Annotated in this window: 47 protein-coding genes; 21 read left to right on the top strand and 26 right to left on the bottom strand. The window is 50.8% G+C overall.

Annotated elements, in window-relative coordinates; genetic code table 11:
• Positions 1–480: 480 nt before the first annotated feature.
• Positions 481–603 (bottom strand): hypothetical protein, encoded by a 123-nt coding sequence (locus tag JW499_RS22690; protein ID WP_269814591.1) that lies wholly within the window; start codon positions 601–603, stop codon positions 481–483.
• 375 nt (positions 604–978) lie between these two features.
• Here JW499_RS22690 and JW499_RS18815 point away from each other — a divergent pair, with 375 nt between their 5' ends.
• On the top strand, positions 979–1410 hold the full coding sequence (locus tag JW499_RS18815; RefSeq protein WP_205212029.1) for a PilZ domain-containing protein: 432 nt from the start codon (positions 979–981) through the stop codon (positions 1408–1410).
• Positions 1411–1426: 16 nt separating this feature from the next.
• Here the strand turns inward: JW499_RS18815 and JW499_RS18810 are convergent, their stop codons facing one another.
• On the bottom strand, positions 1427–1663 hold the full coding sequence (locus JW499_RS18810) for a hypothetical protein (protein ID WP_091353882.1): 237 nt from the start codon (positions 1661–1663) through the stop codon (positions 1427–1429).
• A gap of 76 nt (positions 1664–1739) precedes the next feature.
• Between JW499_RS18810 and JW499_RS18805 the strand changes: the two genes are divergently transcribed.
• Entirely contained in the window at positions 1740–2732 is a 993-nt protein-coding gene (locus JW499_RS18805; RefSeq protein ID WP_205212028.1) for a ChaN family lipoprotein, read from the top strand.
• A gap of 26 nt (positions 2733–2758) precedes the next feature.
• Here the strand turns inward: JW499_RS18805 and JW499_RS18800 are convergent, their stop codons facing one another.
• A complete protein-coding gene (locus JW499_RS18800) occupies positions 2759–3040 on the bottom strand; it encodes a peptidylprolyl isomerase (RefSeq protein WP_205212027.1) in 282 nt (93 codons plus the stop codon).
• Between the two features lie 112 nt (positions 3041–3152).
• Here JW499_RS18800 and JW499_RS18795 point away from each other — a divergent pair, with 112 nt between their 5' ends.
• Together JW499_RS18795 and JW499_RS18790 are read left to right on the top strand one after the other, a co-directional pair.
• Entirely contained in the window at positions 3153–4055 is a 903-nt protein-coding gene (locus tag JW499_RS18795; protein ID WP_205212026.1) for a LysR family transcriptional regulator, read from the top strand.
• A gap of 114 nt (positions 4056–4169) precedes the next feature.
• Positions 4170–4766 (top strand): LysE family translocator, encoded by a 597-nt coding sequence (locus tag JW499_RS18790; protein WP_205212025.1) that lies wholly within the window; start codon positions 4170–4172, stop codon positions 4764–4766.
• Between the two features lie 20 nt (positions 4767–4786).
• Here JW499_RS18790 and JW499_RS18785 read toward each other — a convergent pair whose 3' ends face one another.
• Positions 4787–6898, bottom strand: coding sequence for a 4Fe-4S binding protein (locus JW499_RS18785; protein ID WP_205212024.1), 2112 nt, complete (start codon positions 6896–6898; stop codon positions 4787–4789).
• A 105-nt stretch (positions 6899–7003) separates the two neighbouring features.
• Positions 7004–7915, bottom strand: a complete 912-nt coding sequence (locus tag JW499_RS18780; protein WP_205212023.1) for a LysR family transcriptional regulator — start codon at positions 7913–7915, stop codon at positions 7004–7006.
• A 104-nt stretch (positions 7916–8019) separates the two neighbouring features.
• Between JW499_RS18780 and JW499_RS18775 the strand changes: the two genes are divergently transcribed.
• Genes JW499_RS18775 through JW499_RS18765 form a run of 3 tightly spaced genes read left to right on the top strand, consistent with a single transcriptional unit; the run spans position 8020 to position 9785 of the window.
• On the top strand, positions 8020–8595 hold the full coding sequence (locus tag JW499_RS18775) for a flavodoxin family protein (RefSeq protein WP_091352887.1): 576 nt from the start codon (positions 8020–8022) through the stop codon (positions 8593–8595).
• 54 nt (positions 8596–8649) lie between these two features.
• Positions 8650–9216 carry a cytochrome b gene (locus JW499_RS18770; RefSeq protein ID WP_205212022.1) on the top strand — a complete coding sequence of 189 codons (567 nt, stop codon included), beginning with the start codon at positions 8650–8652 and terminating at the stop codon, positions 9214–9216.
• A complete protein-coding gene (locus JW499_RS18765; RefSeq protein ID WP_205212021.1) occupies positions 9213–9785 on the top strand; it encodes a YceI family protein in 573 nt (190 codons plus the stop codon). Before JW499_RS18770 ends, JW499_RS18765 begins: the two co-directional genes overlap by 4 nt.
• A gap of 56 nt (positions 9786–9841) precedes the next feature.
• On the opposite strand, the gene JW499_RS18760 is transcribed toward JW499_RS18765, so the two are convergent.
• The 3 genes from JW499_RS18760 to JW499_RS18750 form a co-directional block, all read right to left on the bottom strand.
• A complete protein-coding gene (locus JW499_RS18760; RefSeq protein WP_205212020.1) occupies positions 9842–10228 on the bottom strand; it encodes an acyl-CoA thioesterase in 387 nt (128 codons plus the stop codon).
• A gap of 106 nt (positions 10229–10334) precedes the next feature.
• Positions 10335–10895: an LOG family protein gene (locus JW499_RS18755; RefSeq protein ID WP_332874012.1), complete on the bottom strand. Its 561-nt coding sequence runs from the start codon at positions 10893–10895 to the stop codon at positions 10335–10337.
• Between the two features lie 117 nt (positions 10896–11012).
• A complete protein-coding gene (locus tag JW499_RS18750; RefSeq protein ID WP_091352881.1) occupies positions 11013–11228 on the bottom strand; it encodes a cold-shock protein in 216 nt (71 codons plus the stop codon).
• 372 nt (positions 11229–11600) lie between these two features.
• Between JW499_RS18750 and JW499_RS18745 the strand changes: the two genes are divergently transcribed.
• The gene (locus JW499_RS18745) at positions 11601–12158 is read left to right on the top strand and encodes a DUF2058 domain-containing protein (protein WP_205212019.1); all 558 of its coding nucleotides are present in this window, start codon (positions 11601–11603) and stop codon (positions 12156–12158) included.
• 585 nt (positions 12159–12743) lie between these two features.
• Positions 12744–12950, top strand: coding sequence for a transcription antiterminator/RNA stability regulator CspE (gene cspE, locus JW499_RS18740; protein WP_091352876.1), 207 nt, complete (start codon positions 12744–12746; stop codon positions 12948–12950).
• A gap of 38 nt (positions 12951–12988) precedes the next feature.
• On the opposite strand, the gene JW499_RS18735 is transcribed toward cspE, so the two are convergent.
• A complete protein-coding gene (locus JW499_RS18735; RefSeq protein ID WP_205212018.1) occupies positions 12989–13606 on the bottom strand; it encodes a DUF938 domain-containing protein in 618 nt (205 codons plus the stop codon).
• Positions 13599–14180, bottom strand: a complete 582-nt coding sequence (locus JW499_RS18730; protein ID WP_205212017.1) for an NADPH-dependent FMN reductase — start codon at positions 14178–14180, stop codon at positions 13599–13601. Before JW499_RS18730 ends, JW499_RS18735 begins: the two co-directional genes overlap by 8 nt.
• Positions 14181–14492: 312 nt before the next feature.
• Here JW499_RS18730 and JW499_RS18725 point away from each other — a divergent pair, with 312 nt between their 5' ends.
• Positions 14493–14696: a hypothetical protein gene (locus JW499_RS18725; protein ID WP_205212016.1), complete on the top strand. Its 204-nt coding sequence runs from the start codon at positions 14493–14495 to the stop codon at positions 14694–14696.
• A 700-nt stretch (positions 14697–15396) separates the two neighbouring features.
• Here the strand turns inward: JW499_RS18725 and JW499_RS18720 are convergent.
• The 4 genes from JW499_RS18720 to JW499_RS18705 form a co-directional block, all read right to left on the bottom strand.
• Complete coding sequence (locus JW499_RS18720) at positions 15397–15930, bottom strand: HD domain-containing protein (protein ID WP_205212015.1); 534 nt, start codon at positions 15928–15930, stop codon at positions 15397–15399.
• Positions 15931–16096: 166 nt separating this feature from the next.
• Positions 16097–19009: an aminomethyl-transferring glycine dehydrogenase gene (gcvP, locus tag JW499_RS18715; RefSeq protein WP_205212014.1), complete on the bottom strand. Its 2913-nt coding sequence runs from the start codon at positions 19007–19009 to the stop codon at positions 16097–16099.
• Positions 19010–19168: 159 nt separating this feature from the next.
• Entirely contained in the window at positions 19169–19552 is a 384-nt protein-coding gene (gcvH, locus tag JW499_RS18710) for a glycine cleavage system protein GcvH (RefSeq protein ID WP_232846516.1), read from the bottom strand.
• A 107-nt stretch (positions 19553–19659) separates the two neighbouring features.
• Positions 19660–21039 (bottom strand): L-serine ammonia-lyase, encoded by a 1380-nt coding sequence (locus tag JW499_RS18705; protein WP_205212013.1) that lies wholly within the window; start codon positions 21037–21039, stop codon positions 19660–19662.
• A gap of 298 nt (positions 21040–21337) precedes the next feature.
• Between JW499_RS18705 and JW499_RS18700 the strand changes: the two genes are divergently transcribed.
• From JW499_RS18700 to JW499_RS18685, 4 genes are all read left to right on the top strand, one after another.
• Positions 21338–21973: a helix-turn-helix domain-containing protein gene (locus tag JW499_RS18700; RefSeq protein ID WP_205212012.1), complete on the top strand. Its 636-nt coding sequence runs from the start codon at positions 21338–21340 to the stop codon at positions 21971–21973.
• A 445-nt stretch (positions 21974–22418) separates the two neighbouring features.
• Positions 22419–23534 (top strand): glycine cleavage system aminomethyltransferase GcvT, encoded by a 1116-nt coding sequence (gene gcvT, locus JW499_RS18695; RefSeq protein ID WP_205212011.1) that lies wholly within the window; start codon positions 22419–22421, stop codon positions 23532–23534.
• A 162-nt stretch (positions 23535–23696) separates the two neighbouring features.
• Positions 23697–24632, top strand: coding sequence for a lipoyl synthase (gene lipA, locus JW499_RS18690; protein WP_205212010.1), 936 nt, complete (start codon positions 23697–23699; stop codon positions 24630–24632).
• Positions 24633–24721: 89 nt separating this feature from the next.
• A complete protein-coding gene (locus JW499_RS18685; RefSeq protein WP_205212009.1) occupies positions 24722–25666 on the top strand; it encodes a homoserine kinase in 945 nt (314 codons plus the stop codon).
• A gap of 1 nt (position 25667) precedes the next feature.
• Here JW499_RS18685 and JW499_RS18680 read toward each other — a convergent pair whose 3' ends face one another.
• From JW499_RS18680 to JW499_RS18660, 5 genes are all read right to left on the bottom strand, one after another.
• Positions 25668–26555 carry a TraB/GumN family protein gene (locus JW499_RS18680; protein WP_205212008.1) on the bottom strand — a complete coding sequence of 296 codons (888 nt, stop codon included), beginning with the start codon at positions 26553–26555 and terminating at the stop codon, positions 25668–25670.
• A gap of 23 nt (positions 26556–26578) precedes the next feature.
• The gene (locus JW499_RS18675; RefSeq protein ID WP_205212007.1) at positions 26579–26866 is read right to left on the bottom strand and encodes an antibiotic biosynthesis monooxygenase family protein; all 288 of its coding nucleotides are present in this window, start codon (positions 26864–26866) and stop codon (positions 26579–26581) included.
• 134 nt (positions 26867–27000) lie between these two features.
• Positions 27001–28083 (bottom strand): alanine racemase, encoded by a 1083-nt coding sequence (alr, locus tag JW499_RS18670; protein WP_205212006.1) that lies wholly within the window; start codon positions 28081–28083, stop codon positions 27001–27003.
• A gap of 75 nt (positions 28084–28158) precedes the next feature.
• Entirely contained in the window at positions 28159–28545 is a 387-nt protein-coding gene (locus JW499_RS18665) for a RidA family protein (RefSeq protein WP_091352833.1), read from the bottom strand.
• 205 nt (positions 28546–28750) lie between these two features.
• Positions 28751–30010 (bottom strand): D-amino acid dehydrogenase, encoded by a 1260-nt coding sequence (locus JW499_RS18660; protein WP_205212005.1) that lies wholly within the window; start codon positions 30008–30010, stop codon positions 28751–28753.
• A 173-nt stretch (positions 30011–30183) separates the two neighbouring features.
• Here JW499_RS18660 and JW499_RS18655 point away from each other — a divergent pair, with 173 nt between their 5' ends.
• The 3 genes from JW499_RS18655 to JW499_RS18645 all read left to right on the top strand — a co-directional run bounded on the left by JW499_RS18655 (position 30184) and on the right by JW499_RS18645 (position 32689).
• Positions 30184–30678: an Lrp/AsnC ligand binding domain-containing protein gene (locus JW499_RS18655; protein ID WP_205212004.1), complete on the top strand. Its 495-nt coding sequence runs from the start codon at positions 30184–30186 to the stop codon at positions 30676–30678.
• A gap of 186 nt (positions 30679–30864) precedes the next feature.
• Complete coding sequence (locus JW499_RS18650) at positions 30865–31956, top strand: M14 family zinc carboxypeptidase (RefSeq protein WP_205212003.1); 1092 nt, start codon at positions 30865–30867, stop codon at positions 31954–31956.
• On the top strand, positions 31949–32689 hold the full coding sequence (locus JW499_RS18645; protein ID WP_205212002.1) for an alpha/beta fold hydrolase: 741 nt from the start codon (positions 31949–31951) through the stop codon (positions 32687–32689). Before JW499_RS18650 ends, JW499_RS18645 begins: the two co-directional genes overlap by 8 nt.
• 10 nt (positions 32690–32699) lie before the next feature.
• On the opposite strand, the gene JW499_RS18640 is transcribed toward JW499_RS18645, so the two are convergent.
• Positions 32700–33632, bottom strand: a complete 933-nt coding sequence (locus JW499_RS18640) for a LysR family transcriptional regulator (protein WP_205212001.1) — start codon at positions 33630–33632, stop codon at positions 32700–32702.
• Positions 33633–33809: 177 nt separating this feature from the next.
• Here JW499_RS18640 and aptA point away from each other — a divergent pair, with 177 nt between their 5' ends.
• The 3 genes from aptA (at position 33810) to JW499_RS18625 (ending at position 36581) form a co-directional block, all read left to right on the top strand.
• Complete coding sequence (aptA, locus tag JW499_RS18635; RefSeq protein ID WP_205212000.1) at positions 33810–35129, top strand: omega-aminotransferase AptA; 1320 nt, start codon at positions 33810–33812, stop codon at positions 35127–35129.
• 385 nt (positions 35130–35514) lie between these two features.
• Positions 35515–36030, top strand: coding sequence for a DUF1003 domain-containing protein (locus JW499_RS18630; RefSeq protein WP_205211999.1), 516 nt, complete (start codon positions 35515–35517; stop codon positions 36028–36030).
• The gene (locus tag JW499_RS18625) at positions 36027–36581 is read left to right on the top strand and encodes a mechanosensitive ion channel domain-containing protein (RefSeq protein ID WP_205211998.1); all 555 of its coding nucleotides are present in this window, start codon (positions 36027–36029) and stop codon (positions 36579–36581) included. Before JW499_RS18630 ends, JW499_RS18625 begins: the two co-directional genes overlap by 4 nt.
• Here the strand turns inward: JW499_RS18625 and JW499_RS18620 are convergent.
• The 6 genes from JW499_RS18620 to gbdR all read right to left on the bottom strand — a co-directional run bounded on the left by JW499_RS18620 (position 36578) and on the right by gbdR (position 43210).
• Complete coding sequence (locus tag JW499_RS18620; RefSeq protein WP_205212031.1) at positions 36578–37120, bottom strand: cupin domain-containing protein; 543 nt, start codon at positions 37118–37120, stop codon at positions 36578–36580. The two genes, JW499_RS18625 and JW499_RS18620, sit on opposite strands and share 4 nt — an antisense overlap.
• Positions 37121–37508: 388 nt before the next feature.
• Complete coding sequence (locus tag JW499_RS18615) at positions 37509–38807, bottom strand: TRAP transporter large permease (RefSeq protein WP_205211997.1); 1299 nt, start codon at positions 38805–38807, stop codon at positions 37509–37511.
• Positions 38807–39343 (bottom strand): TRAP transporter small permease, encoded by a 537-nt coding sequence (locus JW499_RS18610; protein WP_205211996.1) that lies wholly within the window; start codon positions 39341–39343, stop codon positions 38807–38809. The genes JW499_RS18615 and JW499_RS18610 overlap by 1 nt, the downstream gene beginning before the upstream one ends.
• Before the next feature lie 63 nt (positions 39344–39406).
• Positions 39407–40444 carry a TRAP transporter substrate-binding protein DctP gene (gene dctP, locus JW499_RS18605; RefSeq protein WP_232846515.1) on the bottom strand — a complete coding sequence of 346 codons (1038 nt, stop codon included), beginning with the start codon at positions 40442–40444 and terminating at the stop codon, positions 39407–39409.
• A gap of 514 nt (positions 40445–40958) precedes the next feature.
• Positions 40959–41831: an urea carboxylase-associated family protein gene (locus tag JW499_RS18600; RefSeq protein ID WP_205211995.1), complete on the bottom strand. Its 873-nt coding sequence runs from the start codon at positions 41829–41831 to the stop codon at positions 40959–40961.
• A gap of 251 nt (positions 41832–42082) precedes the next feature.
• Positions 42083–43210 (bottom strand): choline metabolism transcriptional regulator GbdR, encoded by a 1128-nt coding sequence (gene gbdR, locus JW499_RS18595; protein WP_205211994.1) that lies wholly within the window; start codon positions 43208–43210, stop codon positions 42083–42085.
• 607 nt (positions 43211–43817) lie between these two features.
• Between gbdR and fdhA the strand changes: the two genes are divergently transcribed.
• Positions 43818–45017, top strand: a complete 1200-nt coding sequence (gene fdhA / locus JW499_RS18590) for a formaldehyde dehydrogenase, glutathione-independent (RefSeq protein ID WP_091352794.1) — start codon at positions 43818–43820, stop codon at positions 45015–45017.
• The last annotated feature ends 171 nt before the right edge of the window (positions 45018–45188 follow it).

The following is a 45188-nucleotide window of genomic DNA, read 5'->3' as shown; positions in this document are numbered from 1 at the left end:
GCTGAAGAAGAAAACACGATCATGCATGTTGACGCTACAAAGAAGACCCGCGCGGGTTAAAAGTTACTTCAAATCGCAGCATATAAAATACGCGGCTTAGACGATGTATTTATCCGCCTGGTTAATAGCTTCCGTTTTACCTACCCATATACATCGGACAATATCAAAATAGTCAAAGCTCAATCCATATCCAACTTGCAGTCACTGACAACTCTTGCTATAAATATATGGAAATCACAATAACCAATTGTTTTAAATATACTTATTTTAGAAAGTCTCTTCAAATGTTTGAATTAGAACCCACAATCTCTTCAAACCTTTTTAAGGTTGAAAAAGTTGAATTTTAAACTGACTCGCAACTCCTTGTAATTCCTCAACCAGGGATCTCTTCCTGCTCTTGAATTAACACTGAATGGTTGGGTGAATCGCTGGAAGGGGTTTTTCTGATCTACCTTTCTAAAAAAACAGGCTTAATTAAGATCAGGATAGCAACATCCCTACGTGTACCAGCATGGGCGATATACCGATCACTAAGCCGACTACCACCATCAGAACAGTTGAAACGATACCGATAACTTCAACACCTTGCTCTTCATGTACCATGAGTCACTCTCCAGATATGTTTTTACGATACCTCTCTTAAAGCAGAAACAGGGCCAACTCAACATACTCAATATATTTCAATCAGTTAGAAAAAAACACAACCAAAACACCTATCACTCACCCCTCCTGTAGCGCCATCTATGTCCATCAATTTGCCATTATTGACAAGCTATATACTCAACAGCATCCTCCCTTATAAAAACGGACAGCGTTATTAAGCTGAAATACAGCCGCAGCAGATAAAAATGATGATGAATAAGCACTAAACCCTGCCAGGAAAAGGCCGATAGCATTGTAAGGGTCAGGGAAGCCATTATTTGAGTCGGGGATGACAGCAGCGCCAGCAGGTTTTAATGATCAGCTTTGAGGTGCACTATGCCTGAACACTACCTTCGTCATCCGGCAGAAATTCCTATCCTGCTGAGTACGGCACAGGAATCTCAGCCTCTTAATTTTTGTTACCCGCTAAACAGAGAGTTCAGTCCGGCGGGGCTGAGCTGTGTTTCCGACGCGTATATTTCACCGGGTTCCACAATCGAAATCAGCACCCCCCTTTCACACCCCAGCCTGTCAGCCACCGGCCATGTTATCTGGTGCCAGCAGGAACAACCGGGCTTTCTCCTGGGGATCGGTTTTGATGATCCGGATCAGGCTTTCAGTGTCAGGATGATTGAGCAGGTTTGTCAGATTGAAAGCTACCGTTTAAAGCAACACAGGAGGGGCCGCCAGCTCTCAAGCGAACAGGCAGCCGTTGAATGGATCAGGCTTCACGCGGCAGACTTTGCTGCCATCGGGCAGTTGCAATAACAAGGCTAAAACAACCTCAGATATGATGTTCCGCTATAAAATCATGCAGTGAATCGTAACTCCAGTCGCTGCCATCGGGATGCTTATGATCATGCTCATTAAGCTTCTCCATCATCTGTTTTACATTATCCCCTTTCTTTCGCAGCCCCTGTACAAAATGCACCGCCTCATCAATGCGCTGTTGCATCTGCGGGTCGACGCCACCATCCCGTTCACCTTTTTTACGGATGCTAACTTTAATTCCCGGTTTCATGCTATGTTTCTCCTTCTCACTCGATTTTTATATAACGTTACCCCAGCACTCAACAACTGAAAAGGGGCAGATTCAAATGCAGCCAAAAGAAAGGATTCTACACCGGTCATTTATCTTTATTCTGATCAGCATGATGCTGTTAAGCAGCGGTTGCCAGCTAAGATCCAGAATGCCACAGAATCAGCCTCCAACCGGTGCGGCACAACCATTAGAGGAGCCCATCGATGCCCATCCCCTGAGCGGGAAAATTCTCTCGATGGTGAGCGGTGGAGCAATCAGCCGTGAAGCCCTGTTCGCAAAACTGCGTCACAGCCGTTTTGTCCTGGTCGGTGAAAAGCATGACAATCCTGAGCACCACCAGCGCGAGCTTCAGCTGCTGCAGGCGCTTCAACAGGGCCCCCAGACCCGGCTGGTGCTGGAGATGCTGGACGAACAGCAGGGCAAAGCGATCAACGGACTCAACAGCGCAAGCAGCGAAACACAGATCCAAGAGCAACTTCACTGGAATGATCACAGCTGGCCCTGGCAGGATTATGGCCCACTGATCGGTGCTGCACTCAGTCATAACAACCAGCTCAGAGCAGGTAATCTGAGCAAGCCTTTTTTGATGCAGATCTACCGGAGCGGCGTGCCGGATCAGCCCCGTCTGACAACCGTCGGGGGTATTTCGCAAACGATACGCTCGACAATTCAGCAGCAGGTGTATGAAAGTCACTGCCGCACGATGCCGCTTGAGCAGATGGGGCCGATGACAGATATTCAGATAAGTCGGGATGCCAGTATGGCTTACGCATTAAGCGAACAGCTGGACAAGCAGATGCAGGCGATTCTGATCACTGGCGCGTTCCACGCCAGGAAAGACACCGGGGTACCGCAACATCTGCAAAAACTCACATCAGACCCGGTTATCACCATCCTGCTGACCGAGGTCGATAACACCATCAAAACAGTGCAGGAAGCGGTCAAGAATAACGCTGGAATGGCTGACTATATCTGGTTTACATCCAGATCTGAGGAGAAAGACTACTGCGCATCACTGCGGCAGCAGCCCCATAAGAAGGAGCCTTAAATAAGAAAGCCCCTAAGCAAAGATGCTTAGTCTTCGCGGCTGGTCACTTCCAGCAGATGATAACCAAACTGAGTGCGTACCGGCCCCTGTACCTCACCCACAGGGGCAGAAAACACCACTTTATCGAATTCTGCAACCATCTGGCCCGGCCCGAAGCTGCCCAGATCGCCACCCTGACCACCAGATGGACAGCTGGAATGTTTTTTAGCCAGGTCAGCAAAGTCAGCACCCGCCTCAATTTGTGATTTAAGATCAGCGCACTGAGTCTCAGTGCTTACCAGAATATGTCGGGCTGTCGCGCGTGCCATAAATAAAATCCTATAGTCAATTGATAGTCCGCACAGGATCGCTTTTTTTGCTATCCCCTGCAACCCCAGGGTGAAGGATTGACGTCATCAGTATTACTGATATGCTTGCCCAATGGAACTGGCTCGCATCAACCTCAATCTACTGATATCTCTGTACTATCTTCTGCAAAGCAGAAGTGTCACAGCGGCAGCGGCTGCGCAGCATATCAGCCAACCAGCGATGAGCCGTAATCTTCATCAGCTACGGGAAATATTCAGCGATCAGTTGATGGTTCGGGTTGGTAACAGCATGCACCTCACCCCCCGGGGTGAACAGCTATGGCTACAACTACCTGAAGCACTGAATCATCTTGAAAGCCTGCTGATTCCGAGTCAGTTTGAACCCGCCGGCTATACCGGTGAATTCAATATTGCCACCACCGATTTTATTACCCATGACCTGCTCCCCCCCCTGATGGCCGACCTGCAACAGGATGCCCCGGGTATCAGCCTTCACTTTCATCTCTGGCATCCGGGCATGATGGAAAGTCTGCGTCAGGGACGGCTGGATCTGGCGGCCTGTATTCTGGACTCTATCCCCGATGACATCTATGGAAAACAGCTGGGAAGCGGTGGTTATAGCTGCCTGTTAAACTGCCATCACCCTTTGGCAGATCAGCCCCTCACCCTGTCTGACTATATTCATTCAGACCATATCGGCATCAGCGCAGGAGGCGATAAGATCAGAGCCGTGGACGAAGCGCTGCAAACGCTGAATCAGCAACGTAACATGAAGCTGACTGTCCCCTTTATCCACTCGGCCATGGCGATCACCAGCAAAGCAAACTATATACTCACCCTGCCAACCCGTATCGCAGAACACCTGGGGCCGGAGTATGGACTTAAGATCAAACCATTGCCGCAACAACTAACCCTGCCCGCCAGCCAATACTACCTGATCTGGCATCAGCGCCTACAGGGTGATCCGGCCCATCGTTACCTGCGCGAACGGATGCTACATAGTTTAAGCGAATGATCACAAGCGCTTCACAAGGTCATAACTAAAACTGATAACTACTATTTGAATACAGTATTCGCCACCTCCCTCCTCAGCCACTAGAATTCGCGGCATTAACCGGGGAAGAATGTAATGACTGAATGGCTTATTTTTGCTGGCGTAATGCTGCTTGGGGCGATGCTTCCTGGAGCTAACACCGCCATTATTCTACGCAACACCTTGCAGGGATCACGGCGCACCGGGTTTATTACTGCTCTGGGGCTTGCCACGGCTCTGGCGATCCATGTCGTGCTATCCGTTATTGGCCTGGCTGCGCTGATTGAACGCACGCCAATCCTTTATGAAGCGATTCGCTGGCTTGGCAGTGCCTATCTGATCTATCTGGGAGTTGTCTATCTGGCGACCCGCTCCAGCGGGGAAAATGATGACCCGAAAAAAAGCAGCGGCAATCCATTCATTGCCGGGATGATGGTAAGCCTGTTTAATCCCAAAATTCTGATTATGTTCGTGGCAATTTTCAGCCACATTATGGCCGAGGTGAATAGCATAGGAATGCAGGTTCTCTATTGTGTTACCCCTGTACTTGTCGAGCTCAGCTGGCTTAGTATGATTATACTGATGCTGACCCGCCCAGCCCTTCAAGTCTGGCTAAAACAGGCGCGGGTAAAGATCGAACGGGTGATCGGCGGCGGGCTTGTGCTACTGGGCATTAAACTGGGGCTGGGCTAGCGGCATCAGCCCGCTTCAGTTCAGATCTGCCGTAGCGGAATATCAGAACGCTCCCGGGACGCCCTGGCCCGCTGCTTACGCTGAGAAAGTTCAATAGCACACTGATCATCGTTATTCAGAATCACAATGCACTCCATACACTGAATACACTCATTGTAATCGACCGAACCATCCCGGTTGATTGAATCAATACCGCAGCGGACTTTGCATAACTGACAGGGGTTACCGCACTCAGCCCGGCGGTGCAGCCAGTGAAACAGACTGAACTTTCCAAGTATGGCCAGTCCGGCCCCCAGCGGGCAGAGATAGCGACAGAAGAACTTATGGATAAACATCCCCACAACTAATAACAACAGGGCGTAGACAACAAACGGCCAGCTACGGACAAAGACCAGAGTTATAGCAGTCTTGAAAGGTTCCAGCTCAGCCAGACGTTCCGCCAGAGTCACTGACCAGAAGGCGCTGCCCACCAGAACCACCAGCAACAGATATTTCAGTTTCTGCAGGGTTTGATGTACTTTCGGCGGAATTTTCACCTGTTTCAGTTTTAAAAGACTGCCCACTTTCGCCGCAATCTCCTGCAACACGCCGAAGGGGCAGAGCCAGCCACAAAAGACGCCCCGCCCCCAGAGGAACAGGGTAATAAACACATAGGTCCAGAGAACAAACAGCACCGGGTCTAAGAGGAAGACCTCGATATCAAACCCTTTGACCAGTTGCAGTAACAGCGTATAGATATTCACGACCGATAGCTGCCCCTGAGCATAGATACCGATAAAACCCAGTGTAAACAGCATCACCCCCCAGCGAAGCCGGTACAACAGATTACTGTGTGCCGATAAACGGTGCTGCCAGATAAAGGCAGCGGTGACCACCAACAGGGTAATCAGCACCCCGGCAATCTGTACCCATCGATCCAGCCATAGCCGCTGCCACAGCGGCATAGGTTTAACCTCTTCAGTCACTTCGATTTTAAACAACTCCGCTGGCAGTTGATAACTGTCCTCAAACTGCGCCTGATCACGGATAAGATGATTGCGGGGCAGATCCAGATCCAGATTCAGGGTCATAGGCTGCGATGGATCAAAGCCAGACTGAGCCTTAATCCTGAACACCCGCAGTTCTTCAAAGGCAGGAGCGTCTTCGGGTAACTGCGGCCGGGTATTATCAAAGAAGTCCAGATCACGGATATCCACCGGCAAGCCGTTCTGAGACATGCCCAGCCGACTGGGTACTGTCCCCCGGCGAAACTCCGGTTCGAGAAAACCATACGCGCCTGCCGATGCCACCAGTATCGCATGCTCACCGGGACGCAATACCCTCATCAACCGCTGATATTCCTGTTCGCCGAGAATATTCTTCCCGGTCACCGGCGTATTAAGGTAGGCATAATAATAACGCCCGGGCAGATCAGACTCCGCCAGCGCCTGCTGCAACTCAGAGTCCTGGTAATCCTCCAGCGCCAGAGGAAAACCTTGTTGAAGCTGCGCCTGAGAGACCGGCCAATAACGCAGCAGTCCGTTGCTTTCCAATTGCTGCCAGTTATAGGGCTGAAAAATATCCTCGCGCACCGTCACTGTCGGCGGACGCTCAAACCCTTCAAGATAGGCCCGGGCCACCTGAAGCGCGGCAGACAACACTGTATCATTCATCACCAGCACAGAAACGGTCGCCTTAGTGATGCCGTCGATATAGACCGTTCCGGAGCCATCCGGATCCTGTCCGCTATGGCGGCTATCGACAATGACCCGTTTATCAACTGTTACCCCCTCGTATTGATGGATAAACTCCACCATCGGCTGTTCCCCCAGCCCATGGAGAAAGATCGGTTCATGATGATTCAGAACCTTCAGTTTAACCAGGGTTCCGGAGGCATCCAGACCGATCAGCAGATTGATCCGCTCGCCTGAGAAGCCGGGTAAATTCGTCAGATCGTTGGTTTCGAAGACATAGCCTAATAGCTGATCGAGCTGATACACAGGCACCACTGAAGGGTTTTCGAGGGGGTCACCAATGCGGGTCAGTTTGGGGAAAATGGAGCGGATCTCTGTTTCAGATACCTGTGCCAGTGCAGTACCGCTCAGCAGCATACATAAAACCAGCACAATTCTGAAAAAGGCAAAAGATGGCATATAGAAACTCCACGGATCAACTGTTAATAATCCCGATAGTTTCTTTATTCAGCCATAGTACTTTGCGCCTGATTTACCTAATACTTTAGCGTCAGACACCACGCTTCAGATCACTTGCAAAATTCGCTGTCTGATCCAGCGGCACATCGGGTCCCGGTGGTGCCGCTCATGCCAGTACAGATAAAAATTGATCGGAGCAGACCTCAGCTCATCCGGGACCGGCTTAAGAATAATATTGCGTCCCAACGCGATACGCTGAGCAACGATCTGGGGCAGATAAAACAGCAGATCTGAGGTTTCACAAAAGTCGGCTGCGGTCATAAAGTTGGACAGACGTAGCGCCAGATGCCGTTGACGACCCAGCTGTGCCAAACGTTGATCCACATGGCCCGGCCCCTGGCCGGTCATAGACACCAGACCATGACTGGCGGAAAGATAGTTATTCAGTGTCAGCTTTTCAGATGCCAGCGGATGATCCGCCGCCATCATACAGACAACACCTGACTGCGCGATTAGCAGACGGCGGTACTGCCCCTCCCCTGCCTGCGGCTCCATTCCGGTCAGCGAGAACTGCACCTCCCCCTTCTCCAACAATTCAAAATGGTTACGCGGCTCGGTGCGCACTTCCAGACGCATTTTGGGCGCCTGCGAGCGCAGCACTTTTATCAGTGGTGAGACAAAGCATGCCACTTCCAGATCAAGACCATAGACCCTGACCACATCCTCCGCTTCTGCGGGATTAAATTGCGGTTCCGCGATCAACTGCTCCATGCCACTGATAAGCTTCTGCAGCCGGGGCAGAATATCAGCCCCCCGGGCACTCAGATCATACCCCTGAGCGGTCCTCACCAGCAGCGGATCATCAAAGGTATCCCGCAGCCTTTGTAAGGCGCGGCTGACCGCAGGCTGACTCATATTCAGCAGCTCAGATGCACGGGTAACATGGCGGGTTTCCAGCAGTTGCTGCAACACCACCAGCAGATTGAGATCAACGGACCTAAGATTCACTTCACGCATAATAATCATCACAACAATGCATTAGATGAATTTATTATGAACCATTAGAGTAACCATGACTACGGGAAAACAGCCCGGCAACACAACTAAACGAGGTACTCTTCATGTCGGATCAGGTAAAAGTAGCAATCGCATATCACAGTGGTTACGGGCACACTGAAGTACTTGCCCAGGCGGTTGCCGCTGGGGTAGAAAATGCAGGCGCAGTCGCGATTACTGTGTCTGTGGCAGATCTGGATGCAGTCAACTGGGAAGGCCTGGCCGACGCCGATGCGATTATTTTTGGTTCACCAACCTATATGGGCTCAGTCAGCGGTCCGTTCAAAACCTTTATGGACGCCAGCTCAAAGATCTGGGCTGAACAGGGCTGGAAAGATAAACTGGCGGCGGGCTTTACCAATTCAGCCAGCCTGAGCGGCGATAAACTGAACACTCTGATTCAGCTGTCGATCTTTGCTGCACAGCATGGTATGAACTGGATTAACCTGGCAGTCGCCAACGGCAACAACAGCAGCCAGGGTAACCCACAAAGCCTCAACCGCATTGGCAGCTATCTGGGAGCGATGGCGCAGAGTAACGCCGATGAAGGTTCCGATGTTGCGCCGCCGCAATGCGACCGGGATACCGCTCAGGCACTGGGGGCCCGGGTTGCTGCTGCTGCCAAACGCTGGAAACAGTAACCACCCGATAAGATGACAGGCGGCCGATGCCGTCTGTCATCATGGATGACAACGATGGCAATACCTGTTACAGACAACCGTAAATCCTTTGGCCTGGGCTCAATTCTGCTGCACTGGGTCACTGCGCTGATGATTATCGGTATGTATCCGCTGGGGCTCTATATTGGCACCCTGACCTATTACGATGCAGACTACCACACCGTGCCTTACTGGCATAAAAGCATCGGCATGGTTCTGATAGGACTGATGCTGGTCAGAGCTCTGTGGCGCACCATAAATACTACACCTGCGCCACTGCCACAGCCCAAACCGATGCTATTCGCGACCAAAGCGGCACACCTGCTGCTATATCTGCTAACGGCCACTACACTGATATCCGGCTATATGATATCCACTGCTGACGGTCGGGGAATAGAAGTGTTCAACTGGTTTGAGATACCAGCACTGCCTGCTGTGACTGAAAACCAGGAGGATATAGCCGGTGAGATCCACTATTTAACTGCAACAACGCTTATCAGCCTGGCGGCAATACATGCCCTGGCTGCACTGAAACACCACTTTATTGATAAAGATAGAACCTTAACCCGCATGATAAACATGCGTCAGGAGACAAACCAATGAACTTGAAGACCGTTATTGCTGGTGCAATTCTGGCCGGAACCATTACATCGGCTCAGGCAGCTGATTATGTGATCGATGACAAAGGCGCCCACGCTTCTATCAACTTCAGCATTAAACACCTTGGCTACAGCTGGGTTGTTGGCCGTTTCAACGAATTCAACGGTTCATTCAGTTACGATGAAGCAAACCCCGCGGCCTCCACTGTTGCTGTCAATATCAAACCGGCCAGCGTTGACTCCAACCACGCAGAGCGTGACAAGCATCTGCGTAGCGATGACTTCCTGGCGGTCGATAAATTCCCTGAAGCTAAGTTTATCAGCACCGCCTTCACGCCTGCTGACGATGGAACCGCAGTACTCAGTGGTAATCTGACCCTGCGTGGCGTCACCAAGCCGATCGATATCTCGGTCGCAAAGATCGGTGAAGGTAAAGACCCATGGGGTGGATACCGTGCCGGCTTCCGTGGCACGACAGAGTTAAAGCTGAAAGACTATGGTATCAACTTCAACCTGGGCCCCGCTTCAGAAAGCGTCTACCTCGACCTGAATGTTGAAGGTATTCGCCAGTAAGCATTACCAGACTCTCGACTCAAGCGCGCAAAGCAGACTCCGCTTCGCGCGCTTTTTTATATACTCTGCGTCCTGACTGGCTGCGGTCGGCCATCACTGCCAATCGCAACAAAAGTAAAATTGGCCTCGGTTACTTTCTCAATTAATTCACTGTGATGACGCTGAACCCAGGTCTCCACATGAACCACCAGTGAAGTATTACCATAACGCACAATTTTGCAGAAACAGCTGACATCATCACCAATATAAACCGGCTTATGAAAGGTCATCGCATCAACGGCAACGGTTACAACCCGACGACGCACCTCCTGAGAGGCAAAGCTACCGCTGGCAAGGTCCATCTGCGCCATAATCCAGCCGCCGAAAATATCTCCGTCCGGGTTAGCATCTCCCGGCATCGCAATGGTCCTGAGTGAAGGGCGTCCTTCCGGCATTTTTGACATACTGACTCCAAAGTGACTCAGGCAAGCCAGACGACCTGCCATCATTAAATAATGTGATTTGATCTGCATGAGCGGATGACGTCAGCGATCCACTCCTCTGCTCCACTCAGGCCTGTGCAAGCTTTTCGGACAGCCGGGACAGCAACCCTTCCGGATGATTATCCACCAGCAGGAAATCCCGGTACTCATCCCGGATAAACGCTTCATCCGCAGCGTGGGCAATAAAGGCCAGCAGATGATCGAAATAGTTCTCAATATTCAACAGGCCAAACGGCTTATGATGGATACCAATCTGGCGCCAGGCCCAGACCTCAAACAGCTCTTCCAGTGTGCCGGTGCCGCCCGGCAGCGCAATGAACGCATCCGCCAGCTCCATCATCACCGCTTTGCGCTGATGCATATCCTCAACCACATGAAGCTCACTCAGACCGACATGAACCTGCTCCCGATCCACCAGCACCTGAGGCATCACCCCACAGACACGGCCCCCCGCTTCAAGCACACCGTCGGCAACACTGCCCATCAGCCCGATGCTTGAACCACCATACACCAACTCAATATTTTGCCGGGCCATCAGACTGCCCAGTTTTCGCGCTTCACTTTGATAGGGCCCCTCTGCAGGTCCAGACGAGGCGCCACAATACACAGCAATTTTCATGTCGGTCATTCGCACAGGTTTCTATTGTAGATACCACTATTCAACAACAGTGCGCGATGAGATTAAAGAAGAAAAAAGCAGAAGAGAAAATAACCACCGATGAAGGAACACCGGTGGTAAGGCAGATCAGGCTGTAACCGTCACATTATCCGCCTGCAAACCTTTCTGGCCCTGGGTAACTTCAAAGGTTACCTGCTGACCTTCCACCAGCGAGCGCCTGCCTGTACCATTGATTGCGCGATAATGCACAAATACATCGGCACCACTCTCCCGTTCTATAAAGCCATAACCCTTCTCATCGTTAAACCATTTAACGATGCCGGATAGAAGTTGATCAGACATAGTATCCCCGTATCTTTTATTATGTAATTTTCAGCGGCGCTGGTGACAACAGCGCAATTGATTTCAGCCTTCGGGTCTAAACAGAGCCAGAATACGTTCATGCCCCTGGGACTGACAGCGGAGACGGTCAGAACGACACTACACCGTGATTCAGACTCTATTGCCGAAGCGCTAAACTCCTTTTACTGAGTAATTTTTATTTTTTCAAGAAGATACCCTTATTTTTTATAATGGATTAGCCCCAGATCAACATAACCACCGGATTTATTAAACTTTAGTATAATGCCAATCTAATCAGCAGTTGATCTGGAGCTAAAACCCGATGTCCGATATAGTTCACATCCTGAATGCGACAGAGACAGGGTAAACATCATGGCAGGATCTCTACAGGATCAGCTTCTTAAAGCAGGGCTGGCAAATAAGCAGCAGGCTAATAAAGCCAAAGCCGAGAAGCGCAAAAAGAGTAAGCAGGCAAAAGCCGTTAAAAAAGGTGAAATATTTAAGGATCAGGAGCAACTGGAGCGGGAACAGGCAATAGCGGCAGCAAAAAATGAAAAGCTGAAACGTGACCGGGAGTTAAATCGCCAGCGGGAGGATGAACTCACCCGGCGCTCGATTGACGCATCCTGCCTGCAGATGATGCAACAGAACCATGTGCACCTACCCGAAGATGGCGATATTGAGTACAACTTCGTTGATGGCACCACCATCAAGAAGCTCTATGTCACCAAGACACTGCAGGAACAGCTGGCTAAAGGCAATCTGGCCATTGCCTCAGGTAAAAGTGGTTATACACTGATCCCGGCCGGTGTTGCTGAAAAGATTAGCGAGCGCCGACCTGAGCTGATTATCAGCCGTCAGAAAGTGGAAGAGATCGATCCGGATGACCCCTATGCTGACTTCCAGATCCCCGATGATCTTATGTGGTAATGATGCCAGCTCTATTTTTGCCCCCTCAGACACCACTGAAGAGGAGTAAGCACCAGACCTCTTCTGCACTGTCTGGCCGCGCAAGAACGGGGGCTGGCCCGCCTGCCTGGCCCCGTAAAATCAATACCTCTCATCCCTGACAGATAACCCTATAACCTGTCTTCCTTTCGGAACAGTCCCAAAGACCCGTAAATCTACTCGGGTGACCAAACCAACCCAGGCTGTCATCACAACGATAAACGGTAATTATCAGCATTAACTTTGATGTAAAAAAAACCAGATAAACTAGCCGGGAGCCATAATGCAAGAATTACAGGCCCGACCAAAAAGCCAATAAGCCTATAAATAACAACAAGTTAAATACATAAAACGATTTAAAAATAACGCTTTTACTATTTTGGCAAATGTCTTAGAATAAAATCAGCTTGAAAGTAAGGCCCGATTTTTATGCATCAAAGAGTCCATCAGATCAACCTGTGTGTCCCTTAGTCATAAATGTAGTTCCTGCATTCTTAGCTTAACCCGTGTATCTGATTCGATTCAGAACGCAATTATTTAAAAAAAACTATTGTAGGGAATACAATTATGTCTACATCTACTGGTACCGTTAAATGGTTCAATGCCGATAAAGGCTATGGTTTTATCGAACAGGATAACGGTCCTGACGTATTCGTTCACTTCCGCGCTATCAACTCCGATGGTTTTAAGACTCTGAACGAAGGACAGCAAGTTTCTTTCGAAGTAACTCAGGGCCAGAAAGGTCCTCAGGCTGAGAACGTTACTATCCTGTAATGCTTTGACTGCCCGGCTGTAACCTCCGGGTTACAGCCTTATCCACCCCGCCGCCATACCAACAGCTGATTATTAGCTGGCATACCGATATCACACTCCAGGGTCAAGTTAGCAGCGTGCGCCAACGAATTAACCTGTTCGAAATCCCGGACCCCGCTATCAGGATTACGCGCTTTCAGCCAGAGATCAAACTCAGCGTTACTCTCGCAGGTAAAGGCATTATTGTAACGAAACGGACCATAGAGAATAACCCGGCCGGCAGGTTTCAGAATCGCTTCTGCACGAGCAAACAGTGACACAACTTCAGTCCAGCTAATAATATGCAGAGTGTTAGCACTGAATATCAGATCAACCTCCGGCAAGCCGTTATCCCAGTTCTGATGGCGCAGATCCAGCACCACCGGTTCGTCGATATTGGCACAACCGTGGACATCAAGGTTCGTCTGTAATAGCGGCAACTGCGGCGCAATCTCTGAGGGCAGCCAACGGAGGCCAGTAAGCTGCTCAGTGAAATAAACAGCATGCTGGCCGTTCCCACTACCAATCTCCAAAACAGACTCATCACCGCTCAGAAGTGCCGCCAATTGTTGCAAAATAGGTTGGCAATTACGCGCCGCAGATGGCGAGAAAGCGATAAAATCACGCGCCTCAGTCAAACCGGTCTGCCTGTTTCTGCAGCATCTCAAACAGATCTGCCGCCAAAGACTCCGTAGACGTCTGCAACTGATCATTGTGCAACCGGCCATCCTCTCTGAACGCCTGCCCAGCCAGCCCTAAGGTGACCTGTTCAGGAAGCGTCATTATTCCCAGGTTCTGCAAATAGATACGCAGTATAGTTAACCCCCGGGTGCCTCCCCCCGCACCGGGAGAAGCCGATAGCAAGGCCGCTATTTTATGCTGGAAAGCAAACATGGGGGGCTCATGTTCAGCCTGTTTACGCGAGAGCCAGTCAAAGGTATTTTTCAGCAATGGCGTTGGAAACCCATTGTACTCTGGCGATGCAATCAGCAATCCCTGATGCTCTACCATCAGCCGTTTCAATTGAACAGCCGCCTCGGGAATACCTTCTTTGAATTCCAGATCCTGATTGTAGAGGGGCATCGGATATTCGCTAAGATCCACAACCGTTACTTCAGCGCCAGCCTGCCGGGCACCAGCCACAGCAATGTCAAGCAATCTGCGGTTGAAGGATTCCGCCCGGGTACTTCCTGATAACGCCAGTATCTTCATGCTAAATCCTCTAGCTTAAGTCGATTCAATAGATTTTAATCAACTATACTCAGGCCTAAAGGCCAGGTAAATACACAGGGATGACTCAAACTTAATAGTCCACCTCATGACAAAATAAACGACCATTCAACTGATGAATTTAACTCACTATTTATCTGAAAATTGATCAGTTAACACACCTCAGACGAAAGTCTAAAATACGCGCATATTCCGAAGGGGGCTCCCCTTCTGTTTTCTGAATTTCGTTCTGACAGATCAACGCTGATCAACTGAATATATTCTCTGAACTGAATTCAACGTATGGTGAGTAAAATGGCAATTCCTGAAACCCACAACAGTATCTACAAGCAGGCAGCAAGCATGCGCTCTCAGGTACAGGCAGAGCTTATTCTGAAAGCCTTTGCTTTCGTTAAACACCGTGTTAAATCAACTGCCCCAGCTTTTGGGCCATTGTCCAGCCATACAGACTACAAAATGTCGATGAAGGCGCTGGATGGTGATACAGCTGCAGTCTGAAACGATTCTCTCTGAAGAGCATATGACTGGCACAAGACAGGCCGGTCTTTTTATATCGCTCTTATTTTAACAGGCCTCTGGCCTGTTTTTTTTTACCTAAACAGTGCCCCCTACCAGCATCCTTGCTGTATACGCGTCAATCAATCCCCCCTGCTTTACAGTTTATCTTTAGTTAAATTTTAAAGACTGATCTGTCGCCCGGGTCTGTTTTAAGCCCAGACAGATTTCAGTCCAAACAACCCTCGCTATTTTCTTAAAAAAGTCCTGTATATTTTTCAGCCTCAGTTATAAACTGCAACTCTGCCCCACACAATCAAAAATGACCAATAAAACTTATTAAAAATCAAATATTTAACAGTAATGACTCAAATAACATACACAATAACTATCTGATTTATATAAAAAATGATCATAAGCCAGATTTTGCGTATCGAAACAGCAACACTTTTTTTCAGGTAAAGATTTAATAGCGATAAAAAAACACACAAAACAAAAGCAACCCATTGATATCCTTAATTTTATAAAAAACAGGCATCAATATTGTATATATAGGGGTATTACTTCGGCTGATACCACCCGAAAGTTGAGCACCCCCCCCCATTGAGCCTGATGATTAAGGTGTTTCAGCTGGAGCAATAAGAATTACGAAAAAACCGCCTTATGGCGGTTTTTTTGTATCGACAGGGGGGTCAGGCAACCCTCAGGCGTTGCAGACCTCCGCTATTTTCTGGCTAAAGCTGCTAAATGGTGTCGATGCCAGTTGCTCATCCTTGGCTTCATCATCCCAGCGTCGCAAACGTATCGCCTGCTCATAAAAAGGTTCTGCACGAAAAGCGGTAATCTCATCTTCCGTCATAAAGCCGCCCTGATGCTCCAGAGAGTAGCGAGAGGCCTCTGAAAGACTATCGATATAACCCGCTTCGGTGGTACAGAGATAGCGTTTTGCGCTGACATGCAGGCGCACAGGCTCAGTCACACCAGGAGGGAAGTATTGGCTAAGATATTCAGCGCCAGCCTGATCATGACAGAAGTCCCCATGACCAGGGTTCACCCCGGCAAACAGGTGCCCTATATCATGTAGCAAAGCCGCGACAACCATATCTGCCCGTTCACCATCTTCCACCGCCAAACGTGCACACTGCACTGCATGCTCAATCTGACTGACCCCTTCACCATAGTGGTTATGGCCCATCTCGTTGTAGATCTGTTCAATGTTACTAAGGATATCAGTCATCTTAGCCTCCATAGGTTATAGCACCAAAATGCCTGAAAGATATGAAGCTGATGTTACGGTGTTGTTTTGGATAATCGTCGTAACACAAAAAAGGCGGATCAGTTTCCTGATCCGCCTGGGCACCTGTTCATAAGGCGACTATTGAAAACACCGATTTATCATTCAGTTACATCGGGTCGTCCATATAGGTTTCGATAGCAGGACAGGAGCAGATAAAGTTCCTGTCGCCGTACACATTGTCTATCCGGTTTGAGGTCGGCCAGAACTTGTTTTCCCGGGTCGCGCGACTCGGAAACACCGCTTCCTCCCGGGTATAGGGACGATTCCACTCCTCAGCCATGATATCGGCCTGTGTATGTGGAGCCCGGCACAACGGGTTGTTATCCGCGGGCCAGTGTCCGCTGCGCACCTTCTCGACCTCCCCTTTAATCTGCACCATCGCATCGATAAATCGATCGATCTCCACTTTGGATTCAGATTCAGTCGGTTCGATCATCAGTGTACCGGCGACCGGGAACGACATGGTCGGCGCATGAAAACCGTAATCCATCAGACGCTTGGCGATATCTTCCTCGGTAACCCCGGAGGCCTCCTTCAGCGGGCGAATATCGATGATGCACTCGTGGGCCACTTTGTTGTCGCGACCCCGATAAAGGACCGGATAGTGCCCGGACAGTTTCTCAGCCATATAGTTAGCATTCAGAATCGCCATCTGCGTGGAACGCTTCAGGCCTGACTTACCCAGCATCAGATTATACATCCAGGTGATCGGCAGAATGGATGCTGAACCATAAGGGGTTGCAGCCACCGCGCCGTTGTCAGGGTTCAGGCCGGTGACCGGAGAGACCTTATGGCTCGCCAGAAACGGTGCCAGATGACTCTTGACACCGATCGGTCCCATACCCGGACCTCCTCCACCGTGAGGGATAGCAAAAGTTTTATGCAGGTTCAGGTGCGACACATCAGAACCGATAAGGCCCGGTTTAGAGATCCCCACCTGAGCGTTCATGTTGGCGCCGTCCATATACACCTGGCCACCATTCTTGTGAATGATGTTACAGATCTCGACGATATCCTCCTCATACACACCGTGAGTGGAGGGATAGGTGATCATCAGACAGGAGAGATTATCCTTATGCAGTTCCGCCTGAGCCCGCAGATCCGCAACATCCACGTTGCCCTTCTCATCGCAGCGGGTGACGATAATCTTCATATCCATCATCGCCGCCGAGGCCGGGTTGGTACCGTGTGCCGAAGACGGTATCAGACAGACATTACGATGCCCCTCCCCAATGGATGCCTGATACTTGCGAATCGCCAGCAAACCGGCATATTCCCCGGACGCACCTGAGTTAGGCTGCAGCGACACCTTATCGTAACCGGTAATCTCCACCAGTTGCTCTTCAAGAAGCGTGAGCATCTGGTGATACCCTTTAACCTGCTCTGGCGGAGCAAAGGGATGAATGTTAGAGAACTCAGGCCAGGTAACGGGAATCATCTCCGCAGTAGCGTTCAGCTTCATGGTGCAGGACCCCAGCGGGATCATGCCATGTACCAGAGAGTAATCTTTATTTTCCAGCCGCTTCATGTAGCGCAGCATATCGGTTTCGCTGTGATAGCTGTTGAATGTCGGATGGCTCAGAATCGCATCGCTGCGACGCATCTCCGGCGCGATGCCCGTTGCCACACCGGCGACGATTGCCGCATCCAGCTCAGCCACTGACAGACCGTGCCCTTCACCCAGCACACAATCAAACAGATCAGCAATATCCTCTGGCCGGGTGGTTTCATCCAGCGATATACCCAGCTTATCCGCAGCGGTCTGACGCAGGTTACAACCGGCATCGAGGGCCCGCTGATAGACCTGTGCTGCGGTTTCTGGCAACGTCAGTGTCAGAGTATCAAAGTAACTGTCATTCACCGTCACGCCTTTAGACTTCAGACCATTGGCCAGAATCGAGGTCAGACGATGCACCCGCTCAGCAATGGTTTTGAGGCCGTCCGGACCGTGATAGACACAGTAGAACGACGCCATATTCGCCAGTAACGCCTGCGCCGTACAGATATTGGAGGTTGCCTTCTCTCGACGGATATGCTGCTCCCGGGTCTGCATCGCCATCCGCAATGCCTGGTTCCCATTGGCATCAATGGAGACACCGATAATACGGCCAGGTACCGAACGTTTGAGCTTTTCACTGGCTGCAAAAAACGCGGCGTGCGGACCACCAAAGCCCATCGGCACACCGAAACGCTGGGATGAGCCTAACACCACATCAGCGCCCAGCTCTCCCGGGGATTTCAACAACACCAGTGCTAATGGATCCGCTGCGACAGACACCATCGCCTGTTGCGCCCGGGCTTTTTCAATCAGGGTTTTGATATCCAAAATATCACCGTAGGTGCCTGGATATTGCAGCTGAACGCCAAAGACATCGCAGTTATCCAGATCCCTCAGCGGATTACCCACAACTATTTCAAAACCGAAATACTCTGCCCGGGTTCTGATCACATCGATAATCTGGGGATGCACGTCATCGGCAACAAAAAAAGTGTCGCTCTTTTTACGATTTGAACGTTTACACAGCGTCATCGCTTCAGCAGCCGCGGTTGCCTCATCCAGAAGTGACGCATTCGCCAGATCCATACCCGTGAGATCCATCACCATCTGCTGGTAATTAAGCAATGCTTCAAGACGCCCTTGTGAGATCTCTGGCTGGTAGGGTGTATAGGCGGTATACCAGCCAGGATTCTCCATCACATTGCGCAGAATCACGTTGGGTACCAGGGTATTGTGATAGCCCATACCGATGTAAGATCTGTTCACCTGGTTCTGATCAGCCAGACGGCGCAACTGTGCCAGCGCATCGGCTTCAGACACGGCATCCGCCATATCCAGCGCATCATCCAGCCGGATTGAGTCCGGCACTGTCTGTATCATCAGTTCCTCTATAGAACTGATGCCCAGCTCAGCCAGCATCGCTGCTGTCTGATCGGTGTCCGGGCCGATATGACGACGGGTAAAGTCGGTGGTCTGCTGAAGCGTACTTAGCGGAACAGGAGAAGATATCTCGGTAGCCATTACAATAACCTGTTTAAACTGATCGGCAGCAGTGCTGCAGATCTCAAAATAAAGGGTGCGGGAAGGCCTTAACAACCTCCCGCGTTTGCGAAAGACCCGATCGGGGGACAGTGATAGCCTGTCGTCCAATACGGCAACAGTTATCAGCATAGATCAGATCTATTCTGCAATCGTGGCGGCATAAGACTCGGCGTCCAGCAAGCCATCCAACTGAGATGCATCAGCCAGTTTAATCTTAACTATCCAGCCACCATCGTAAGGCGCGTTATTGACGGTTTCAGGCTGATCTTCCAGCGCTTCATTGATAGCGACGACCTCGCCGGTTACCGGTGAATAGATATCCGATGCAGCTTTGACTGATTCAACCAGCGAGAACTCCTCTCCGGCATCGACTTCACGTCCCACTTCCGGCAGTTCGACAAAAACCACATCACCCAGAAGCTCCTGCGCATGATCTGAAATCCCCATAGTGACGGTACCGTCACCATTATCCAGAACCCATTCATGACTGGAGGAGAAGCGGTAATTAGCTGGAATGCTCATAATTGAATTTCCTTTATAAATTAACTCCGGCAGATCTCATTTACTCAGCACCGGATTAGCGTTGGTTAAATAACAGGGGTTACTGATGAAAATGAACGGGGTTGACCTCAACAGGCAACGACGTTAACCGCCAGTCCGCCCTGCGAGGTTTCTTTATATTTGTCCTGCATATCAACACCGGTCTGACGCATGGTTTCTATAACAGAATCAAGGGATACTTGGTGTTTGCCATCGCCCCGCATCGCCAGCCGGGCAGCATTGATCGCTTTAACCGCCCCCATGGTATTGCGCTCAATGCAAGGGACCTGCACCAGCCCGCCAACAGGGTCACAGGTAAGGCCCAGGTTATGCTCCATACCGATCTCGGCCGCATTCTCAACCTGTTCAATAGTGCCACCCATCACTGCACAGAGCGCACCGGCGGCCATCGAACAGGCGACGCCGATCTCACCCTGACAACCAACCTCAGCAGCCGAGATAGAGGCGTTCTTCTTAAACAACATACCGATCGCTGCGGCCGTGGCGATAAAATCGAAGATACCCTGCTCGCTGGAACCATGAACAAAGCGGTCGTAGTAAGCCAACACCGCCGGAATAACACCGGCTGCACCATTAGTCGGTGCAGTCACAACCCGGCCACCGGCAGCATTCTCTTCGTTCACCGCCATAGCATAGAGGTTTACCCAGTCCATTACTGTCAGCTGATCTTTAAACGACGCTTCCGGGTTGTTACGCAACTCTTCACAGAGTTCGTGGGCACGGCGCTTTATCCGCAGACCTCCCGGCAGCTCGCCGGTTTCCGCACAGCCACGTCGAATGCAGCTGTCCATCACCTGCCAGATGTTTCGCAATCCGGCACGAACCTCATCATCACTGCGCCAGACCCGTTCATTCTCCAGCATAATCTGAGCTATGCTCATACCGCTCTGTTTACACAGCGCCAGAAGTTCTGCACCGCTATTGAACTCATAGGGCAGCGTTACACTATCCGCAATGACGGCCTGTTGATCGACCTCAGCATCACTGAGCACGAAGCCTCCCCCAACGGAGTAATAGACCGCGTCATGCAAGACGAGGCCTGCTGCGTCAAATGCCTGAAAACGCATACCATTCGGATGCTTAGGCAGTGACTCACCAAATTGAAACAGCAGATGTTCATCAACCCGGAACTCAATCAACCGTTGGCCAGCCAGATTCAGACGGCCGGCTTGCTGAATCTGGGTAACAAAAACCGGCACCTGATCCGGATCGACCCGATCAGGCATTTCCCCCATCAACCCGACCAGCACTGCAACATCCGTTGAGTGCCCTTTTCCGGTCAGCGCTAATGAACCATAGAGCCCGACCTTAACCTTACAGACCTGTTCAAACTGCTGGCGATGCTGCAACTCATCCAGAAAACGATTGGCAGCAACCATCGGCCCCACAGTATGGGAACTCGAAGGGCCGATGCCTACTTTAAAGAGATCGAAAATACTCAAAGCCACTGACAGCTACTCCAGCCTGATACAAGAGGATTGTTCCAATCTGCCATCAAATCTATAAAGCCCGGACAACAGTGCTAAACAGATTGATAGCCAACTGGCGCTCAGACTAGCAGCGCATTTTCCTAAAATCAACAAAAAGTTTCTTTTAGGAAACTTTTCCATAATATATCGATAAACCACAGAATATGGCCTTCTTTCAATGCCCAGAACGGTTGTGTACTATTATCGGAAACAGAAAGCACTTATTCCTCAAACACAAGAATAAACCCGTAGCAACAGGTTTCAACGGAGTCCCCCGATGCCAGATAAGCCCGCCTTTCTCAAAGAAAATCAGCAGTTTTTCTCAGTCAATCGGGATAATGCCGAAGCTATAGTGGAGCCACTTGAGCTGGGCAAGCGGGTGCGGGAGATCCGCCTGAGCCAGAACCTGACACTGGAAGAAGCCAGCAAACTGACAGGTCTTGCCCGTTCGACACTCTCCAAGATTGAAAATGAGCAGATATCACCCACCTTTACCGCCGTTAATAAACTGGTTAAGGGGCTGGGCATCGATATCCCGCAACTGTTCACTCAGCCGAAAAAGAAAAGTCCCGCCAGTGGCGGCCGCCGCGACATCACCCGTCGCGGCGAGGGCAAACCTCACCCGACACCCACCTATGAACACGAACTGCTGGCAACTCAGCTGTCCAGCAAGAAGATGATCCCCTTTAAAACCACCGTACGCACTCACTCCTGGGATGAATATCAGGACTGGATCCGCCATGACGGTGAAGAGTTTCTCTATGTGCTCAGTGGCAGCATCATGTTCTATACCGAGTTTTATGAACCGATCGAACTGGTCGCCGGAGACAGCGCCTACTACGATTGTGAAATGGGCCATGCGCTGGTGTCCACCAGCAAGAAAGACGCCGAGGTGCTCTGGGTTACGGCTTAAAAAAAAACGCGATATTTGCTTACTCGTTGCTCGTTGCTCGTTGCTCGTTGCTCGTTGCTCGTTGCTCGTTGCTCGTTGCTCGTTGCTCGTTGCTCGTTGCTCGTTGCTCGTTGCTCGTTGCTCAGAATTGCCCGGCACCAAACCTATGCAACAACTTTCTTACAAAGTTCATCACTCAAATACAGACCTTCACTAAAAAAGAAGGCTTTTATCGAGCAACAAGCAAGTCACGCCTTTTGTGACGTCGAGCTACGAGCAACGGCTTTTAAATATTTCAAAAGCGACCCAAACTTTCTCGTCAACGTAACTTTCTGCTTGCAAACCATTCCCTGATCAATTAACTTTGTTTCCTATTGGAAACTTTTCCCTTTTGCCGGAATTTTCTCTGCTAATCTGTTGGCAAAGAACACAGGCGCTATTTAGAACATCAACAATGGAGACTCCCATGTCAGAACTGAACAAAACACCGCTTTACGATCTGCATATTGAACTGGGAGGCAAGATGGTTCCCTTCGCAGGTTTCGAGATGCCTGTTCAGTATCCGATGGGGGTTAAAAAAGAGCATATCCATACCCGCGAACAGGCGGGCCTGTTTGATGTTTCACACATGGGTCAGGTAAAACTGACCGGCTCTAACGCCGCCTCTGAACTTGAAAAACTGGTACCGGTTGACATTATCGACCTGCCCGCTGGCAAGCAGCGCTACGCACTGTTCACCAATGCCCATGGTGGCATCATGGATGATCTGATGGTCACCAACTATGGTGATCATCTGTATGTTGTCGTCAACGCAGCCTGCAAAGCTCAGGACATTGCCCATCTGCGGGCGAACCTTGGCAACGGGGTCGAACTGGAAGTACTGGATGACCGCGCACTGGTGGCATTGCAAGGGCCTGAAGCCGCGACAGCACTGTCGCGTATCTGTCCTGAAGTCATCGAACTGGTATTTATGGACTCACGCCATATTGCCATCGATGGGGTTGAGTGTTTTATCAGCCGCTCCGGATACACTGGCGAGGATGGTTACGAGATCTCTATCCCCGAAGCGGAAGCTGAACGCCTCTGCCGTCTGTTTCTTGCCCAGCCTGAAGTTGAGTTCATCGGCCTCGGCGCCCGGGACTCTCTGCGACTGGAATCCGGTCTCTGCCTCTACGGTCACGATCTTGATGAGAACACCACACCTATCGAAGGTAGCCTGATCTGGGCAATCAGTCAGTGTCGTCGTGCTAATGGTGAACGGGCCGGAGGTTTCCCCGGTGCTGAGAAGATCTTTGACCAGATTGCCAACAAGAGCTTCACCCGCAAACGGGTGGGTCTGATCGCTCAGGGTAAAGCCCCTGTCCGCGAAGGTGCAGAACTGGTTAATGCCGAAGGAGTCCGCATTGGTGAAGTGACCAGTGGTAGCTTTGGCCCAACTGTGGGTGTACCAATTGCGATGGGATATGTCGCTTCTGAGTATGCAGCACTGGGAACAGAAATATATGCTCTTGTGCGCGGTAAACTGTTGCCAATGGTGGTATCTAAAACCCCCTTTATCGAACAACGCTATTATCGCGGTTAAAGCAGACCCTGGTAAGACAGACAGATCGACTCAAAAGATCTGCTTAAAAGGTCGACACAGTCAGTCGGGTGACGGAGAACAGGCCCAGCATAACCGCCAGGCGCTTCGTCACCGGTTACACAGCACACGACTCAGATTTAGACGCAGCGGAGGCCTCCCCGGATGGCGATGATTCCTTTAAAAGAGCTGAAAGGCGAATCAAAAATGTCCCGTCTGCGGGAAAAACCCGATCCCTCCCGGGAGCGACTACGCAAGCCGGACTGGATCCGCATCGATTCGCACTCCAACGCCAATGTTAAAAAAGTTAAGCAGCAGCTTCGCAAACTCAACCTGCATACCGTATGTGAAGAAGCCTCCTGTCCAAATCTGGCCGAGTGCTTCAGCCACAAAACAGCGACCCTGATGATCATGGGTGCTATCTGTACCCGGCGGTGTCCGTTCTGCGATGTCGCTCATGGCCGGCCGATGCAACTTGATCCGGATGAGCCCAAGAACGTCGCCCGCAATATCGCGCAACTGGGACTGCGTTATGTGGTAATCACCTCAGTAGACCGGGATGACCTGAAAGATGGCGGCGCAGGCCACTTTGCCGAGTGCATTAAAGAAGCAAGAGCCCTGAATAAAGAACTGAAGGTTGAAATACTGGTGCCGGATTTCCGGGGCCGGATGGATATCGCTCTGGAAAAGCTCTCGGAGCAACTGCCCGATGTACTCAACCATAATCTGGAAACAGTGCCTTCCCTTTATAGCAAGGTACGTCCCGGCGCTGATTATTTCTGGTCACTGAATCTGTTGTACCGCTTTAAACAGCTGCATCCACAGGTGGATACCAAATCCGGCATTATGGTCGGGCTGGGTGAAACCCAGGAAGAGGTCGTTAAGGTGATGAAGGATCTGCGGGCTAACAATGTCGATATGATCACGATTGGTCAATACCTGCAACCGAGCAAGCATCATCTGGCCGTGGAACGTTATGTCACGCCTGAAGAGTTTAAGGAGTATGAACAGATTGGTTATCAGCTGGGCTTTAAAAATGTCGCCAGCGGCCCGATGGTGCGCTCTTCGTATCATGCGGACCTTCAGGCCCAGACAGTTTAATTAAGCCGTATAAATACTCTGAACACACCACAACTGAACACCGAATAACAGGGTTGTCACCGACGACCGAACGAGTAAAGGAACTGACGATGTCTGTTTACACACCCGTCACCCGGGAGCAACTTGAAAGCTACCTGCAACAGTACAACGTGGGCAAGCTGATCGATTTTCAGGGCATTGAAGCCGGTGTGGAAAACACTAACTATTTTGTCACCACCACAGAGGGGCCGTTTGTCCTCACGCTGGTTGAATCGATCAGCAGCGATCAGCTCCCCTTTATTCTTGATTATATTGAGCACCTGACACAGCATGGCGTGGCCTGCGCTGAACCGATCCACCTGAATGACCAGCGTCTGTCCGGGCAACTCAATGACCGTCCAGCCGTGCTGATGTCCCGGCTGGCTGGCAGCCCATTGCAAACGCCCAACGATCAGCAGGCCAGTGTTATCGGTGTAACACTGGCGCAGATGCATCAGCTGGCAGAGCAACTGGAAAACAAACACGCTATCGATATCCACCAGTGGTGTTCAGATCTGGGGGCAAAACTGATGCCTCATCTGGCAGAAGATGAGCAGCAGAGCCTGCACTATAATCTGATGGATTCCGGAGAGATCCCCTGGGAAAGCCTGCCAGCCGGCCCTGTCCATGCCGACCTGTTCCCCGACAATGCATTGTTTGAGGGCGACAAACTCTGTGGCCTGATCGATTTCTACCACGCCTGTTCAGCCCCCTATCTGTATGACCTGTGTGTCACGCTGAATGCCTGGTGTTATGACGAGCGCACATCCGAATACGATTTCAACAAAGCGTTACTGATGCTCGACAGCTATCAGTCTGTTCGCCCACTGAATAGTGATGAACAGCGCAGTTTCAGCACCATGTTACAGGTTGCGGCAATGCGTTTCTGGCTGTCCCGATTGCGGGATATCCACTTCCGCAAGGAGGGTGAGGTTGTCACCCGTAAAGATCCGCAAGGCAAACTGCAACTACTGAAACTCCTGTGCGGGCACCAACAACTGAAGATGACAGGCTGAATCACTCAGCGACAGGCTCAACCCGATAACCACGCTGCTGCAACTGATTAATAAGCCCCTCTTTACCGGCCAGGTGGCCGCTGCCCACCAGCACAAACTCCACCGGCCGGTCACGCAACATAGCATCGATCTGCGGCAGCCATTGCTGATTTCGGTCGACCATCAGGGTACGAAAACTGGCGGGCGATTCGCGACGCATGTCGTCAATAACCAGATGCTCAAGATCAGCCAGACGGCCGCCCCGCCAGGCAGCCACCATCTCGTTGATGATCCCGCCCGACTGGTCCAGTTCATCCAGAGAGATCCGCATAAATTTCTCTTCATCACCGGCGCCCATACCCGACAGCAAGCGAATCTGCTGTTCCACCGATTCCAGCCCTGCGACAGGTTTTCCATCCGCTGTGGCCCGACTGTGATAAAAGTCATCAATACCCTGCGCGTCCACGCCTACCTGTTTCAGATTAAGCATCGTCAGAGTAATAACGATGCCCGAGGGACGCAACCGCTCCAGAGCCTCAGCCGGCAAACCATACTGAGTCCAGACTCTGACGATACGCTGATACAGGGGCGCAGAAACCCGCTTATCCAACCCACTGATCCCCTCTGGGTAACGCACTGCCTGTTGCATTCGCTGCAGTACCTCAGCAGAGTGTAACTGTTCAAGATCCGTTTCAAAAACCAGCTTATCGGCGTGCTGATAAGCGCGATCAAATTCCGGAGGAAGCGGATAGTCGCTCTGACGCAGAACATGCAGCGTCCCACCAACATAGACCACATTATCACCTGAACTGACCTTCCAGACACTGGTTGCTGCCGTGGCTGTCACTGTAACAACCGATACGACGCAAAGCACAACAGCTCTGAACAGCCTCGCTGTAAATCCCACCATAACCCTTTCCTTCCTCTGCAAACTTATGCGCTGTATTCCCGCACCACTTCAACAATCTGAACCCGATATGAGGTATACCACCGGGTTCGCCCCTTTTGCTGAGCTAACCGATGCTCGGCATTCTCTTTCCAGGCACGAATCTGCTCTTTGCTGCGCCAGTATGAGATCGCGATCTCATGATTCCCCTCTGTCACGGCGGTAAACTCAAGGCATCCATACTCCTGCAATGCAAGGTCCCGCATCCGGGCAGCCATCTGGTAATACTCATCATCTAATTGGGCGATCTCTGCCCGGAAAATCACCGCATACATATCGGTCTCCCTGAATTAACAGTGCTACAGCTCTGTCCCTGTATATCATTTCTCAACGCAGATTACCGCCCGCTGAATAATATAAAACAAAAAACCGGCACGGGGCCGGTTTTAAAACGTCTGATCAGCTGCATCTATTCGTTTATGTAACGCTTATGCACCCGACGGGTAATGCCGGTAAACAGCGTATAAGGGATTGTATCGCAGCAGGTTGCGACCTCTGCAGCAGTCACATTGCGTCCCCAGAACTCCACCTCAGTACCAATGCCAGCGTCTGGAATACCGGTCAGATCAACCCCCAGCATATCCATCGATACCCGGCCAATGATCCGCGCGCGCTGACCGTTGATCCACACCGGTGTACCGGTGACAGCATGGCGCGGGTAACCATCAGCATACCCCAGGGCAACCGTACCTACCCGGGTCGGCTTATCGGCAACGAAGTTACCACCGTAGCCCACGCATTCGCCTGGTTGTACATCGCGTATAGCGATAACTTCAGAGGTCAGCGTCATGGCCGGTAGCAGTTTATCCGCCTGCTCCTGCGCTTCCGGGAAAGGTGTTGCACCGTACAGCATAAGCCCGGGACGCATCCAGTCACGACGCGCATCCTGCCAGGCCAGCACTGCGGCAGAATTAGCCAGGCAGTGGGGTGCATCCAGCCCCTCACTGGCGCGATTGAACACCGCCAGTTGCTGCTCAGTCGTTGCTTTATCCAGTTCATCAGAGCTGGCAAAGTGAGTCATCAAAACGATATCTGATACATTGTCCAGTTGCTGCAAACGCTGAAACGCCGCCTGATAATCATCCGGATGGATACCTAAGCGGTTCATACCGGAATTCATTTTCAGCCAGACCGTAACCGGTTTACTCAAAGAAGCCTGCGCTATCTGCTCTATCTGATGCAGACTGTGCACCGCACACCACATGCCATGCTCACTGATATAGGGCAGTTCACTGACTTCAAAGAAGCCCTCAAGCAGCAAAACAGGTTTTTGTATACCGGCTTCAATCAGCTCAATTCCCTCTTCGATACAGGCAACACCGAATGCATCAGCTTCAGCTTGCAGCGCCCGGGCCACCTTAACGGCATTATGTCCGTATGCATCTGCCTTGATAATTGCTGCAGCATTACCCGCTGTATTAAGGGAACGTGCCAGTCGGTAATTCTGTCGGATAGCCTCCAGATCAACCGTAATTTTTGCTGCTCGACTCATGTAACTTTTACCTTAAGCTCTCACTTTTATTCAGATGCCTGCACAACACAGGCATCAAAACCAGAATCCTGCGGCTCAACCCAGAACCATCACCGCTTCAACTTCGATATCGGCATCTTTTGGTAACGCCTTCACTGCATACGCAGCACGGGCTGGATAGGGCTGATCAAAATAGCGTGCCATCACTTCATTGACCGTGGCAAAATTAGCCAGATCGGTCAGCAGAATGTTCACCTTCACCAGATCATTCATTGAGCCTCCCGCTGCTTCAGCCACCGCTTTCAGGTTATCAAACACCTGCACAGCCTGGGCTTCAAAAGACTCAGTAACCATCTCCATGGTTGCCGGTACCAGTGGAATCTGACCCGACATGTATACAGTGTTATCGACTTTAACAGCCTGCGAGTATGTGCCGATTGCAGAAGGTGCATTTTCAGTGGCAATAATAGTCTTGGTTGGCATGGTATAAATCCTAAGTAATCGTTCTTAAAATAGTTTGTCAGCACTGGCCCGGAGCATCTCTGTGCGCTGGCCATTACTGCTCAGATTGGTTTACTCTCCAGCAACAGAGTGCCGCAGATTATAGCCTGTAATAAAAAGTGAACACAGAGGCAAGAAAGGTGCTTACGAGGTGCGTAAAAGCCCCTGTGTTCAAAACCGTTATTGCTTATTTCTGGCCATAACGGGCGACGGAAAGCCCTTCCGGATCGATATCGGTTTTGTTACCGCTGATAACATCGGCAACAAACTTGCCTGACCCCAGAGACATGGTCCAGCCAAGGGTGCCGTGACCGGTATTCAGATAGAGATTCGGGTAGCGCGTTCCGCCAAGCACAGGCGTGCCATCCGGTGTCATTGGCCGCAGACCGGTCCAGAACTCAGCATTCTGAATATCACCCCCGCCGGGAAACAGGTCACCAACGGTAAACTCAACATTCTTACGGCGCTTCTCCTGCAGCGAGGTATCGTAGGAGGTAATTTCAGCCGTACCACCCACACGAATACGATCATCGAAACGGGTCACGGCAACTTTATAGGTTTCATCCATGACCGTGGACACCGGCGCTTTGGTTTCATCGACAATCGGCAGTGTCAGTGAGTATCCTTTAATCGGATAGACCGGAACCGCAACCCCGACATTAGCCAGTAACAGGGTGCTGTAGCTGCCCAGACACATCAGGTAACGGTCAGCGGTGAATGTGCCCTGCTGCGTCTTTACACCCACGATCTGATTGTCATCGCTGATCAGGCCTTCGATCTCTGTATCAAACTTAAATTCGACCCCCAGTTTCTTACACTCTTCAGCCAGCGCGCTGGTGAATTTGAAACAGTCACCGGTCTCATCACCGGGCAGACGCAGGCCGCCGACAATTTTCTCTTTAACAAAGCCCAGCGCAGGTTCACGGGAAGCACAACCGTCACGGTCCAGCAGTTCATAATCGACACCGCACTCTTCAAGTACGGAGATATCTTTAGCCGCCGCATCCACCTGTTTCTGGGTGCGGAACAGCTGCAAGGTGCCTCCGGTACGGCCTTCATAATCAATTTCGATTTCAGCACGCAGATCTTTGAAGCAATCCCGGCTATACTCAGCAAGACGCATCATGCGTGCTTTGTTGGTGTGGTATGAGCTCTGAGTGCAGTTAGATAGCATCTTGGTCATCCACTTAAGGGTGTTGGCATTCACTTTAGGGTTGATCATCAGCGGTGCAAGATCCTGCATCATCCACTTGATCGCCTTTAACGGCACGCCCGGAGCTGCCCAGGGAGCGGAATACCCAGGCGAGATCTGACCGGCATTGGCAAAACTGGTCTCCATCGCCGGAGCACTCTGGCGATCGATTATAGTAACCTGATGGCCCTGTTTAGCCAGATACCAGGCGCTGGTTACACCGATAACGCCACTACCCAAAATCAAAATCTTCATTGCAAGATACCTATCCGTTTTTATACTTATCACCAACAAATGATTTGGCTAGTGTATTGCATCTTTGACAGATTATTTTTTTGTATTTAAACTATTTTCAAAACTATTACCCTGCAAAACAGGGACAATTATATATTTTACCTCCATCCGGAGACTGCAGACGAAGTAACCCTATGAATACAAAACAAAAACGTAAGCTGGATAAGATTGATCTGAATATCCTGAAAACCCTGCAGGAAAATGGCCGCATCAGCTATGTCGACCTGGCCGATATCGTTGGCCTCAGTACCACGCCCTGTATGGAGCGGGTTAAACGGCTGGAAAAAGATGGTTTGATTCAAGGCTACTATGCCCGCATTGACCCCCACGCAATGGGTTATGGAATGCTGGTGTTTGTTGAGATCTCACTCTCCTACCAGTCTCCGGATGCCTTCCTCAAGTTCAATAAGGCGGTTGCCTCCCTGCCCTATGTGCTGGAGTGTCACCTGGTTTCGGGGGATGCCGATTTTCTGATTAAAGCGCGAATTGCCGACATGTCTGAATATCGGGCACTGCTCGGCGAGATGCTGCTGACACTGCCCGGCGTCAAAAACTCCAAGAGCTATATCGTTATGGAGGAGGTAAAGGAGTCCCTCAGCCTGCCGATCAATCCAAGCAGCCCTCGGTGACAGACTGTCAGTTAAGTAGAACTGAGGGAAACACGGCTCCTAAGGAACGCTGCTGAAGTGCTGCAGCGCCCCTCAACCGAGGGGTGTGTTATTCCAGCTTTTATCCAGGAATAATTCTCACGATCGGTGCTAACTGATTCACGAATTCCGACTACACTTTAATCTGTATCTTAGTGGGAGGAATTGATGACAGAACTTGGACAGGCTGCAAAATTGTCATCTGAGCCGATACAGCGGGTTCATCCCAGCCTGACAGACCGCTGTCTGCCAGAAATGGCGCTGCTGGAGGAGCTGATCTGCGAACATGCCAAACAGCTTAAAGTCAGAACGCTGGCGTTAATAGAGCATCAGTCTGACAGTCAGCATCATCAGCTACCGATCTACAGCCTGCAGTTTGGCTCCGACAATCCAGACGCACCGACCCTGGCATTTGTCGGCGGGGTGCATGGGGTTGAACGGATCGGTACCCGACTGCTGCTCACCTTTCTCAGTTCACTGCTCAAACGTTTGACGTGGGATCGCGGTCTGAACTATGAGCTGCAGCACCTGCGGCTTGTTTTCTGTCCTCTGCTCAACCCGTCCGGAATGGCCCTGGGACAGCGCAGCAACCCTCAGGGGGTCGATCTGATGCGCAACGCACCTCATAACGCCAGCGATAAAACCACCTGGATGGTGGGCGGTCACCGGCTCAGCAAGCGCTTGCCCTGGTATCGCGGCGAAGAGAAAAAACCGATGGAAACAGAGGCTCTGGCGTTATGTGACTGGGTGCATGAAGAGCTGTTTAACTCACCGCTGAGCATTGTACTGGATTGTCATTCCGGTTTCGGGCTGCGCGATCGCCTCTGGTTTCCAATGGCCGGTTCCCGCGAACCCCTGCAACACCGGGCAGAACTTGCCGCGCTGGTTCATCTTTTTGAAACAAGCAACCCCCATCATAATTACATTATCGAGCCCCAGCACCATAGTTACCTTACCCATGGCGACCTGTGGGATTATCTGTACCATCAGTCACTCAGCCTGGAGGCGACAGTTTTCCTGCCATTAACGCTGGAGATGGGGTCATGGCGCTGGGTAAAGAAGAATCCGCGACAGTTAATCTCATTTATGGGCCTGTTTAATCCGCTGGTACCGCATCGGGAAAAACGCACCATGCGCCGCCACCTGTTATTACTGGAGTTTCTTATCCGCAGCTGCTGCGCCTATGAAACCTGGTTACCGGTAAGCCCAATGAGCCGACTGCGCTACGAACTTGAGGCAAAGCAACGCTGGTATGGCTGAACAACACTGGATATTACTGCGCGGACTGTGCCGGGAAAGTCGGCACTGGGGAAAGTTCCCACAACAGATGCAGAAACTGCTGCCCGACACCCGGGTCAGCTGTATCGATCTGCCGGGCAACGGAAAACGCTATCAACACCCCAGCCCCACCTCAGTCAATGAACTGATCAACGATCTGCACCGCCGCCACCGCCCTGAGCAGCCGGTGTATCTTCTGGGGCTCTCTCTGGGCGGCATGATCGCCTATCACTGGATGCAGGAATATCCGGATGATCTGCGGGGGATCGTGATGGTTAATAGCAGCCTCGCGCCCTGGAACCCTCCTCACTACCGCTTACAACCCGGCGCCCTGCCAAAACTGGTGCGGGCGATGCTCACAAAAGGCTACCCCCGGGAGCGAACCATCTTTGATCTGACATGTGCATCTCAGCGCTATCGAAATGAGTCCCTGTCTTTCTGGCAGATGTATCAGTTGGAATATCCGGTCAGCTTCAACAATTTTCGCCGCCAGCTGCAATTGGCTATTGCCTGTAGTGCCCAGCCCTACCCGCCCAAAAAACCGGTTCTTCTGGTCAGCGGTGGAAAAGATAAACTGGTCAATCCGTACTGTTCAGAGCAGCTCGCAAACGCCTGGCATTCCCCCCATATCAACCACCCGGATGCAGGTCACGACCTGCCCCACGACCAGCCGGAATGGCTTATTCAACAGATCAGTCAGTGGCTCAAAGAATAAATCTGCTCGCTTACTCCAGCGCCTCAATATGCTGAGTCAGCAGCTCAATAAACAGATCCCTGGGTTTATTCAATGGGCCCGAACGGCGACTGATCGCCGCAACCTGCAGATTATAGAACCGGGTATCGGGTAACAAAGCCCGCATCCGTCCCTGCTCAACCCACTGTTGGGCAAACTTCTCCGCCAGAAAGCCCACATAAACACCCGATAAAATCATCGTCGCCCGGGTTTCATAGTAATAGGCTTCTGCGGCTTTATTCATCTCGGCCAGCTGCATACTCGCTTCAGAGCTGGTCAGCACGCCGGCATGTACCAGCTTACACGCTTTCAGTGATTCATTAAGCTGCTGCGCATCCTGCTCATGAAACAGCGGATGGCGGTCGCCACAATAGAGTAGTGATTTATCTTTATACATCAGCAGAAAATCCAGCCCCTCGATATCTCTGTGATGGGGAATAAAACCGACATCCGCCTCTCCATTGATCACCCGTCGCTCAATCTCTCCCAGCGGGGCGGTATCAAAGCTGATATACACATCCGGTGCCAGGGCGGCAAACTCGGCCAACACCTTATCCAGGCCACAGCGCTCATCCAGACTGATGGTATCCGATGTCAGAATTCTCACCTCACCGGTCATCTGCTGGTGCAGAGCGTTAACAGTAGAGCGGAACTCCGCCAGTCGGGAAAACAGCTGTCGGGTCGCGTTGTAGATAGTCAGCCCCTCCTCGGTCAGGGCAAATCCGGAGCGGCCTCGCTGACAGAGTTTAAGCTTCAGACGCGCCTCCAGGTTGGACATATGCACCGAGATGGTTGAACGACTGATATTCAGTTCCACCTCCGCGGCGGAAAAACCACCACACTCAACCACCGTTTTAAAAACCCGCAGCAGACGAATCTCATAATCCCCTACCTTGGCCATGCTTTGCAGCGCCTTACTAACCATCAGACGATCCTTAAAATAGTTTTATAAACATCAAAGTAAGCATTCAATGTTTGTTATTTATAAGACTTTAACACTGACGTTACTATGACTCCATAAGGCCACCCTTTAAAAAAACCGTTCTATGCTGAACTGATCTCAGTAACCGGCCATTACTAATAACTTAAACAGGGTTTTCCCATGAGCACGAACATCAATATGGATGCGTTCTGGATGCCATTTACGGCGAACCGGGACTTCAAAAGCCAGCCACGCATTATCCAGCGTGCTGAAGGCGTTATGTATTACACCAACGAAGGTCAGGAGATACTGGACGCCACGGCGGGCCTGTGGTGTGTCAACGCGGGACACGGTCGTAGTGAGATCGCTGATGCAGTCAGCCAGCAACTGCGTGAACTGGACTACGCGTCACCGTTCAACTTTGGTCATGAGATCGGTTTTGAATTTGCCAACCGACTGATCAGGCACACCCCCACCGGGCTGAACAAAGTCTTTTTTGCTAACTCAGGCTCTGAAGCCGTTGAGTCGGCCCTGAAGATTGCACTGCAATACCATAAATCACGGGGTAAAGGAGGAAAAACCAAATTCCTCGGACGGGAGATGGCCTACCACGGGGTTAATTTCGGTGGTATCTCCGTTGGCGGCCTGACTCCCAACCGCGCCGGTTTTGGCCCGCTGCTGCCAGTTGATCATCTGCCTCATACTCTGGATATCGCTAATAACGCGTTTAGCAAAGGCCTGCCTGAACAGGGGATCGATAAAGCTGAAGCGCTGGAGCAACTGATTCACTTCCACGGTGCCGACAGCATCGCCGCGGTTATCATTGAGCCAATGAGTGGTGCCGGTGGCGTTATTATGCCACCACAGGGTTATCTCAAACGGATGCGTGAGATCTGTGATCAGTACGATATTCTGCTGATCTTTGATGAAGTGATCACTGGCTGGGGTCGGCTGGGATCCGCTTTTGCCGCAGAAGAGTTTGATGTGGTACCGGATATGATCACCTCTGCCAAGGGGATCACCAACGGTGTTATCCCTCTCGGAGCCGTGTTTGTTAAGGATGGGATCCACGATCAGATCGTCAATAACGTAGCGGTCGGTGGCATCGAGTTCTATCACGGTTATACCTATTCGGCGCACCCGGTAGCCTGTGCAGCCGGTCTGGCAACCCTGGATATTTATGAGAAAGAGGGATTACTGACCCGCGCCAGTGGCGACATAGGCACTCACTTTGAAAACCAGCTACACAGCCTGAAAGACGCCCCTAAAGTGATCGATGTGCGTAACTACGGTCTGGTTGGCGCAGTGCAGTTTGATGCCTCGGTAGCCGCTAACGGCCCGGTCGGGCTGGACTTCCAGAAAGGCTGCTATAAGCGCGGAGTGATGGTGCGGACAATGGGCAACATTGTTGCTTTCTCCCCTCCTCTGACGGTCGAAGCCAACCATATCGACCGCCTGGTCAACGTGCTGCGTGAAACCGCAGAAGAGATGTTCGGTTAAGCCCGCCCTGGCGCTTTAAAACCACTGGAGTCGGATGGTCGTCCCCCACCGGAGCCGATTTTTATCGGACCTCTTGAAAAAGAGGTCCGCTTTTTTACTTCCCCACCCAACGCCACTCGTTGCAACAGGCTACTGCTGATTAGCAGAGCTTGCTTAGTCCAGAGTCCAGAGTCCAGAGTCCAGTGATAACATTTACCGGTTATCGTATAAATAACAGTTAACTAACGCCTGACTACCTTCTACTATCAGTTTATCAACAGAGGCAATCTGCCAACCCGTTGAGAATTACCCGCGAGGAATCGGTTATCATCTAACCCTCATCCGGGTACAGCGCTCTAAACAACAGATGAGACTGAGCAGACCGGAACCAACCATGGAGGAGCCTATGAAACGCTATTTTGAAAATCTGGCGAAAGCCCTTCTGGGGCAGAGCTACAGCTCGCTGGCCGAGAAAGAGCAGAAAGTCATTAACAGTATCGCCGAACACACCACGGTATCTGAAAATGTGAACAACGCTTTCAGTGATAGCCTGACGACCGGACAAAAAATCGCGGATGTTGTCGCTCGCTTCGGCGGCTCATGGTGGTTTATCAGTCTGTTTTTTCTCTTTATCGTCGCCTGGATAGGCGTCAATAGCTATCTGCTGATTGATACGCCCTTTGACCCCTACCCCTATATCTTGCTGAACCTTGGACTTTCCAGTCTGGCCGCGTTTCAGGCGCCGATTATCATGATGTCGCAGAACCGTCAGGCCGCAAAAGACCGGATCAAGCAGGATGCGACCTATGAAATCAACCTGAAGCTGGAGCTACAGATCATGCGCCTGCACACCAAACTGGATCAATTGAGCGCAACGCCAGAGCATACAGATAATCCTGACCCGGAGATAAAAAAGGGATGAAATACCTAATCGTTATCGTGCTGATAGCCACCTATGCCATCGCAATCCGTTTTATTAACCGCAATATCAACCGGCTAGGGAAGCTGAAAGACACAGACCCATATCGTATTAAGTATATTGCCAAAACACTCAATATCGCCCTGACGCTACTGTTCTTAACGCTACTGACACTGCTATTGGGGATCCACTATTCTCAGTTATCGGTATTTCTCTCGTCGGTTTTTGCAGTAATTGGCGTGGCGATGTTTGCCCAATGGTCAATTCTGAGCAATATAACCGCCAGTCTGATTATTTTCTTCGGTTTTCCCTACCGGGTTGGCGATTTTATAAAGATTGTGGATAAAGATGAAAATATCAGTGGCATCGTCGACGAGATCACGCTGTTCCACGTCATTATCCGTCGTCAGGGAGAGATCATCACCTACCCCAACACACTGATTCTGCAAAAGCCGGTGATCAAACTGGATGGAGACATTCCTTCAGACACAACGATCAGCACCCAGGAAAAGCCCGCCGCTGAAGCGGCAGAAAAACCACAGACCAAGGGTTAAACCGAAGGGTTTGCGCTGATTATTTCGCACACTTCATCTGAGATATTACGAAAACGATGGGGCCGGTTACTGTTGAAATAGTAGCCGTCCCCCGCTTTCAGATGGTACACCTGAAAGCCCACCGTCAGCTCAATCTCACCACTGATCACAACCCCGCCCTCTTCGCCGGGGTGCTGTAACATCTCAGGTCCGGTTTCCGCACCGGGTTCATAGCGTTCTTTCAGAAGATCCATTGAACGCCCCTTATTACGCGCGCCTATCAGCTTAAGACTGACATTATTGGAGCCGATATCGGGCATATCCTCAGCCTTATAGACGACACTTTCAGGCTCCATCTCATCAATATCCAGGGTGAAGAAATCTCCAATAGAAATCGGGATACCCGAGAGCACTTTCTTTAATGAACTGACCGAAGGACTGACACCATTCTTTTCGATCATTGAGATCGTACTGTTGGTCACGCCCACCCGTTTTGCCAGCTCCCGTTGTGAGAGCCCCTTCATCTTGCGAATCGCCTTTAACCGTTCGCCAACATCCATATTTTCCACTTCAGTTACCGCCGTCTGTATTGAGTTATTGGAATCAACATCCGCGCATGTACAGCATCAGGTGTGCAAAATATTTTATAGAAAGAACGGGAGGGAGTAAAAGGAAGGCTCGTTGCAGGTCGTTAGAACGTCGCTACGCGACTCGTTAGATGCGGCTTCACCTCTTGCCAGGCGCTAGAAAAAGCATAGAGAGTCAGACGACTCTACGCTCAACTCAATCATAAAGAGACGCCCCTGAAAAATCCGCTCTTCCCGCAAAGCGTACCTCTTCCCCATATAGAGGAAGGGATCCAAATAACGAGCAAGGTGCGAAGCGCTGTTGGAACAACAAGCGACGTCTTGAAAATCAAAACGTCGCTTCAGTTAGCACCGATAAGATTTACATCAACCCAAGCAGTTTGGGGAAAAACAGTGACAGTTGTGGTACTAAACTGGTGACCACCATTACCGGCAGCCCGACTAACGCCATCAGAGCGATTGCCGGCATAACGGCCTTATGAATAGGCACCTGTCCAATTCGGCAGGCCATATAAAGAATCGGCGCTACCGGTGGGCTGTTGGCTCCGATAACAACAGAGCACGCAACAATTGAAGCGTAATGAATCGGGTCTACCCCACTGGCCACCATCAGAGGCATAAACAGAGGTGCAACCACGACCGTTACAGAGACATCATCCATAATCATGCCGGCCACAATCAGAAAAATATTGACGGCAATCAGAATCATCAGAGGATCTTTCACCAATCCGGTAATAAGCTCAGTCAACTCCTGCGGAATCCGCTCAGATGCCAGTATCCGACCAATCATAAAACTGAACAGCAGGATAAGAATGACGGTACCCGTAGTTTCAGCTGCGGCAATGACACTCGCGCTCAGGCGTTTGATATTCAGGTCACGATAGACAAAAAAGCCGATTAGAATCGCCATAAAGGCAGCAATCGCAGCGGCCTCTGTCGGCGTACAGATCCCACCATAGATCCCACCCAGAATAACAACTGGCAGAGACAGTGCAGGCAGCGCATGAAATGCAGCAGTCCCTTTGGATGGCAGCTCTTCCAAACCATCTTTAGCCTCCGCCGACACCTCCTGAAAAAGGCGCCCCACACTAAAACGGTTTGCCAAAATCAAACCGGCTATTAACAGTAATGCGGGGCCGATAGAAGCGGCAAAACAGGCGGCAACAGACTGTCTGGTAACCACGGCAAAAAGAATCATTGTGATCGAGGGCGGAATCAGAATACCCAATAGCGAGGAGATTCCAAGCAGTGCTGAGGAGTAACCGCGGGGATAGCCACGCTTCTCTAGCGGGCCGATCATAATCGTGCCTATCGACGCGACAGCGGCTGTGGCAGTCCCGGCTATGGCACCAAAAATACCGGATGCCAGCACCATTGAGGCTCCCATCCCTCCCTTGCGCTTACCCACCAGTACTTCAATAAAATTCACCAGTCTCAGAGCGATTCCACCACTCTGCATCAGGTATCCGGTGAGCACGAACAGCGGCAGGGCAATCAGAATGACCGAATCGATAGAGCGGTATCCCTGCAGCATTAAAGTATTAAAATTAGCATCATATGCAAATGTCAGATACGCCAGTACACCGGCAAAAGACCAGGCAACAGGCACACCGAAAATCATCAGGAACAATAATATTCCTACTGCAATTAAACCTTCCATCAGCGAATATCCTGCTGGTTTACTTCAGCGATAACTACCGGCTCCGGATGGTAACCGATCAGGCATTGAATAAAATCCCTCAGCGCGTAAAGGGCGCAACCGATACTGGCAAAGAATATTGCGCTTTGAGGAATCCAAAGGGGGATTGACAAGCCCGGGGTATGCTGTGGCCGGCGCAGGCCCCAGGTCAGCATCCGGTAAGACAGATAAACAAAGAAGACCGTAATCACCAGCGTTATCAGAGAGATGAAGCCCTGATGCAATCGGCGAATCTGCCGGTCGCGGATATTGGTCTGTAGAAAATCAACTACCAGGTGTTCCCGTTTACGGCTGGCAATCAGTCCACCCACCATATACAACCACATACCAAACAGCATGATCAGTTCCAGCAGGCCAATAATCGACCAGCCAAAAATATAACGGGCCACAACGAGAAACAGCATAAGCCCTACCAGCATAAGACTGCTGATAAGCGCCATTGCATTGAGCAACCAACCGACTCTCTGGTCCAGCCCAGTAAATAAACGCACAATCATGGTACTACCTCTGAAAGCAAAACGGCGGAGCAGTCTCTGCTCCGCCGTCGGCGACTCTAAACGTTACAACGGCGTCGCGTTTGTCCGAATGGTGTCCATAATTTCAGAGCCAATCTCCTGATCCATCAGCGGCCATACTTTTTCACGGGCAGCCCGGGCGAACTCTTTAATCTGCTCATCAGACAGCTCAAAGTATTTCATACCCGCTTTTTCAGCTTCAGCAACATAGTGCTCATCCTGCTCTTTAGCGGCTTTGAACTGGGCCATCATCACCTCATTTGCGGCATCAGCAACTACTTTTTGCTCAGCTTCAGTCAGCCCTTCAAACGAATCCTGATTCATACTCAGAACACCGGTCATGAAGAAGTGCTTGGAGCGTACGTAGTAGTCCAGCAGATCACGGAAATACTCATAGTCCCAGTAGATTACGTTACCCGCTTCACCATCTACGACACCTGTCTGCAGGGAGGTATATACTTCACCCCAGTCGATTGCAGCTGTCTGATAACCCAGCGCCTGCATTGTCTGAGGCGCAGGAAATACTGTCATGGTGCGAACTTTAAGCCCTTCGGCTTCGGCAATATTCGTGGCATATTTGCCCCGGGTCGCAACACCGTTAAAGCCTTCAGGCCAGGGACCAAAGAACTTCAGGCCAATATCGGAATAGATGCCTCCGAGCATATTGTTAACCCAGCCTCCCGGACTATAGGCTTTGAGTGCCTCATCCCAGGAGAGAGTCATGTAAGGGGTATAGATAACGCCAATACGCTTATCATAGGAGGTCATTGGCCAGTTAAGCATGAGATCAACATCACCTGCCACATGCAGATCGAATACCTCATTCTGACTGCCCAGTTCGTTCTGATAGAACACCTTTACATCGATATCACCACCTGAATTTTTCTCAATCAGTTCAGCCCAGCGATCCAGAGTGTCACCGGCAGGCGAACCCTTAGCGCCGGAGTCAGTAGCCATCTTCAGAGTAACTGCCTGTGCCGAACCCGCCATCAGGGTTCCGGCAGTCACCAGACCGGCCATAAATGAAAATAAGCCTTTCTTACTAAATACAGACTTACATTTCGGGGTATCAATCTTGCTCATCTCTTCTACTCACCGCTGTTCTTATAGTTGAAATAACTACTGCATCACTGCAGCAGAATCCGCTCTGTTTTTCCCGGGAACACATAGATACCAGCAATAAATATCATCGGTCAATCACATCCAGTACAGAAAAATACATCTGAGTTTTTCAATAGATACAGATGATATAGATGGAATAGAAAACAAAGACAGGATTATAATTCACGCATTTAATTTATGGCGATTTGATTACCTTAAACCGATTTTTTAGCCACTTCGCAAACAGATAGGCTAAGCGTCGCTTCTGAAATAGTCGATAAAAGCTACAGCAAAAATACGTCATAATGGCAATGACAAAGGTCAAGTGAAGCAATGCTGATAAGGACAGGGTCTGAAATATTTAAAGCGGGAAAAACGAAGCACAAAAAAGGAGCCATGCAGCCCCTTTATAAACAACATTCTGAATACAGCTTTCGTGGCTAATACTCAGATGAGATGCTAATCGATCATTATGCGGCTGCAGGCGCAGTGACGCTTAACAACCGGGTCTTTCTCCATGGCTACCGGAGTAACCTGATGGTTCCGGAGAACACCACCCTTCAAGGAGGGTCTGATCCGGTTTATAAATCTCAATATGCAGCGGATAGCAGGCCGCTGTATCGCTGGAATGTTCAGCACTGCAATCCCCCCCCGGACAGGCCGACAACGCCCCCAACAGATCGATCTCGGCGAAAAACTCCAGATAGTCCCCCGGCCTGACCGGGCTGGCCTTCATAAAGTATTGATGGCTATCCTGGGTAAAACCGGTACACATAAAGACATTCAGAACATCGTGCACGTGAGTTTCAGCCTGCTGCAGCGTCAGGCCGGTTTCAGCGGCCAGTGCCCGGGTCAGATTCGTGTGGCAGCAGTGGTGATAATCCTGGCCACTCAGCAGATGATGGGTATAAGGGTCACAACGAGTGCCGATAACATCGTGGACCGATCCGCCATCCGCATCAAAACCATACCAGTCGAGCGTATCCCAGGTGATAGTTGCCATCGGCCGTAGATGAGGAAAACTGCTCCACATCCGGTCGCCGGTACTCAGATGAGTGCCATGCAGCGCCCGCGTTTTGCCGCTGTAAAAGCGTTCATTCAGATCGCCCTCTGACCAGAGATTCAGATCGCCAACCTGTGCTCCTTCTACACTGACAATTCGGAAGAAATGGCCTGCCGGAACCCGGAAAACGCTGGCTTCACGGGGGGCTACAATTACCGTATCAACCTGTTTCATAGTTTTACGCGCAGCCGCATAAAGGTGCATATCAGGCTTGGGTAACGTATCCACCGGATAACAGATAACCGGTCGGATCGATTTGCGGGCGTCGCCATCTGCCGGGGCGGTGTTGTGCCGGGTGTGTTTCATAATCCCTGTGTCCTTCTGTATGTATCAGGCTATTCACCGCTCGGGAGTCAGATGACCAGAATCATCACCTGTCACGGTTGACCGGTTAATGGGATGGTATAGCAACCCGCTTCTGAAGATGCAAATATTCAGTAATCAGCTTCAAACGAACAGCGGCTGCAGGTAGTGATCTGTTATAGAGTGGAGAGGTAAAGTTAGACGCAGCCAGATGGGGATTCAGAGTCCCACCATCTGGCGACAGCAAGACTATCTCAGATAGCTATAGAACCAAAACTGGGTTCAGCCTGGGCCGAATGCAACACCGCGACAGACCGCTTCATACTGGCGAAGAAACCGCTCTCTTCCATTGGCTCTTCGACCTCGACACCGCTCTGCTGTTGGGGAACCGGAGTCACCCCTTTTCGTTCATCCCTCGGGGAGATGCCGATATGCTTGCGATAGCAACGGCTGAAATGGGGGGTCGAGACAAAGCCACATGCGGTAGAGATCTCGACAATCGCCATACTGGATTGTTTCAACAACTGTCTCGCACGGTCCAGCCGCAGTTTCAGATAGTAACGGGATGGCGAGCAGTTGAGATATTTAAGAAACATCCGTTCCAGCTGGCGCCGCGATACATCAACGAACGCTGCCAGCTCATCCAGCCCTATCGGTTCCTCCAGATTGTTCTCCATCAGCTCAATGACATCCACCAGTTTCGGCTTACTGTCACCGCAATTATGTAACTGACGCAGGGGAACGCGCTGCTGGTCAAACTCACTGCGAATACGGTCGCAGATAAACATATCCGACACCGCCATCGACAGTTTCGGACCATGCTGCAGAGTCACCATATGCAGGAACATATCCATCGGAGAAACGCCGCCGGATGAGGTCATACGGCTTCTGTCTATGGTAAACAGACGGTTATTACAGTTTACCTTTGGATAGTGCTCCTGCAGGGAGGCCATGCACTCCCAGTGAGTGCTACAGTCATAACCATCCAGCAAGCCTGCATGGGCCAGCAGATAAGCACCGGTACAGATGCCACCCAGAGTCACTCCGCGACGCCCCATTAACTGTAACCAGCTAACCTGCTTGTGGGTAAAACTGCGGGTGATATCAACGCCTCCACAAACGATCAGCAGATCGAGCTCAGGCATATCCGCTATGGAAAAATCGGGTGTAAAACTCAAGCCATCGCTGGCGCTGACCTGTCCGCCGCTTTCGGACACCATATGCCAGCTATAAAGCTCATGGCCGGAAAGCTGGTTTGCCATCCGCAGAGGCTCGATGGCTGACGCCAGCGCGATCATAGTGAAGTTATTCAGCAGTAAGAAACCCACGCGGGTAACTTTTTGGTAATCCTTGATCGGTTCCAAAGCTGTGGACGTAGTCATAGTCGTGCCCCCTTATTTAACGCGTAATAGAAGATGCAAAGCGCCTAGCAACGTCGCACCGATGCTACTCACGTTAGTTTTCTTATTTTCCAGGACAATTAAGAATGGCCGAAGAACTCACAGAACTGTGATTTCGCCTGCCCCTTTTGTCGTTTTTTTACTCAGCTTTTTACTGTATGTTTTATCTTCTTGCTGAACGACTCGATCAATATTATTTGATTTAGATCAAACCAAGAATACCTGAAAACGACCTGACTTCAGTTTCACATACCCCTGAGCGACATCAGCCAACTCATAAATTGATCAACATCAATATAGATAAGCGCTGTCAAAACGCAGATTCACTGTCAAAAACAGCTTTTTACTGAGATTTTTCTGTTTCACATGTCGGTTCTGATCAATTCCTGCGCGGTGGCAGGCAGTCGAAGCCTGCAATCAGCGCCTATGATGTCCTGACATCTGCCAGCCTTAATGACGGCAGAGGAGTAGAAACACAATATTGGATCCAAAATTTAATTATTTAATATCTGATATTGTAATTATTGCGTTATTGTATCCAATACATCTATTTCAGGTGTACCAATACAAAAATAACAGGAGTATTACCATGTGTAGCAACCATGCCAACCGTGGTGTTGTCTATAAAGGCCCGGGTGAAGTCGCAGTTGAGTCAATCGCCTTCCCAGAGCTATCTCTGGGTAAACGTAAGTGCAATCACGGTGTCATCCTGCGGGTGCTGACCACCAATATCTGTGGTTCCGACCAGCATATGGTGCGTGGACGGACCACCGCGCAGGCCGGTCTGGTACTGGGCCACGAAATCACCGGTCAGATTATCGAGTGCGGCAATGATGTCGAATTCCTTAAACCGGGTGATATCGTGTCAGTGCCTTTCAATATCGCTTGTGGCCGCTGCCGCAACTGTAAGGAGGGTAACACCGGAATCTGTCTCAACGTCAACCCCGCCCGTCCGGGTGCCGCTTACGGTTACGTCGATATGGGTGGCTGGGTAGGAGGACAAGCAGAGTATGTCATGGTGCCTTATGCTGACTTCAACCTGCTTAAATTCCCCGATTCCGATCAGGCGATGGAGAAGATCCGTGACCTGACACTCCTGTCTGACATCTTCCCAACCGGCTTCCACGGCTGTGTAACTGCTGGCGTTGGCCCTGGTTCAACTGTTTATATTGCCGGTGCAGGCCCTGTCGGTCTGGCAGCGGCAGTATCCGCCCAGCTGTTAGGGGCGGCCTGTGTAATTGTTGGCGACATGATTGAAGATCGCCTGGAACAGGCTCGCAGCTTTGGTTGTGAAACTCTCGATCTGCGTCAGGAGGGCGAGATGGCCGATAAGCTGGAAGCGATTCTGGGTGAGCGTGAAGTCGACGCATTCGTCGATTGCGTTGGCTTTGAAGCCCATGCCTGTGGTTGCAATCACGGCAAAGAAGCTCCGGCGACGGTACTCAACTCTGCCATGCAGATGACCCGTGCCGGCGGTGCTATCGGTATTCCAGGTCTGTATGTCACAGAAGATCCGGGCGCTATCGATGACGCGGCTAAACACGGCGCTCTGAGTATGCGCTTTGGCCTGGGCTGGGCGAAATCCCACTCCTTCCACACCGGCCAGTGCCCGGTTATGAAATACCACCGCGCACTGATGCAGGCCATTCTGTTTGACAAAGTTGATATCGCTAAAGCGGTCAACGTACAGATGATCTCCCTGGATCAGGCGCCGGATGGCTATGCTGATTTTGATGGTGGTGCAGCGAAGAAATTCGTTATCGACCCTCACGGTTCAGTGGCCGCATAAAATCTCAGCGGTTAAAACAAAAAAACCACCGGACACCCCGGTGGCAGGTTACTGATAAACCCCAGTATTTTTGCTGGGGTTTTGTTTTTCTAAGGCTATTCCAGCGACGTTAGCAAAAACGAGGTAAAAGATTTATGGGACGCTTTGACTCGGCTTAGAGCCTTTCAGGCT

Source organism: Amphritea pacifica (assembly GCF_016924145.1).
Classification (GTDB): domain Bacteria; phylum Pseudomonadota; class Gammaproteobacteria; order Pseudomonadales; family Balneatricaceae; genus Amphritea; species Amphritea pacifica.
Note: the sequence above shows the minus strand (reverse complement) of the source record. Positions and strands in the feature narration are given on the sequence as shown.

Coding starts and splice junctions, on each gene's coding strand:
- JW499_RS22690 (WP_269814591.1), bottom strand. CDS start 603: ATGGTACATGAAGAGCAAGGTGTTGAAGTTATCGGTATCGTTTCAACT.
- JW499_RS18815 (WP_205212029.1), top strand. CDS start 979: ATGCCTGAACACTACCTTCGTCATCCGGCAGAAATTCCTATCCTGCTG.
- JW499_RS18810 (WP_091353882.1), bottom strand. CDS start 1,663: ATGAAACCGGGAATTAAAGTTAGCATCCGTAAAAAAGGTGAACGGGAT.
- JW499_RS18805 (WP_205212028.1), top strand. CDS start 1,740: ATGCAGCCAAAAGAAAGGATTCTACACCGGTCATTTATCTTTATTCTG.
- JW499_RS18800 (WP_205212027.1), bottom strand. CDS start 3,040: ATGGCACGCGCGACAGCCCGACATATTCTGGTAAGCACTGAGACTCAG.
- JW499_RS18795 (WP_205212026.1), top strand. CDS start 3,153: ATGGAACTGGCTCGCATCAACCTCAATCTACTGATATCTCTGTACTAT.
- JW499_RS18790 (WP_205212025.1), top strand. CDS start 4,170: ATGACTGAATGGCTTATTTTTGCTGGCGTAATGCTGCTTGGGGCGATG.
- JW499_RS18785 (WP_205212024.1), bottom strand. CDS start 6,898: ATGCCATCTTTTGCCTTTTTCAGAATTGTGCTGGTTTTATGTATGCTG.
- JW499_RS18780 (WP_205212023.1), bottom strand. CDS start 7,915: ATGCGTGAAGTGAATCTTAGGTCCGTTGATCTCAATCTGCTGGTGGTG.
- JW499_RS18775 (WP_091352887.1), top strand. CDS start 8,020: ATGTCGGATCAGGTAAAAGTAGCAATCGCATATCACAGTGGTTACGGG.
- JW499_RS18770 (WP_205212022.1), top strand. CDS start 8,650: ATGGCAATACCTGTTACAGACAACCGTAAATCCTTTGGCCTGGGCTCA.
- JW499_RS18765 (WP_205212021.1), top strand. CDS start 9,213: ATGAACTTGAAGACCGTTATTGCTGGTGCAATTCTGGCCGGAACCATT.
- JW499_RS18760 (WP_205212020.1), bottom strand. CDS start 10,228: ATGTCAAAAATGCCGGAAGGACGCCCTTCACTCAGGACCATTGCGATG.
- JW499_RS18755 (WP_332874012.1), bottom strand. CDS start 10,895: ATGACCGACATGAAAATTGCTGTGTATTGTGGCGCCTCGTCTGGACCT.
- JW499_RS18750 (WP_091352881.1), bottom strand. CDS start 11,228: ATGTCTGATCAACTTCTATCCGGCATCGTTAAATGGTTTAACGATGAG.
- JW499_RS18745 (WP_205212019.1), top strand. CDS start 11,601: ATGGCAGGATCTCTACAGGATCAGCTTCTTAAAGCAGGGCTGGCAAAT.
- cspE (WP_091352876.1), top strand. CDS start 12,744: ATGTCTACATCTACTGGTACCGTTAAATGGTTCAATGCCGATAAAGGC.
- JW499_RS18730 (WP_205212017.1), bottom strand. CDS start 14,180: ATGAAGATACTGGCGTTATCAGGAAGTACCCGGGCGGAATCCTTCAAC.
- JW499_RS18725 (WP_205212016.1), top strand. CDS start 14,493: ATGGCAATTCCTGAAACCCACAACAGTATCTACAAGCAGGCAGCAAGC.
- JW499_RS18720 (WP_205212015.1), bottom strand. CDS start 15,930: ATGACTGATATCCTTAGTAACATTGAACAGATCTACAACGAGATGGGC.
- gcvP (WP_205212014.1), bottom strand. CDS start 19,009: ATGGCTACCGAGATATCTTCTCCTGTTCCGCTAAGTACGCTTCAGCAG.
- gcvH (WP_232846516.1), bottom strand. CDS start 19,552: ATGAGCATTCCAGCTAATTACCGCTTCTCCTCCAGTCATGAATGGGTT.
- JW499_RS18700 (WP_205212012.1), top strand. CDS start 21,338: ATGCCAGATAAGCCCGCCTTTCTCAAAGAAAATCAGCAGTTTTTCTCA.
- gcvT (WP_205212011.1), top strand. CDS start 22,419: ATGTCAGAACTGAACAAAACACCGCTTTACGATCTGCATATTGAACTG.
- lipA (WP_205212010.1), top strand. CDS start 23,697: ATGGCGATGATTCCTTTAAAAGAGCTGAAAGGCGAATCAAAAATGTCC.
- JW499_RS18685 (WP_205212009.1), top strand. CDS start 24,722: ATGTCTGTTTACACACCCGTCACCCGGGAGCAACTTGAAAGCTACCTG.
- JW499_RS18680 (WP_205212008.1), bottom strand. CDS start 26,555: ATGGTGGGATTTACAGCGAGGCTGTTCAGAGCTGTTGTGCTTTGCGTC.
- JW499_RS18675 (WP_205212007.1), bottom strand. CDS start 26,866: ATGTATGCGGTGATTTTCCGGGCAGAGATCGCCCAATTAGATGATGAG.
- alr (WP_205212006.1), bottom strand. CDS start 28,083: ATGAGTCGAGCAGCAAAAATTACGGTTGATCTGGAGGCTATCCGACAG.
- JW499_RS18665 (WP_091352833.1), bottom strand. CDS start 28,545: ATGCCAACCAAGACTATTATTGCCACTGAAAATGCACCTTCTGCAATC.
- JW499_RS18660 (WP_205212005.1), bottom strand. CDS start 30,010: ATGAAGATTTTGATTTTGGGTAGTGGCGTTATCGGTGTAACCAGCGCC.
- JW499_RS18655 (WP_205212004.1), top strand. CDS start 30,184: ATGAATACAAAACAAAAACGTAAGCTGGATAAGATTGATCTGAATATC.
- JW499_RS18650 (WP_205212003.1), top strand. CDS start 30,865: ATGACAGAACTTGGACAGGCTGCAAAATTGTCATCTGAGCCGATACAG.
- JW499_RS18645 (WP_205212002.1), top strand. CDS start 31,949: ATGGCTGAACAACACTGGATATTACTGCGCGGACTGTGCCGGGAAAGT.
- JW499_RS18640 (WP_205212001.1), bottom strand. CDS start 33,632: ATGGTTAGTAAGGCGCTGCAAAGCATGGCCAAGGTAGGGGATTATGAG.
- aptA (WP_205212000.1), top strand. CDS start 33,810: ATGAGCACGAACATCAATATGGATGCGTTCTGGATGCCATTTACGGCG.
- JW499_RS18630 (WP_205211999.1), top strand. CDS start 35,515: ATGAAACGCTATTTTGAAAATCTGGCGAAAGCCCTTCTGGGGCAGAGC.
- JW499_RS18625 (WP_205211998.1), top strand. CDS start 36,027: ATGAAATACCTAATCGTTATCGTGCTGATAGCCACCTATGCCATCGCA.
- JW499_RS18620 (WP_205212031.1), bottom strand. CDS start 37,120: ATGGATGTTGGCGAACGGTTAAAGGCGATTCGCAAGATGAAGGGGCTC.
- JW499_RS18615 (WP_205211997.1), bottom strand. CDS start 38,807: ATGGAAGGTTTAATTGCAGTAGGAATATTATTGTTCCTGATGATTTTC.
- JW499_RS18610 (WP_205211996.1), bottom strand. CDS start 39,343: ATGATTGTGCGTTTATTTACTGGGCTGGACCAGAGAGTCGGTTGGTTG.
- dctP (WP_232846515.1), bottom strand. CDS start 40,444: ATGAGCAAGATTGATACCCCGAAATGTAAGTCTGTATTTAGTAAGAAA.
- JW499_RS18600 (WP_205211995.1), bottom strand. CDS start 41,831: ATGAAACACACCCGGCACAACACCGCCCCGGCAGATGGCGACGCCCGC.
- gbdR (WP_205211994.1), bottom strand. CDS start 43,210: ATGACTACGTCCACAGCTTTGGAACCGATCAAGGATTACCAAAAAGTT.
- fdhA (WP_091352794.1), top strand. CDS start 43,818: ATGTGTAGCAACCATGCCAACCGTGGTGTTGTCTATAAAGGCCCGGGT.